The organism is Paracoccus sp. (in: a-proteobacteria) (genome assembly GCF_030538755.1).
Lineage (GTDB): Bacteria > Pseudomonadota > Alphaproteobacteria > Rhodobacterales > Rhodobacteraceae > Paracoccus.
Genome location: NZ_JAUNTJ010000020.1, coordinates 1 through 54,004, shown reverse-complemented (window position 1 = coordinate 54,004; position 54,004 = coordinate 1). Strand labels below are relative to the sequence as shown.

The 54,004-nt window shown below is 65.0% G+C and carries 55 protein-coding genes and 1 tRNA gene; 16 read left to right on the top strand and 40 right to left on the bottom strand.

The window, feature by feature from the left end; translation table 11 throughout:
- Positions 1–466 (top strand): M48 family metalloprotease (locus Q4G14_RS12195; protein ID WP_303362023.1); only part of this gene is annotated, 466 nt, incomplete at its 5' end.
- Between the two features lie 15 nt (positions 467–481).
- Here Q4G14_RS12195 and Q4G14_RS12190 read toward each other — a convergent pair.
- Positions 482–2,746 carry a calcium-binding protein gene (locus Q4G14_RS12190; protein ID WP_303362022.1) on the bottom strand — a complete coding sequence of 755 codons (2,265 nt, stop codon included), beginning with the start codon at positions 2,744–2,746 and terminating at the stop codon, positions 482–484.
- A 176-nt stretch (positions 2,747–2,922) separates the two neighbouring features.
- Here Q4G14_RS12190 and Q4G14_RS12185 point away from each other — a divergent pair, with 176 nt between their 5' ends.
- Complete coding sequence (locus tag Q4G14_RS12185) at positions 2,923–4,104, top strand: hypothetical protein (RefSeq protein WP_303362021.1); 1,182 nt, start codon at positions 2,923–2,925, stop codon at positions 4,102–4,104.
- Complete coding sequence (locus tag Q4G14_RS12180; protein ID WP_303362020.1) at positions 4,101–5,456, top strand: cytochrome P450; 1,356 nt, start codon at positions 4,101–4,103, stop codon at positions 5,454–5,456. The genes Q4G14_RS12185 and Q4G14_RS12180 overlap by 4 nt, the downstream gene beginning before the upstream one ends.
- Before the next feature lie 68 nt (positions 5,457–5,524).
- Here the strand turns inward: Q4G14_RS12180 and Q4G14_RS12175 are convergent, their stop codons facing one another.
- The 13 genes from Q4G14_RS12175 to gmk form a co-directional block, all read right to left on the bottom strand.
- A complete protein-coding gene (locus tag Q4G14_RS12175; protein WP_303362019.1) occupies positions 5,525–6,643 on the bottom strand; it encodes an ABC transporter ATP-binding protein in 1,119 nt (372 codons plus the stop codon).
- Positions 6,640–7,461, bottom strand: a complete 822-nt coding sequence (locus tag Q4G14_RS12170) for an ABC transporter permease (RefSeq protein ID WP_303362018.1) — start codon at positions 7,459–7,461, stop codon at positions 6,640–6,642. Before Q4G14_RS12170 ends, Q4G14_RS12175 begins: the two co-directional genes overlap by 4 nt.
- Positions 7,458–8,324: an ABC transporter permease gene (locus Q4G14_RS12165; protein ID WP_303362017.1), complete on the bottom strand. Its 867-nt coding sequence runs from the start codon at positions 8,322–8,324 to the stop codon at positions 7,458–7,460. Before Q4G14_RS12165 ends, Q4G14_RS12170 begins: the two co-directional genes overlap by 4 nt.
- Before the next feature lie 147 nt (positions 8,325–8,471).
- Entirely contained in the window at positions 8,472–9,236 is a 765-nt protein-coding gene (locus Q4G14_RS12160) for a squalene/phytoene synthase family protein (protein ID WP_303362016.1), read from the bottom strand.
- Positions 9,233–10,636 carry a cysteine--tRNA ligase gene (cysS, locus tag Q4G14_RS12155; protein WP_303362015.1) on the bottom strand — a complete coding sequence of 468 codons (1,404 nt, stop codon included), beginning with the start codon at positions 10,634–10,636 and terminating at the stop codon, positions 9,233–9,235. The genes Q4G14_RS12160 and cysS overlap by 4 nt, the downstream gene beginning before the upstream one ends.
- A 75-nt stretch (positions 10,637–10,711) precedes the next feature.
- Positions 10,712–11,935: a glycosyltransferase gene (locus tag Q4G14_RS12150; RefSeq protein WP_303362014.1), complete on the bottom strand. Its 1,224-nt coding sequence runs from the start codon at positions 11,933–11,935 to the stop codon at positions 10,712–10,714.
- A 92-nt stretch (positions 11,936–12,027) separates the two neighbouring features.
- The gene (locus tag Q4G14_RS12145; protein ID WP_303362013.1) at positions 12,028–12,825 is read right to left on the bottom strand and encodes a VPLPA-CTERM sorting domain-containing protein; all 798 of its coding nucleotides are present in this window, start codon (positions 12,823–12,825) and stop codon (positions 12,028–12,030) included.
- 72 nt (positions 12,826–12,897) lie between these two features.
- Positions 12,898–14,496, bottom strand: coding sequence for an ABC transporter ATP-binding protein (locus tag Q4G14_RS12140; protein ID WP_303362012.1), 1,599 nt, complete (start codon positions 14,494–14,496; stop codon positions 12,898–12,900).
- Complete coding sequence (locus Q4G14_RS12135; protein ID WP_303362011.1) at positions 14,493–15,596, bottom strand: ABC transporter permease; 1,104 nt, start codon at positions 15,594–15,596, stop codon at positions 14,493–14,495. The genes Q4G14_RS12140 and Q4G14_RS12135 overlap by 4 nt, the downstream gene beginning before the upstream one ends.
- Positions 15,596–16,678, bottom strand: a complete 1,083-nt coding sequence (locus Q4G14_RS12130) for a microcin C ABC transporter permease YejB (protein WP_303362010.1) — start codon at positions 16,676–16,678, stop codon at positions 15,596–15,598. Before Q4G14_RS12130 ends, Q4G14_RS12135 begins: the two co-directional genes overlap by 1 nt.
- Before the next feature lie 120 nt (positions 16,679–16,798).
- Positions 16,799–17,887: a cell wall metabolism sensor histidine kinase WalK gene (locus Q4G14_RS12125; protein WP_303362009.1), complete on the bottom strand. Its 1,089-nt coding sequence runs from the start codon at positions 17,885–17,887 to the stop codon at positions 16,799–16,801.
- Between the two features lie 5 nt (positions 17,888–17,892).
- Positions 17,893–18,414: a gamma carbonic anhydrase family protein gene (locus tag Q4G14_RS12120; RefSeq protein WP_303362008.1), complete on the bottom strand. Its 522-nt coding sequence runs from the start codon at positions 18,412–18,414 to the stop codon at positions 17,893–17,895.
- Positions 18,411–19,040: a guanylate kinase gene (gene gmk, locus Q4G14_RS12115; RefSeq protein WP_303362007.1), complete on the bottom strand. Its 630-nt coding sequence runs from the start codon at positions 19,038–19,040 to the stop codon at positions 18,411–18,413. Before gmk ends, Q4G14_RS12120 begins: the two co-directional genes overlap by 4 nt.
- A gap of 226 nt (positions 19,041–19,266) precedes the next feature.
- On the opposite strand from gmk, the gene Q4G14_RS12110 reads away from it, so the two are divergent.
- Positions 19,267–19,923, top strand: a complete 657-nt coding sequence (locus Q4G14_RS12110; protein ID WP_303362006.1) for a PAS domain-containing protein — start codon at positions 19,267–19,269, stop codon at positions 19,921–19,923.
- Positions 19,924–19,949: 26 nt separating this feature from the next.
- On the opposite strand, the gene Q4G14_RS12105 is transcribed toward Q4G14_RS12110, so the two are convergent.
- The 3 genes from Q4G14_RS12105 to tgt form a co-directional block, all read right to left on the bottom strand.
- Positions 19,950–20,924: a GNAT family N-acetyltransferase gene (locus Q4G14_RS12105; protein ID WP_303362005.1), complete on the bottom strand. Its 975-nt coding sequence runs from the start codon at positions 20,922–20,924 to the stop codon at positions 19,950–19,952.
- A gap of 9 nt (positions 20,925–20,933) precedes the next feature.
- Entirely contained in the window at positions 20,934–22,088 is a 1,155-nt protein-coding gene (gene rnd / locus Q4G14_RS12100; RefSeq protein WP_303362028.1) for a ribonuclease D, read from the bottom strand.
- Positions 22,089–22,199: 111 nt separating this feature from the next.
- Positions 22,200–23,327 carry a tRNA guanosine(34) transglycosylase Tgt gene (gene tgt / locus Q4G14_RS12095; protein ID WP_303362004.1) on the bottom strand — a complete coding sequence of 376 codons (1,128 nt, stop codon included), beginning with the start codon at positions 23,325–23,327 and terminating at the stop codon, positions 22,200–22,202.
- Between the two features lie 134 nt (positions 23,328–23,461).
- On the opposite strand from tgt, the gene Q4G14_RS12090 reads away from it, so the two are divergent.
- From Q4G14_RS12090 to Q4G14_RS12075, 4 genes are all read left to right on the top strand, one after another.
- Entirely contained in the window at positions 23,462–23,818 is a 357-nt protein-coding gene (locus Q4G14_RS12090) for an SUF system Fe-S cluster assembly protein (protein ID WP_303362003.1), read from the top strand.
- A 157-nt stretch (positions 23,819–23,975) separates the two neighbouring features.
- Complete coding sequence (locus Q4G14_RS12085) at positions 23,976–24,350, top strand: iron-sulfur cluster assembly accessory protein (protein WP_303362002.1); 375 nt, start codon at positions 23,976–23,978, stop codon at positions 24,348–24,350.
- 51 nt (positions 24,351–24,401) lie between these two features.
- Complete coding sequence (gene tpiA / locus Q4G14_RS12080; RefSeq protein WP_303362001.1) at positions 24,402–25,148, top strand: triose-phosphate isomerase; 747 nt, start codon at positions 24,402–24,404, stop codon at positions 25,146–25,148.
- A 157-nt stretch (positions 25,149–25,305) separates the two neighbouring features.
- A tRNA-Pro gene (locus Q4G14_RS12075) sits at positions 25,306–25,382 on the top strand.
- A gap of 10 nt (positions 25,383–25,392) precedes the next feature.
- Here Q4G14_RS12075 and Q4G14_RS12070 read toward each other — a convergent pair.
- The 3 genes from Q4G14_RS12070 to pdxH all read right to left on the bottom strand — a co-directional run bounded on the left by Q4G14_RS12070 (position 25,393) and on the right by pdxH (position 27,348).
- Positions 25,393–25,887 carry a DUF192 domain-containing protein gene (locus Q4G14_RS12070; protein WP_303362000.1) on the bottom strand — a complete coding sequence of 165 codons (495 nt, stop codon included), beginning with the start codon at positions 25,885–25,887 and terminating at the stop codon, positions 25,393–25,395.
- 1 nt (position 25,888) lies between these two features.
- The gene (locus tag Q4G14_RS12065) at positions 25,889–26,497 is read right to left on the bottom strand and encodes a cold-shock protein (RefSeq protein ID WP_368661362.1); all 609 of its coding nucleotides are present in this window, start codon (positions 26,495–26,497) and stop codon (positions 25,889–25,891) included.
- Between the two features lie 248 nt (positions 26,498–26,745).
- Positions 26,746–27,348, bottom strand: a complete 603-nt coding sequence (gene pdxH, locus Q4G14_RS12060; protein WP_303361999.1) for a pyridoxamine 5'-phosphate oxidase — start codon at positions 27,346–27,348, stop codon at positions 26,746–26,748.
- A gap of 80 nt (positions 27,349–27,428) precedes the next feature.
- Between pdxH and fabI the strand changes: the two genes are divergently transcribed.
- From fabI to Q4G14_RS12040, 4 genes are all read left to right on the top strand, one after another.
- Entirely contained in the window at positions 27,429–28,253 is an 825-nt protein-coding gene (gene fabI, locus Q4G14_RS12055; RefSeq protein WP_303361998.1) for an enoyl-ACP reductase FabI, read from the top strand.
- A gap of 61 nt (positions 28,254–28,314) precedes the next feature.
- A complete protein-coding gene (locus tag Q4G14_RS12050) occupies positions 28,315–28,962 on the top strand; it encodes a LysE family translocator (protein WP_368661363.1) in 648 nt (215 codons plus the stop codon).
- 10 nt (positions 28,963–28,972) lie between these two features.
- Positions 28,973–29,476: a xanthine phosphoribosyltransferase gene (gpt, locus tag Q4G14_RS12045; protein WP_303361997.1), complete on the top strand. Its 504-nt coding sequence runs from the start codon at positions 28,973–28,975 to the stop codon at positions 29,474–29,476.
- Between the two features lie 147 nt (positions 29,477–29,623).
- Entirely contained in the window at positions 29,624–30,337 is a 714-nt protein-coding gene (locus tag Q4G14_RS12040; RefSeq protein ID WP_303361996.1) for a PRC-barrel domain-containing protein, read from the top strand.
- Between the two features lie 90 nt (positions 30,338–30,427).
- Here Q4G14_RS12040 and Q4G14_RS12035 read toward each other — a convergent pair whose 3' ends face one another.
- The 5 genes from Q4G14_RS12035 to Q4G14_RS12015 all read right to left on the bottom strand — a co-directional run bounded on the left by Q4G14_RS12035 (position 30,428) and on the right by Q4G14_RS12015 (position 37,128).
- A complete protein-coding gene (locus Q4G14_RS12035; RefSeq protein WP_303361995.1) occupies positions 30,428–31,519 on the bottom strand; it encodes a Hint domain-containing protein in 1,092 nt (363 codons plus the stop codon).
- Positions 31,520–31,608: 89 nt separating this feature from the next.
- Complete coding sequence (trpE, locus tag Q4G14_RS12030) at positions 31,609–33,111, bottom strand: anthranilate synthase component I (protein ID WP_303362026.1); 1,503 nt, start codon at positions 33,109–33,111, stop codon at positions 31,609–31,611.
- On the bottom strand, positions 33,111–35,027 hold the full coding sequence (locus Q4G14_RS12025; RefSeq protein ID WP_303361994.1) for a peptidylprolyl isomerase: 1,917 nt from the start codon (positions 35,025–35,027) through the stop codon (positions 33,111–33,113). Before Q4G14_RS12025 ends, trpE begins: the two co-directional genes overlap by 1 nt.
- Positions 35,028–35,097: 70 nt before the next feature.
- On the bottom strand, positions 35,098–36,285 hold the full coding sequence (locus Q4G14_RS12020; protein WP_303361993.1) for an aminotransferase: 1,188 nt from the start codon (positions 36,283–36,285) through the stop codon (positions 35,098–35,100).
- The gene (locus Q4G14_RS12015) at positions 36,286–37,128 is read right to left on the bottom strand and encodes a hypothetical protein (RefSeq protein WP_303361992.1); all 843 of its coding nucleotides are present in this window, start codon (positions 37,126–37,128) and stop codon (positions 36,286–36,288) included.
- 124 nt (positions 37,129–37,252) lie between these two features.
- On the opposite strand from Q4G14_RS12015, the gene Q4G14_RS12010 reads away from it, so the two are divergent.
- The 3 genes from Q4G14_RS12010 to Q4G14_RS12000 are packed head-to-tail and all read left to right on the top strand — an operon-like array spanning position 37,253 to position 39,572.
- Positions 37,253–37,858, top strand: coding sequence for an aminodeoxychorismate/anthranilate synthase component II (locus Q4G14_RS12010; protein WP_303361991.1), 606 nt, complete (start codon positions 37,253–37,255; stop codon positions 37,856–37,858).
- Positions 37,855–38,883: an anthranilate phosphoribosyltransferase gene (trpD, locus tag Q4G14_RS12005; protein WP_303361990.1), complete on the top strand. Its 1,029-nt coding sequence runs from the start codon at positions 37,855–37,857 to the stop codon at positions 38,881–38,883. The genes Q4G14_RS12010 and trpD overlap by 4 nt, the downstream gene beginning before the upstream one ends.
- Positions 38,880–39,572 carry a uracil-DNA glycosylase gene (locus tag Q4G14_RS12000; protein WP_303361989.1) on the top strand — a complete coding sequence of 231 codons (693 nt, stop codon included), beginning with the start codon at positions 38,880–38,882 and terminating at the stop codon, positions 39,570–39,572. The genes trpD and Q4G14_RS12000 overlap by 4 nt, the downstream gene beginning before the upstream one ends.
- Positions 39,573–39,601: 29 nt before the next feature.
- Here the strand turns inward: Q4G14_RS12000 and Q4G14_RS11995 are convergent, their stop codons facing one another.
- The 8 genes from Q4G14_RS11995 to Q4G14_RS11960 all read right to left on the bottom strand — a co-directional run bounded on the left by Q4G14_RS11995 (position 39,602) and on the right by Q4G14_RS11960 (position 47,445).
- Positions 39,602–40,384 carry a crotonase/enoyl-CoA hydratase family protein gene (locus Q4G14_RS11995; RefSeq protein ID WP_303361988.1) on the bottom strand — a complete coding sequence of 261 codons (783 nt, stop codon included), beginning with the start codon at positions 40,382–40,384 and terminating at the stop codon, positions 39,602–39,604.
- Positions 40,377–41,237 (bottom strand): hydroxymethylglutaryl-CoA lyase, encoded by an 861-nt coding sequence (locus Q4G14_RS11990; protein ID WP_303361987.1) that lies wholly within the window; start codon positions 41,235–41,237, stop codon positions 40,377–40,379. The genes Q4G14_RS11995 and Q4G14_RS11990 overlap by 8 nt, the downstream gene beginning before the upstream one ends.
- Positions 41,224–41,880, bottom strand: coding sequence for a glutathione S-transferase family protein (locus Q4G14_RS11985; protein WP_303361986.1), 657 nt, complete (start codon positions 41,878–41,880; stop codon positions 41,224–41,226). Before Q4G14_RS11985 ends, Q4G14_RS11990 begins: the two co-directional genes overlap by 14 nt.
- Complete coding sequence (locus Q4G14_RS11980) at positions 41,877–43,814, bottom strand: acetyl/propionyl/methylcrotonyl-CoA carboxylase subunit alpha (RefSeq protein ID WP_303361985.1); 1,938 nt, start codon at positions 43,812–43,814, stop codon at positions 41,877–41,879. Before Q4G14_RS11980 ends, Q4G14_RS11985 begins: the two co-directional genes overlap by 4 nt.
- A 29-nt stretch (positions 43,815–43,843) precedes the next feature.
- Positions 43,844–44,794: a glycosyltransferase family 2 protein gene (locus Q4G14_RS11975; RefSeq protein ID WP_303361984.1), complete on the bottom strand. Its 951-nt coding sequence runs from the start codon at positions 44,792–44,794 to the stop codon at positions 43,844–43,846.
- A 106-nt stretch (positions 44,795–44,900) separates the two neighbouring features.
- On the bottom strand, positions 44,901–45,398 hold the full coding sequence (locus Q4G14_RS11970) for an O-acetyl-ADP-ribose deacetylase (RefSeq protein WP_303361983.1): 498 nt from the start codon (positions 45,396–45,398) through the stop codon (positions 44,901–44,903).
- Positions 45,395–45,793 carry an ASCH domain-containing protein gene (locus Q4G14_RS11965; protein ID WP_303361982.1) on the bottom strand — a complete coding sequence of 133 codons (399 nt, stop codon included), beginning with the start codon at positions 45,791–45,793 and terminating at the stop codon, positions 45,395–45,397. The genes Q4G14_RS11970 and Q4G14_RS11965 overlap by 4 nt, the downstream gene beginning before the upstream one ends.
- Positions 45,794–45,840: 47 nt before the next feature.
- On the bottom strand, positions 45,841–47,445 hold the full coding sequence (locus Q4G14_RS11960; RefSeq protein WP_303361981.1) for a carboxyl transferase domain-containing protein: 1,605 nt from the start codon (positions 47,443–47,445) through the stop codon (positions 45,841–45,843).
- 230 nt (positions 47,446–47,675) lie between these two features.
- Between Q4G14_RS11960 and Q4G14_RS11955 the strand changes: the two genes are divergently transcribed.
- On the top strand, positions 47,676–48,287 hold the full coding sequence (locus Q4G14_RS11955) for an OmpW family protein (protein ID WP_303361980.1): 612 nt from the start codon (positions 47,676–47,678) through the stop codon (positions 48,285–48,287).
- A gap of 102 nt (positions 48,288–48,389) precedes the next feature.
- Here Q4G14_RS11955 and Q4G14_RS11950 read toward each other — a convergent pair whose 3' ends face one another.
- From Q4G14_RS11950 to Q4G14_RS11920, 7 genes are all read right to left on the bottom strand, one after another.
- Positions 48,390–48,902 carry a lysozyme inhibitor LprI family protein gene (locus Q4G14_RS11950; RefSeq protein ID WP_303361979.1) on the bottom strand — a complete coding sequence of 171 codons (513 nt, stop codon included), beginning with the start codon at positions 48,900–48,902 and terminating at the stop codon, positions 48,390–48,392.
- A 60-nt stretch (positions 48,903–48,962) separates the two neighbouring features.
- Positions 48,963–50,123, bottom strand: coding sequence for an isovaleryl-CoA dehydrogenase (locus Q4G14_RS11945; RefSeq protein WP_303361978.1), 1,161 nt, complete (start codon positions 50,121–50,123; stop codon positions 48,963–48,965).
- Between the two features lie 125 nt (positions 50,124–50,248).
- The gene (locus Q4G14_RS11940) at positions 50,249–51,283 is read right to left on the bottom strand and encodes a MaoC family dehydratase (protein WP_303361977.1); all 1,035 of its coding nucleotides are present in this window, start codon (positions 51,281–51,283) and stop codon (positions 50,249–50,251) included.
- On the bottom strand, positions 51,280–51,486 hold the full coding sequence (locus Q4G14_RS11935; protein ID WP_303361976.1) for a DUF1737 domain-containing protein: 207 nt from the start codon (positions 51,484–51,486) through the stop codon (positions 51,280–51,282). Before Q4G14_RS11935 ends, Q4G14_RS11940 begins: the two co-directional genes overlap by 4 nt.
- A 1-nt stretch (position 51,487) precedes the next feature.
- Positions 51,488–52,036, bottom strand: a complete 549-nt coding sequence (locus tag Q4G14_RS11930) for an NnrU family protein (RefSeq protein WP_303362025.1) — start codon at positions 52,034–52,036, stop codon at positions 51,488–51,490.
- Positions 52,037–52,051: 15 nt separating this feature from the next.
- The gene (locus Q4G14_RS11925; protein ID WP_303361975.1) at positions 52,052–52,897 is read right to left on the bottom strand and encodes a CoA ester lyase; all 846 of its coding nucleotides are present in this window, start codon (positions 52,895–52,897) and stop codon (positions 52,052–52,054) included.
- A 203-nt stretch (positions 52,898–53,100) separates the two neighbouring features.
- Positions 53,101–53,847: a sulfite exporter TauE/SafE family protein gene (locus Q4G14_RS11920; RefSeq protein WP_303362024.1), complete on the bottom strand. Its 747-nt coding sequence runs from the start codon at positions 53,845–53,847 to the stop codon at positions 53,101–53,103.
- Between the last annotated feature and the right edge of the window lie 157 nt (positions 53,848–54,004).

Sequence of the window (54,004 nt, the reverse complement as noted above, 5' to 3'; positions counted from 1 at the left end):
AGCACGAAGCCGCCTGATCAACGAAATCCAAAGCGGTAGAAACCGGGCGGTTACCGAGGAACTGGCCTCGGTCATTGCGCATGAACTGGGCCATGTCGCGCATGGCCACACCCGCCGCCGCATGGTCGATTTTGCCGGTCAGAACGTGATCCGGGTTGTTCTGGTCGGCGTTCTGGGGCGGTTCATTCCGTTCATCGGCGCGTGGATCGCCAACCTTGTGTCCGCAGCCATCGCCGCGCGCCTGTCGCAGCAGGACGAATACGAGGCAGACGCCTTTGCCAGTGCGCTTTTGGTCAAGGCGGGCATCGGCACCGTGCCGCAAAAGGCGCTGTTTGCGAAACTGGATGCGCTGACCGGGGCCGGGGGTGGCACCGCCCCGGCTTGGCTGCTGTCGCACCCCCGCACCGACAAGCGTATCGCCGCGATCGAGGCGAATGAAGCGCGCTGGTCGCAACAGACGCCCTGAACGCGGCGGCACGCCTCAGGTGAAGATAAAGTCGTTCTGGTCGATCTGGTTCAGGTCGGCCCCGGCGATGACAACGGTCGTGCTGCCCGCCCATGAGTTGTGAACCACCTGCACCCCGGCAGCGATCTTGGTGATGTTCAGATAATAGAACGCACCGACGCCTTCGAACTCGATCTTGTCCAGCCCGTCCTGCCAGTCGTTGATCCGCGCCCAGCCTTCGTTGCGGCCAAAGACAAAGGTGTCGGCCCCGGCGCCGCCCCACAACTGATCGCGCCCGGTGCCGCCGACCAGACGGTCGGCCCCCGCACCGCCATACAGGCTGTCGTTGCCCGCGCCGCCGTTCAGCGTGTCATTGCCAGCCCCGCCGCGCAGCAGATCGGCACCGTTGCCGCCGTTCAGCCGGTCGTGACCATTGCCGCCCTCCAGCGTGTCATTGCCTGCGCCGCCGTGCAGCGTATCGTTGCCATTGCCGCCAAAGATGCGGTCATTCCCGGCATTGCCCCAGATCTGGTTCGCACCGCCATCGCCGCGGATCGTATCGTTCCCCGAACTGCCGATGACGTTTTCCACCTGCCGGATCGTGTCGCGGCCATAGCCGGTGTCCTGCGCCCCGGTCAGCGCCAGCGAGACATTGGCCCCGGTCGAGCCGCTAAAGCGCACCGCGTCGATCCCCGCGCCGCCGATTATCAGATCATTGCCCGCGCCGCCGTCCAGCGTGTCGTTGCCCATGCCGCCACGCAGCGTGTCATGGCCATTGCCGCCGCTCAGCAGATCGTTGCCATTGCCGCCGTCCAGACTGTCGTGCCCGTTTCCGCCCTCCAGCGTGTCATGGCCGTTGCCCCCCAGCAGAGTGTCATTGCCTGACCCGCCGATCAGCCGGTCATTGCCACCCATGCCGGAAATCAGGTCGTTCCCGGCCCCGCCGTTCAGCACATTGGCACCGCCATTGCCGGTGATCGTGTCATTGCCGCCCGCGGTGGTGACGTTTTCAATCGACAGCAGCCGGTCGCGCCCCGACGACAGCGTATCCTGAAACGAGGTGATCCGCAGATCGACACGGGTATTGGCACTGGCCGTGTATTGCGCCGTATCCTGCCCGGCCCCGCCGCGCAGCACGTCATTGCCCGCGCCGCCGATCAGCGTATCATTTCCGCCATTCCCGAACAGAGTATCATTTCCGGCACCGCCCAGAATGCGGTTGTCATTATCCTGCCCGTGCAATTCCTCGGATGCGCTGGTGCCGATGACATCGCGGCCATTGGTGGTGACTTTCAGTTTGAACTGGCCAATCGGATTGGCATCATAAAGGCCGCTGCTGACACCAACATAAAACGTGCCGCCTGCCTGTGTCGCATATGTAAGCGCGCTGCCTGTATTCCCGGCGACCCTTGTGCCGTTCTGATCATAAACGCTGACATAAGACGCCGCCAGCCGGTCGGTCGCGGATTCGCCGACCACTTCGAACCGATAGGTTTCCCCGTCTTTCAGGGTGATGCGATACCAGTCCTGATCGCCGCGCGCATCAATCCGCCCGGTCAGCGCCTGACCGGCGACCATATTGGCTTTGGTCTGGCCATCACCGCGCACATAATCGCGCATATCGGTGTGAATGCGATAATTTCCTTCGGGGGCATTGTTATAAAAATTGTTGTCGCTGACCTCGACAAAATAGGTGCCGGTGCTGGTCGCGCGATAACCAAGGTGCGATTCTTTCATAGTATCGTTGATCTTGACGCCATTGGCATCATACAGCGTAATCTTTGCCGACCCCAATTGCGTCGCGCCACCATCGCCGGTCACACGGAAATTATAGGAAAGCCCTTCGGTCAGGGTGACGCGATACCAATCCTGATCGCCATTCTGCCCCAAAACGCCCGAGGTGATCCCGGTGCCGCTGATACGCGCCTGTGTGACGTTGCTGTTAACCACGTCGTCATCCATACTGGCGCGGATGATATAATTGCCTTCTGGCTTGTTGTTATAGAAATTGTTATCGTAAACAGATATGAAATAAGTCGCCGTCTGGCTTGCCGTAAAAGAAAACTGCGATGTCGTGTTAAACCCAGTGATCGCAGTGCCGTTGCTGCCCAACAGCCTCATTCCCCCGGAACCCAGCGAATCCGGCCCGCCATCGCCCGTCAGCCAGAACTGATACCGATACCCCTGCACCACATCGACGCGCCACCAATCCGTGTCGCCATTCAACTCTAGCGTGCCGCGGAACTCCCCTGATCCGGTAATCTTTGCGGTGGTCGTGTTGTTGTCGGGAATATCTGCCATTGCACCCTCTCGAAAATGGCGATCGTTAACTCTTGTTACCCTTGGGGAAACTCGATCCACAGGTCAAGACTTATATGCCCCGCCCCGCCACAAAGATGCCGGGGTGCGGCAGCAAGCCCCCTTTCGCGGCGCGGCAGAGGGTGACATTCTGCGCGCAAACGATTAACCGCCTGACCATGAACCAGATTTTCCGCCGCCGGGTGTTGTATATCCCCGGCTATGACCCGATCCCGCCCCGCCGCTATCGCGAGCTTTACCGCCGCGAAGGCGCCGATCAGGCGCGGATTTCCGGCTATGCGCTGACGCGGGCGGACCGTGGCGACGACACCGGCTTTGGCTGGGCCGCCGCCAGCACGATCAATGGCGCGCAGACCCATGCCGAATTCGAAGTGCTGGTCTGGGATGACATCGTGCAGGGGTCGATGGGGCGCTCGATCCCGGCCACCTATCTGCAACTGGCGCAAACAGTCTGGGCCTATGTCGGCTCGGGCGCGTTGTGGCGGCTGATGCGGCTCAGGCGCGGGCCGGTGATCGCGGCGCTGTATCCGATTGCGGTGCTGCTGGCGCAACTGGCGGTGGCAGGCGTGCTGGCCTCGCTTGCCGGATGGGCGGTATCGCATCTGTCCGGCTGGCTGGCCGCGCCGGTCGCCCTGCTGGTTTTCATGGCGGGGCTGTTGATGTGGCGGCGGCTGGATGGCCGCATTTTCGCCTATTACCTGATGCACGACTACGCCCTGACGGCCCGCACTGGCGGGGCCTATCCGCCGGCGCTGGAAACCCGGATCGCCGCCTTTTCCGACCGTATCGCGCAGACTCTGGCGCAGGATTGGGACGAGGTGCTGATCGTCGGCCATTCTTCGGGGGCCTGCATCGCGGCGTCGGCGGTGGCGGACCTGCTGCGCAAAGGCACGGTCGCAGATCGGCTGTCGCTGATGACGCTTGGCCATGTCGTGCCGATGCTGACCGCCCTTCCCCAGGCCAAGCGGCTGCGCGCGGATCTGACCGTTCTGGCCGGGCAAAGCGCCGTGTTCTGGCTGGATGTCACAGCGCCGGGCGACGCCTGCTGCTTTGGCCTGTGCGATCCGGTGGCGGTGAACGGGCTGACCCCGCCGGGCGGCCAGCACGGCCCGCTGATCCTGTCGGCGGCCTTCACGCAAACCCTGTCGCCCCAGCGGCAACAGGCGATGCGCTGGCGCTGGTTCCGGCGGCATTTCCAGTATCTCTGCGCCTTCGACCGGCCCAGGGATTACGACTATTTCACCATCACCGCAGGCCCGCTGACCCTGCGGCAGCGGTTCGGCGCGCGCAGCCATTCGCCGGGGCGCATCACCCGCCCGGCCCTGGCGGTGCGCCGATGATCCCGCCCAAGCCCCCTGCCGCGCCCAAAGGCGGCGGCGTGCTGCGGCTGGCACGGGCGTTCCGGCGCGATCTGCTGTCGGCCCTGCCCGCGCATCTCTACCACGCCCGCATGGCCGAGTTCCGCAGCCCGCTGATCCACAGCTTTTTCTGCAACGATCCGGCGCTGGTGCGGCTGGTGCTGTCGGAACGCCCGGCCGATTTCCCCAAATCCAACCGCCTGCGCGAAGGGCTGGCACCGCTGCTGGGCCGGTCGGTCTTTGTCACCAACGGCGCCGAGTGGCAGTTCCAGCGCCGCATCATCGACCCGGCCTTTGCGGGCGGGCGGCTGCACCTGATCTTTCCCGCCATGCGCGCCGCCGCCGATGCCGCCCTGACCCGGCTGCCCGAGGGCGAACAGGACATCGAGCCAGAATGCAGCCATGCCGCCGCCGACATCATCTTTCGCACGCTGTTTTCGCTGCCCATCGAACATGAGACCGCCAGCCGCGTGTTCCACGCCTTCCGCGCGCATCAGGATGCCCAGCCGGTGGTCAACCCCGCCGCGCTGATCCCATGGCCCCGCTGGCTGCCACGGCTGCATTCGCACCAGACCCGGCGCACGGCGAGGGAAATCCGCGGGCTGATCGCGGATATGGTCAACCGGCGGATGCAGGCGATCCGCAACGGCACCGCCCCCGACGATCTGGCCACCCGGATCATGACCACGCCCGACCCCGAAACCGGCCGCTGCTTTACCGCTGCGGAAATGACCGATCAGGTGGCGATCTTTTTCCTCGCCGGACACGAAACCAGCGCAGCGGCCTTGGCATGGTCGCTGTGGCTGCTGGCGGCAAACCCCGAATGGCAGGCCCGCATCGCGGCCGAGGCAGATGCCGCCGGTCCCTTGACCAGCTTTTCCGACCTGTCCGCCCTGCGCCTGACCCGCAACACCTTCCGCGAGGCGATGCGCCTCTACCCGCCGGTGCCGATGATGGTGCGCCAGGTCACCAAACCCGAAATCCTGCGCGACCGCCCGGCGAAACCGGGGGCGCAGATCGTGCTGTCACCCTGGCACCTGCACCGGCATGACCGCATCTGGCCCGATCCCGACAGCTTTGACCCCGAACGATGGGACCGCCCCGACAACCGCCAACCCGCGCGCAATGCCTATATCCCGTTTTCCGCCGGCCCGCGCGTCTGCCCCGGCGCAGGCTTCGCCATGGCCGAAGGCGTGCTGATGCTGGCCCTCATCGCCCGCAACTTCCACCTCTCGCCCGGCGCGGAACCACCGATCCCGCTGGCCCGCCTGACCACACGCGGCAAGAACGGCATCCGCATCACGCTGAAACGCCGGAACACCGCCGCGAACTGACAGCCCATCTTTGGTCCGAAAATATCCCGGGGGTCCGGGGGCTGGCCCCCGGCTGTCGCGGGACGCAATCAGCGGAACAGAACCAAAGACCCCGGCGACCACGCCAGCCGGGTGCGCGACCCGACATCCTGCACATCGCGGCCAAAGACATTGCGCATGGAAATCCGCACGGGCTTCAGCGGGCCGCCGCGCTCGATCCCGTCCAGCCGCAGATCGTAATAGGTCATGTCGCCGTAATAGACCACTTCATCGATGGTGGCCTCGGTCTCGCGCGGCTGCGGGTTCTGGGCCGAGGGCGACAGCAGAGTCATCGTTTCGGGGCGAAAGCCGATCATCGGCGCGGTATCTTCGGGCGACAGGCGACTGATCTGGCGGGGCGGCAGAACCACCTCGCCCAGACCGGGCACCTGAACGGTGACATTACCCTCGCCGTCCTCGCCACGAATATCGGCGGGCAAAAAGTTCATCACGCCAATGAAATCGGCCACGCGACGGTTGGCGGGGCGGGCATACAGCGCCTCTGGCCCGTCAAGCTGGGCGATCTCGCCCTCGAACATGACGGCGATGCGGTCAGACATGACAAGGGCTTCTTCCTGATCGTGCGTCACCAGAACAAAGGTGATGCCGACCTGCCGTTGCAGCTTTATCAGCTCGACCTGCATCTGTTCGCGCATCTTGCGATCCAGCGCCGACAGCGGCTCATCCAGCAGCAACACCTTGGGTTTCAGGATCAGCGCACGGGCCAGCGCAACCCGCTGCCGCTGCCCGCCCGACAGCGCATGAGCGGCGCGCGCCCCATAGCCCTTCAGCCCGACCATGGCCAAAGCCTCGTCCACCATCGCGGCCTTTTCCGCCGCCGGGCGCGGATCGCGGCGCAGACCAAAGGCGACATTCTGCGCCACGCTCAGATGCGGGAAAATCGCATAGGACTGAAACACCATATTGGTGGGGCGTTTGTTGGCGGGCACGTCCTCCATATGGCGGCCGTCGATCAGAACGGCGCCGGATGAAATATCCTCGAACCCGGCAATGGTGCGCAAAAGCGTGGTCTTGCCGCAACCCGATGGTCCCAGCAGCGAAAAGAACTCGCCCTCGCGAATGGTCAGGTCGATCCCGCGCAAGGCGTGGTAATCGCCATAATATTTATGCACATCCTGACATTCGATCATCGGTTTGCGGTCGCTCATGACAGAAATCCTCCGCTGTCCTTTTGGCCGGTGCGGGCGACGCCCCGGCGGCGGAAATATTCAGCCGTCGCCAACAAAATGATCGACAGCCCCACCAGCACGGTGCCAAGCGCCATAATCATCGGAATGGCGCGCGGGAAACGAAGCTGGCTAAAGATATAGGTGGGCAGGGTCGGTTCATTCCCCGCCAGGAAAAAGGCGATGATGAATTCATCAAGGCTGATGGTAAAGGAAATCAGCAGCGACGAAATCACCCCCGGCATCACCAGCGGCAGGGTAATCAGCCGAAACGCCCCCCAGCGGGTTTCACCCAGATCATAGGCCGCTTCCTCAAGCGAGGTGTCCAGTGTGGAAAAGGCGGTGGACAGGATCGCAACGGCATAGGGCATACAGATCAGCGTATGGCCCAGAATAACCGTCCAGATCGACAGCGGCAGCCCGACCGCCAGCATCACCACCAACAGCGACACCGCCACGATGATTTCCGGCAGCACCATCGGCAGCATGATAAAGCCCATCATCCCGCCCTTGCCCGGAAAGCTGAACCGGGTCGAGGCGCGGGCCGCAAAGATCCCCAGACAGGTCGCCAGCACGGACGAGGCCACCGCGATCAGCAGCGAATTCGTCAGTGCGCGGCGCAGCGTCGGGTTGGCCCACATCTGCGCGAACCACTCGGTCGTGAAACCGTTCAGCGGAAAGGCGACGATGGTGCCGGAATTGAACGCGAAAACCGGCAGCAGGGCGATCGGCGCATACAGAAACACCAGATACAGCAGCGCATAGGCCCGCAGGCCCGATCCCTGAAAGCGCCCTCTCATTGCCGCACCTTCAGGAAACGCCGGTTCAGGAACAGAAACAGCCCGCTGACCAGCCCCACGACCAGCATGGCGCTGATGGCGATGGCCGACCCCAGCGGCTTGTTATCCAGCGGCAGCATCTGCGCCTGCACCATATTGGCAATCATCGGTATCCGCCCGCCGCCGATCAGCGTGGGCGTGACGTAATCGCCCACGGTCGGGATGAACACGATCAGCACCGCCGCGATCACCCCCGGCATCGCCAGCGGCAGCGTGACGCGCCAAAAGGTCATCGCCCGCGACTCGCCCAGATCGCGCCCGGCCTCTAACAAGGATCGGTCGATCTTTTCCAGCGCCACGAAAATCGGCAGGATCGCAAAGGGGGCATAGGCATGGGCCAGAGTCATCACGATGGCCCCGACCGTGCGCAGCATGGTGATGGGCTGGTCGGTGATCTCCAGCCCCATCAGGGCCGAGTTGATAACCCCGTTCTGTTCCATGATGACCTGCCACAGGAACACCCGGATCAGATAGCTGGTCCAGAACGGGATGGTTATCAGGAACAACCACAGCGCCTTGCGTTCGGGGCGCACCACAAAGCTGACGTAATAGGCAATCGGAAAGGCCAGCAGCACGGTGACGACCGTGACCGACACCGACACATACAGCGACCGCCACATCAGCGCCCGCACCACCGGATCGGTCAGCACAAAGCGATAGTTTTCCCAGGTCAGCGTCGGGATGATTTCCAGATAGCCATCGGTCAGAAAGCTGTAGGACAGGATCGTCAACAGCGGCGCGGCCAGCACCAGCACGGCATAGACGAACGGCGGCGCGATCAGGGAATAGCCCTGTGCGGCCTCGGATCTGCGGCTTATTGCCATATGCCCCTCTGAATTTGGCCCGTGCGCTTTGGCGAACTCCTTTCACAAGCCGGGCGCAAGGAAAAGACCTTTCGCGGCTGTGGCCCGGCATTTTGGCAGATTGCCCGCCCGGTGCGCATTGGCCCGTGCGGACAGAGGCAGGCGAGGTCAGGCGCGCCAATATCCGGTCAGCGCCAGCCGGGCCAAAGCGGCGCGGCGGCGGAATTCCGACAGGGTTGGGTGCGGGGCAAAGGGGTCGGCCCCGGCGGCGATATGGCGCAGCACGGCCCGCGCCCCGGCCCCGGTAAACAGCGCAGGTGCCGCGCGGCGCGGCGCGGCCCCACGCGGCGCGCGGGCGGCACGATCCAGCGCGGCCAGCCCCTCGGCCGCCAAAGCCCGCGCCGGGGCCGGATCGGGCAGCGGAAAGCCCATGTTGATCGCCGTCAGTTGCGGCAGTGCGCGCAGCCAAGCCGCCAGACCCGCCCCGCGCGCCTGATCGGCCACCAGCGCCGCATCTGCGCCGCCCAAAGCGCCGGTCGCCGCCGCCATCAGCGCGCCCGCCGTGGCATCGACATAGGCAACCACCTGATCCGCATCGGCAAACGGCTGGCGCGCACAATCGCGGCGGCGCGCCTCGGCCAGCGGGGTCAGGCTGCCCGCGCGCGTCCCCCACGCCTCACACAGGGGCGTCAGCACATCATGCAGCGGCGGTGCGGCGCCCTGCCCCATCTCGGCCAGCCGGTCATCCCACCATTGCAGCCGCATTTCGGCCAGCATCGGTTCGCCAGACTGAAACGGCGCGCGCGCCAGTTCAAGGTTCAGCGCATACAGCGTCAGCAGGGCGGCCCGGTCGTCCGGCGCGGCGGCCATGGCCATGCCGAAACGGTCAGGGTCATGCTGGCGCAAGACCTCGGCGCAGGCGTTCAGGGTCACGCCAGATCCCCGGCCAAGGCCCGCAGCCGCTCTGCGTCAAAGCCCGGAGCCAGCGACCATTCGGCCCCCTGCGGCGTGTCCTTGACCTCGACCCCCGCCGCCGCGAACCCGTCGCGGATCGCATCGGCACGGGCGAAATCGCGGGCCTTGCGGGCATCCGCGCGGGCGGCCAGCAGCCGGTCGATCAGCGCCGCCGCCTCGTCCCCGGCCTGCGCCCAATCGCCCATGCCGGGCAGCAACAGCCCCAGCATCCGCGCCGAAGCCAGCAAGCCCGCCGCGTCGCCCTGCCCGGCCAGATCATGCAGCACCGCCATGGCCCCGGCGAGGTTCAGATCATCGGCCAGTGCCTCGATCACGGCAGGCGCGGGGGTGCCCGGTTCGGCCCCGGCGGTCAGGTCATGCCAGCGGCGCAGCACGGATTCCGCTTCGGTTGCCTTGGCGGCGGTCCAGTCCATCGGCTTGCGGTAATGGGTGGACAGCATGACAAAGCGGATCACCTCGCCGGGGATGCCCTGATCCAGCAGATCGCGGACGGTAAAGAAATTGCCCAAGGATTTGGACATCTTCTTGCCCTCGACCTGCAACATCTCGTTATGCAGCCAGACCTGCGCAAAGCCCGCGCCGGGATGCGCGCAGCAGCTTTGCGCGACCTCGTTTTCGTGATGCGGGAACAGCAGGTCGATGCCGCCGCCGTGAATGTCGAAGGCCGGGCCAAGCAGCTCGGCGGACATGGCGCTGCACTCGATATGCCAGCCGGGGCGGCCCCGGCCCCAGGGGCTGTCCCAGCCGGGCAGATCGTCGTTGGAGGGCTTCCACAGCACGAAATCCATCGGATCGCGCTTATACGGCGCAACCTCGACCCGCGCCCCGGCGATCATGTCATCGACCGAGCGGCCCGACAGCCGGCCATAATCGGGGAACGAGCGCACATCGAACAGCACATGGCCATCCGCCGCATAGGCGTGGCCCCGGTCGATCAGGCCGGAAATCATCGCGACCATCTGCGGAATGAAGGCGGTGGCGCGGGGTTCGTGATCGGGGCGGGCGGCGCCAAGCGCATCCATGTCGGCGTGATACCAGCCGATGGTTTCCTCGGTCCGCTGCGCGATCAGATCTTCCAGACTGCCGGGCGCACCGGCATCGCGACGGCGCTGCGCCTCGGCGTTGATCTTGTCATCGACATCGGTGAAGTTCCGAACGTAAGTCACCGCCTCGTCGCCATAAATATGGCGCAGCAGCCGCACCAGAACGTCGAAGACCAGCACCGGGCGGGCATTGCCCAGATGGGCGCGGTCGTAAACGGTCGGCCCGCACAGATACAGCCGCACATCCGCCGGGTTCAGCGGCACAAAGTCTTGTTTGCGCCGCGTTTTCGAATTGGTCAGCCGGATTTTTGTCATTTCACCCTCGGGGTTATGCGTATTTGGGCAAACAGGAAGCGGGGTCTTGTGTGCCCTGACCGCCGGATTGCTGATTTAGATGATCGGCGCAAAGCTTTCCACCCATGCGATCTGCGCGGGCAGGCAGTGGCTGTGCAGATCATAGCCGCCGACGATGGTTTGCCGGGCGGCGGCGGTCAGGCGCGGCGCGTCGGGATCGCCCGCCAGCCCGCGCACCAGTGTTTCCGACAGCGCAGCCACGTCGAAGAACGGCACCAGCCGCCCGTTTTCGCCGTCAGCGATCAGTTCGCGTACGGGTTCGGTATCGGATGCGACGATCAGCGGGCCAGCGGCCATCGCCTCGGTCAAGGACCATGACAGAACAAAGGGATAGGTCAGATAGCAATGCACCCGCGCCACTTGCAGCAGCGACAGGTATTGCACATAGGGCACCCGACCCAGAAAGTGAACGCGCGACAGGTCCAGTCGGGGGCCGACCTCGGACATCATCTTGATTTTCCAGCTTTCCGCATCCTTTGGCACGCCGCCATAGCTGACGCCTTCGCCGCCGACGATGACGACCTGCGCGTTCGGACGCGCCGCCAGCACCCGCGGCAAGGCGCGCATGAAGATATGAAACCCGCGATAGGGTTCCAGCGAGCGGACCACAAAGGACAGCACCTCATCGCCGGGTTTCAGCGCCTGGCCACCTGGCAGAATCAGGCGTGCATCGGGGTCGGGGCGGATGTGGCGAGTGTCGATACCGTCATGAATTACCGTGATTTTCTGGCGCAGTTCCAGGGGAAAGCTGTCCGCCTGATAGCGGGTCGGCGACAGCGCGGCATCGGCCTGCACGATGCCCTGAATCAGATGCGCGGACCGGGCCACGGTCAGCACCCGTGAATCATCTGTCGCGCTGCTGAATTCGGGGTCAAAGCCGACATCCTGACCGCGGGTGCGATACAGCAGCTCGGCATAGACCAGCAGCTTGGCGTCCGGGTAAATTTCCTTTAGAAACAAGGTCTCGCCCCAGCCGGAATGGCCGATGATGACATCGGGGGTAAAGCCGTGACGGTCGCGCAGGGCGCGGCAACCGCGCGCCGCCATCCAGCCGCGTTCGGCATATTCGGCATAGGTTTTTCCCAGCGGCGACGGGTTGGCGGGCGGCTGCGGGGCCTGATAGCGGACCACCGGCACCGGACTGGGGCGCTGGTTCTTTTCATCGGTCAGCGCGACGACCTGATGGCCCCGCGCGGCCAGTGCCGGGGCGAGGTGGGGGAACTGGCCGGGAAAGTTCTGGTGGACGAACAGAATGCGCATGGCCGGGTGATAGACGTTGCGCAACGCACGCGCAACGCGGCGCAGAGAAAGCGCCCCGGCAGAACCGGGACGCTTGGGTCATTCCCGACGGATCAGGCGGCCTTGCGGCGGCGCAGCAGGGCAAAGGCGCCCAGACCGGCGGCCAGCAGCGGGAAGCCCGCAGGCAGCGGAACCGGCGCGGGGGTGGGCGTCGGATCAACCGGAACAGGCGTTCCCGTGCTGACAGTCAGGCTGGTGGCGCTGAATCGCAATCCGGCTAACCCCATCCATTCGCTGTAACTATGATAGAGATTATGTTGATAATAGCCGAGATCCTCGATCAACCCTGTCCAGGATAACTCCCGTTGAAAGCTGAGCGGGCTTTCAAAAAACGCATCAAATTGCGCCAGGTTGAGAAACATTTGTTCTGTCTGAACAAAGTAATCATCCAGCCCTTCCGAAGCGGCGTGGTAGTATGTTTCGTCCCACACAGCCAGTATGCCGCCTGTTCTGTTCGACTGGGCGTCCAATTGAAGCTCGGCGTACGAATTGCCACCGCCGTTCACTTCAATTGTCTGACCGGCAACGGTTACTGTTGCCGAAACAAAGTCGGGGTCACTACCCATTCCCCTCCAGGTTAGAACTTCCTCTGTTGCCCCGCTTTGCTGATTGATATCCGCCAAATCGCTGTTCATCGTAAAGCGGAGCGTGAAGGAATCGCCAACACCGATCCCGGTAAGAACGGGTTGAACTCCATATTGCGTCGGAGGGCCATAGGTCGCCAAGTCATAATCATACACCTCAGTGACATAACCTGTCACATCAAACTGAATCACCGCAGCGGATGCAACCGATGCAGCACCAAGACCCAAGGTTGCGGCAACAAGGCCGGAAGTCAGGATAGATTTCATGTTTGCCTCGCTAAATCACACAAGACTCCATGGTGGGAGTCAGGCAAACGATCACGCAACTGTTAACATATGTCAATTGCCGACAGGCTGCCCAAAGGCCGCCGCCAGCAGATTTTTCGTATAATCCTGCTGCGGGGCCGCGAATACCGTCTCGGCGCTGCCCTGTTCGACCACTTCGCCCGCGCGCATGACCATGATCTGATGCGACATGGCGCGGACGACGCGCAGATCGTGGCTGATGAATAAAAAGGCCAGCCCGTGTTTGCGTTGCAGCCCGCGCAGCAAATCGACGATCTGCACCTGAACCGTCATGTCCAGCGCGCTGGTTGGTTCGTCCAGCACCACGACCTTGGGGCGCAGGATCATGGCGCGGGCGATGGCGATGCGCTGACGCTGGCCGCCGGAAAACTCGTGCGGGTAACGGTGCATGGCGGCAGGGTCCAGCCCGACTTCGGCCATGATTTCGGCCACCATGTCGCGGCGGTTGCGGCCCGGATCGACGCCGTGGACGGTCAGCCCCTCGGCGATGATCTGTTCCACGGTCATGCGCGGCGACAGGCTGCCATAGGGGTCCTGGAACACGATCTGCATATCGCGGCGCAAGCGGCGCAACTGGCGCGAGGTCCAGCCGGCGATGTTCTGGCCCAGATACAGGATCGGGCCGTCGCTGCCGATCAGCCGCATGACCGCCAGTGCCAGCGTCGTCTTGCCCGAGCCGGATTCGCCCACGATCCCAAGGGTTTCGCCCGCGCGGACGGAGATTGTCGCGCCATTCACCGCCTTGACATGGCCCACGGTGCGGCGCAGCAGACCGCGCTGGATCGGGAACCAGACGCGCAGGTCATCGGTGCTGACCACGGTTTCGGCACCCTCGGGCACCGGGTCGGGGGTGCCGGTGGGCTCGGCCGCCAGCAGCTTTTGCGTATAGGGGTGCTGCGGGTTGGTGAAGATGTCGTCCACCGGGCCATGTTCGACGATCTGACCATCCTTCATCACGCAAACGCAGTCGGCAATGCGGCGGACGATGCCCAGATCATGGCTGATGAACAGCATCGACAGCCCCTCGCTGGCCTTGAGTTCCGCAAGCAGATCAAGGATTTGCGCCTGAATCGTCACGTCCAGCGCGGTGGTGGGTTCGTCGGCGATCAGCAGGTCGGGGCGATTGGCCAGAGCCATGGCGATCATCACCCGCTGACGCTGGCCACCCGACAACTGGTGCGGGTAATCCGCCAGCCGCGTTTCCGGGTCGCGGATGCCGACGCGGGTCAGCAGGTCGATGATGCGCGCCCGCGCCGCCTCGCCGCGCAAGCCCTGATGCAGCGCCAGCGATTCGGCCAACTGCCGTTCCAACGTGTGCAGCGGGTTCAGCGAGGTCATCGGCTCTTGAAAGATGAAGCTGATGTCATTGCCGCGAATCTCGCGCAGGGTCGCCTCGGGCGCGCCGACCATCTGCCGCCCCTCATATGTGACCGAGCCTTCGACGATGGCCGCATCGCCCAGCAATTGCACGGTGGACAGCGCCGTGACCGACTTGCCCGAACCGGATTCGCCCACCAGCGCCACGGTTTCGCCGCGCCCGATCTGAAAGCTGACGCCCTTGACCGCCGGGGTGATGCGCCCTTCCTGACGAAAGCTGATGCGCAGGTCGCGCACGTCCAGAACCACACTCATCGAAAGGTCTTTCGTGGGTCAAAGGCGTCGCGCACGCCCTCGAAGATGAACACCAGCAGCGACAGCATGATCGCGAAGGTGAAAAAGGCGGTAAAGGCCAGCCACGGCGCTTGCAGGTTCTGCTTCGCTTGCAGCGCCATTTCGCCAAGGCTGGCCGAGCCGGCGGGCAGGCCATAGCCAAGGTAGTCCAGCGCGGCCAGCCCGGCGATGGTGCCGGTGACGACAAAGGGCAGCATGGTCAGCGTGGCGACCATGGCGTTGGGCAGGATATGGCGGAACATGATCGTGCGGTCGCTGACCCCCAAGGCGCGGGCGGCGCGGACATATTCAAAGTTGCGGGCGCGCAGAAACTCGGCCCGGACGACGCCGACAAGGGCGGGCCAGCCGAACAGGATGGTGACGAAAACCAACAGCCAGAACGACCGGCCAAGGATCGCAAACAGGATGATAATGACGTAAAGTGATGGGGTTGAGGCCCATATCTCAAGTATCCGCTGAAACACCAGATCGGTGCGCCCGCCGAAATAGCCCTGAATGGCCCCCGCCGCGATGCCGATGCTGCTGGCCACCACGGTCACGATCAGCGCAAACAGAACCGAGGTGCGGAACCCATAGATCACCCGCGCCGTGACATCGCGGGCGGTGTCGTCGGTGCCCAGCCAGTGGTTGGCGTCGGGCGCACTGGGGGCGGTGCCGACGTTGTTGATGGTGCGGAAGTGATAGGGGATCGGCGGCCAGATCATCCAGCCCTGCTCATCGCGCGGCACGTCGGTTAATCCGCTGCGGACAGCGGCCATGAAATCTTCGGGCTCGTCCCAGCATTCTTCGCGCCCGCCGGAAACGATAAGGCATTGCACCGCCGGGTCGGAATAGATCGCCTGCGTGCCGAAATCGCCGCCGAAGGTGGTTTCGGGATAGAACTTGTAGCTGGGAAAGTAATATTCGCCGCGATAGTTCACGATCACCGGCTTGTCATTGGCGATCAGTTCCGCGAACAGCGACAGCACGAACAGCGTCGAAAAGATCACCAGCGACCAGAAGGCGCGGGAATTGCGGCGGAAATTGCGCCAGCGGCGGCGGTTGAGTTCGCTGATGGCCATTATCCGGCCCTCGATTCAAAGTCGATCCGGGGATCGACAAACACATACATCATGTCGGACAGGATGCCGACGACCAGGCTCATCAGGCCAAAGACGTAAAGCGTGCCAAAGATCACCGGGTAATCGCGCTGCACTGCGGCCTCGAACCCCAGACGGCCAAGACCGTCCAGCGAAAAGATGGTTTCAATCAGGATCGAGGCGCCAAAGAACACGCCCAGAAACATCGCCGGAAAGCCCGCGATCACGATCAGCATCGCATTGCGGAACACATGGCCGTAAAGGACGCGGCCTTCGGTCAGGCCCTTGGCGCGGGCGGTCATCACATATTGCTTGTTGATCTCGTCCAGAAAGCTGTTCTTGGTCAGCAGCGTCAGCGTGGCAAAGCTGGAAATCGTCATCGCCGTTACCGGCAGGGTGATGTGCCACAGGTAATCCTTGATCTGCCCGATGGTGGACAGGTCGGCGAAATTGTCGCTGGTCAGGCCGCGCAGCGGGAAGATTTTCCAGTAGGAACCGCCCGCGAACAGCACCATCAGCAGCACGGCGAACAGAAAGGCCGGGATGGCATAGGCCATGATGATGATGCCGCTGGTCCATGTGTCAAAGCGGCTGCCGTCGCGCACCGCCTTGCGGATCCCCAGCGGGATCGAGATCAGATAGGCCAGCAGCGTGGACCACAATCCCAGCGTGATCGACACCGGCATCTTTTCCAGCACCAGATCCACCACGCTGATCGACCGGAACCACGACCGCCCGAAATCGAAGGTCAGGTAATTGCCCATCATCGACAGGAACCGCTGCACCGGCGGCTTGTCAAAGCCGAACTCTTTTTCCAGTTGCGCGATGAATTCCGGCGGCAGGCCGCGCGCGCCGGCGTATTGATCCTGCTGAGAGGCACCGCCCCCCGCCTCGGCCCCGCCACCGGCGATGTTGCGGAACACGTCGCCTTCGCCCTGCATCCGCGCGGCGATCTGTTCGATCGGGCCGCCGGGCACGAATTGGGTCAACGTAAAGTTGACCAGCATGATCCCCAGCAGGGTCGGAATAATCAGCAGCAACCGCCGCAGGATATAGGCGCCCATTGGCTGTTCGTGCCCCTTTTGCCTTGCCTCTTGCTGCCGGTCTGTTGCCAGCCTTGCGTGCGAATGGATGGTCTTGTCCGCGTTTCGCGCCCGGAAATCAAGCCAATTGCCTGCAATAGATCAGGGCGTCGGCTGGATTTGGGGCAAGATCACGGTGAATTGGCTGCCTTTGCCCGGTTCGCTGTCAATCCGCAGCCGCCCGCGATGGCGGCTGATGATGTGTTTGACGATGGCCAGCCCCAGACCCGTGCCACCCTGAGACCGCGACCGGCTGCTGTCCACGCGGTAAAAGCGTTCCGTCAGGCGCGGCAGGTGCAGCGGGTCGATGCCCTCGCCCTTGTCCTCGACCACGACGGCCCATGCCGGGCCGCGCAGGACGGGTTCATACGGCAGATTCGACAGGCGCAGGGTGACGCTGCCACCGCTGCCGCCGTATTTCACCGCATTTTCGACAAGGTTCTGAAAAACCTGCACAAGCTGATCGTGATCGCCCGCCACCCATGCCTGAAGTTCCACCCCCTCGACCGCGACCCTGACCCCGGCGGCGGTCGCGGTCGGGGTCAGCGTGGCCGCGACCGAGCGCACCAGACCGGCAAGGTCGATGGTGTTGACGGGCTTGCGCCGTTCCTCGGATTCGACCCGGCTGAGCGACAGCAGGTCCATGACCAGCCGGTTCATGCGCCCGACCTCGGACCCCATGATCGTCAGGAAACGCTCGCGCGCCTTGGTATCATTGCGGGCCGGGCCGCGCAGGGTTTCGATAAAGCCCATCAGCGCGGTCAGCGGCGTGCGCAATTCGTGGCTGACATTGGCCACGAAATCGCGGCGCATCTGTTCGGCATATTCCTGCCCGGACCGGTCGATCAGCGTCACCGTGACACCGCCCCCCGGCATGTCGATGGCGGCCACCGTGATATCGCAGGCCAGATCGCGCCCCCGCGTGCCGATATTGGCCCGCAGCGTATGCGCATGAGGCGCGCCGTTCATGGCAGCCGTGCGCGGGTCCTGGGCGGCAAGGGCGCGTTCCACCGCATCCACGATCATCGGCTGCCGCAGCACGGTGACGAAGGGGCGATCCAGCAGATCATCGCCGAACATCGCCCGTGCGGCTGCACTGGCCGCCACCACCCGCGCCCGCCGGTCCAGCACCAGAATCGCCACCGGCACCGATTGCAGAACGGCGTCGATTGCGGCCGGGCGCGACGACATCGGCCCTACACCACAGCGCGCAGCCCGGCGCGAAAGCGGGCGGCATTGGCGCGATAACGCTGCGCCGATTTCAGCAGATCGGCCCGCGCCTCGGGCGAGAGCTCGCGCACCACGCGGCCGGGCGCGCCCATGACCAGCGCGCCGGGCGGGATCTCTTTGCCCTCGGCGATCAGCGCCCCTGCCCCGATCAGCGCGCCCGCGCCGATCCGCGCGCCGTTCAGCACCGTGGCCCCCATGCCGATCAGCACGCCGTCGCCGATGGTGCAGCCGTGCAGCATGGCGCGATGGCCGATGGTGCAATCCGCGCCGATGGTCAGCGGAAAGCCGGGGTCGGTGTGAAAGCAGCACAAGTCCTGCACGTTCGAGCCGCGCCCGACCCGGATTTCATCGTTATCGCCCCGCAGCACCGCGCCGAACCAGACCGAAGCCCCCTGCTCCAGCACGACGCGGCCCATGACCTGCGCATCGGGTGCCACCCAGGCATCGGCGGCGATGTCGGGCGCGATGCCGTCCAGTTCCCAGATCATGCCTGCTCCTCCATGAGGTTTTTGACGAAGGGACCAAGGCCAACGGCGCGGCTGCGGCGCAGACGCTCGGCCGTCAGGATGGCGCGAAGCTGCGCCTCGGTCGCGTCCAGATCATCGTTGACCAGAACGTAATCGTATTCGGCCCAATGGCTGATTTCGTCGCGCGATTGCGCCATGCGGCCCGCGATCACCTGATCGCTGTCTTGCGCGCGCGACCGCAGGCGGCGTTCCAGTTCGGGCAGCGATGGCGGCAGGATAAAGATCGACACCACATGCGACCCAAGCGCCGAAGCGCGGATCTGCTGCCCGCCCTGCCAGTCCACGTCGAACAGCGTATCGCGCCCGGCCTGCATCGCATCCTGCACCGGGTCGCGCGGGCTGCCATAGTAATTGCCGAACACCTCGGCATGTTCCAGCATCCGGCCCTGCTGCACCATGTCGCGGAAATCCTGCACGGTGGTGAAATGGTAATGCTGGCCGTCCACCTCGCCCGCGCGGGGGGGGCGGGTCGTGGCCGATACCGAAAAGCGCAGGCTGCTGTCCCAATCCATCAGCCGCCGCGCCAGTGTCGATTTGCCCGCGCCTGACGGTGACGACAGAATGATAAGCAATCCGGTGCGATCCATGGCGCCAATCCCATAACCGAGTTGCCCTGACATGCCCTGCCCCGCAGCGGGGGTCAAGATCAGCGCCCGTCTTAACCATCTGTTAATATGGGAATCGATTTCGATATGAGATATGGTTATGCAAGCAGGGTAACAAAGTAATTCTTGCAGGTGTCTTGTGTCCAACAGCGATGGCTCTGCCGAGCAACCTGGCATTCCCGCCGAACAGGGTGGTCAGGTGCTGCGGATGACTGATTTCAACCCCGAACAACCCGCACGGATATTGTCGGACCTGCGCGCCTATTGGCAGGGGCTGCGCAAGGGCCGGGCGGTTCCGCTGCGCTCTGATGTCGAACCGCGGGGCATTCACCGGGCGCTGGATCATGCGTTCATTCTGGAACGGATCGCACCGGGCGCGGCGCGGTTTCGTCTGGCCGGGCGGCATCTGATCGACCTGATGGGGATGGAGGTGCGGGGGATGCCGGTCTGTTCGCTGCTGAACCCCGCATCGCGCGGGCGGCTGTCGGATGTGCTGGAAACCGTGTTCAAGGCCCCGCAGATCGCTGAATTACGCCTGTCCGGCCCCGCCGATTATGGCCGCCCTGCGATCAGCGGGCGGATGCTGCTGCTGCCGCTGCGTTCCGATCTGGGGGATGTGACGCGCGCTCTGGGCTGCCTGATTTCGGAAGGGGATATCGGGCTGGCCCCGCGCCGCTTTGATCTGGTCAGCGAACAGGTGACGCCGATCATCGACGGGGCCGAAGTGATGGTGCCCTCGCCCTCGGCCCGTGGCTTTTCCGATGATGCGGCCCCTTGGCGCAAACCTGCCATCCCGACCCCGAACCTGCCCGAAACGCCCGAGGAACGGCGCGCCCGGTTTCGGATAATCGCCAGAGAAGATTAACGGCGTGCCAGACAGCCGCGCACGGCCTATGCCGCCTGCCAGTGCATGACAAGGCCGGGCGCCGGTCCGTTGCGCGCCGCTGATGCCATCTCGGTCGTGCCGGTCACGCTGAAGCCGGTCTTTTCCAGAATACAGCGCGAGGCGGGGTTGTCGGCGAACACCTGCGCCTCGATCCGGGTCAGGCCATAGCGCAACTGCACCTCGTCCAGAAAGGCGCGCAGCATTTCGGTGCCAAGGCCCGCCCCCGCGCAGGCCGGGTCGAGGAAATACCAGATCGGCGGCACCTTGCCCGCGCCGATCCCGATCGAGCCGCAGACCCGGTTATCCTGCCGCGCCACCAGCCGAAACGGCGGCACCAGTGTTTCATCGGGGAACAGCGCGGTCAGGTCGTCCTGGCTCATGGCGGGGTGAAAGCGCAGCAGCATCCGGGCGACGGCGAAATCGGTGCCGATGCGGCGCAGGTCGTTCAGATCGGCGGCGCGCACGCCGTCGATGGTCAGGCGCGGCGTCGCCAGCCGCAGCCCATGGCGCGCCCCAAAGGTGGCGCGCGTCAGCAGCAGGCGGCGGCCCGGCAGGCGCATCCCTTCAGCGCGCGAGGGGATTTGTTTCGGGCCGGCGTCGCGAAACCCCAGCTTGGCCAGCAGCGCGACGGATCGGTGATTGCCCTCGAAATGGCTGGCCGAAATCTGCGCCGCCCCGCCTGCGAACACCCGGCTAAGCGCCAGCACCGCAGCGCGCAGCGCCAGCCCGCGCCGCTGCCATGGCTGCGCCATCCAGATGCTGAAATCGCGGCCGGTATGCACCATGCCCGCGAACTGACCATCGACGCGCACGGCCCATTCGGCCGGGCCAGCGGCTGTGATGAAATCCAGCGCGTCATCCACGCCATAGGGCCACGGCACGGACGACAGCCAGCGCGCCACCTGCCAGTCGCGCAGGGCGTCACGGATCGCGGGCGCGTCTGCCGGGCGCAAACGATCAAGCGTGACACGACCTGACATATCGCAGCCCTAGCTGACCGGCACGACGCGCACCGCGCCGCCACGCGCCGACAGCGCGATCCGCCCCTCGGCCAGACGCAGGGCGTCGTGGCCAAACACCTCGGCCCGCCAGCCCGACAGCGCCGGCACATCGCGCGCGCCCGATGCGATGGCGTCCAGATCGCTGGCCGAGGCGATCAGCTTGGGCGCCACGCCTGCCTCATCGGCCTTGGCTTTCAGCAGGACGCGCAGCAGATCGGACAGCGCCGGATTGCCGGGGCGGCCCGGTTCGGGGTCAGGGGCGCGCGGCAGATCGCGCGCCTCCATCCCGGCCTTGACCGCAGCCAGAATCCCGGCGGCAATGTCCCCGCGCCGCGCCTCGCGCAGCAGCAGCCGGGATTTGCCCAGATCAGCTTCGTCCGCAGGCCGGGTCGAGGCCAGCTCGATCATCGCATCATCCTTGAACACGCGCGAGCGCGGCACGTTGCGTTCCTGCGCATAGGTTTCACGAAACCGCGCCAGTTCGCGCAGCACCGCCAGAAAGCGCGGCTGATTGGTGCGCGTGCGAATGCGCTGCCACGCCTCGTCGGGGCGGGTCAGATAGGTTTCGGGGTCTTGCAGAATGGCCATTTCCTCGGCCAGCCATTCGGTGCGGCCAGAGCGCGCCAGTTCCTCCCGCAGAAATTCATAGATCACGCGCAGATGCGTCACATCGGCCAGCGCATAGGTTTTCTGCGCATCCGACAGCGGACGCCGCGACCAGTCGGTAAAGCGCGAGGATTTGTCCAGATTGGCCCGCGCGATCTTGCGCACCAGCGTTTCATAGCCGACCTGTTCGCCAAAGCCGCAGACCATCGCGGCCACCTGCGTATCGAACAGCGGCTGCGGGAACAGCCCGGCATCGTGAAAGAAAATCTCCAGATCCTGCCGGGCGGCGTGGAACACCTTGACCGTGCCGGTATGACGGAACAGGTCATAAAGCGGTTCCAGCGACAGCCCCTCGGCCAGCGGATCGACCAGCACCGCCCGCCCGCCATGGGTTTCGGGCAGCGCCATCTGGATCAGGCACAGCTGGGAATAATAGGTCCGCTCGCGCAGGAATTCGGTATCAACCGTCACATAGGGCGCGGTGCGGGCGGTGTCGCAGAATTGCGCCAGCGCCTCGGTGGTTGTGATCGTGTCAATCTCGGTCGTCATGTCGGCCTTTTCACACAAGCGGTTCACTTTGCCTGATTCTGCCCGCTTTATGCCCGCTGGCGCAGGATTGAAAGGCCACAGATGCCGGTTGCCCCATGGTCAAAGCGGCGAAATATCGCCATTCGCCCGCTGCGCGTGGAATTGCGCGACGAAATCGGCGGTGCGCCCGGCGGCGATGGCATCGCGCAGACCCTGCATCAGTTCCTGAAAGTAATGCAGGTTGTGCCAGGTCAGCAACATGCCGGAAATCATCTCTCCGGCGCGGAAGACGTGGTGCAGATAGGCGCGGGAATAGGACCGGCAGGCCGGGCAGGTGCAGCTTTCGTCCAGCGGGCGCGGGTCGTCGGCGTGGCGGGCGTTCTTGATATTGACCTGCCCGCGCCGCGTCCATGCCTGCCCGGTGCGCCCCGAGCGACTGGGCAGGACGCAATCCATCATGTCAACCCCGCGCAGCACCGCGCCCACGATGTCGTCGGGCTTGCCCACGCCCATCAGATAGCGCGGCTTGTCATCGGGCAGAAAGCCGGTGGCATAGTCGAGAACACCGAACATCGCCTCTTGCCCCTCACCCACGGCAAGGCCGCCGATGGCATAGCCGTCAAAGCCGATGGATTTCAGCGCGGTGGCGGATTCTTCGCGCAGATGCGGGATGACGCCGCCCTGCATGATGCCGAACAGAGCATGGCCAGGGCGGTCGCCAAAGGCATCGCGCGACCGCTGCGCCCACCGCATCGAGATGCGCATCGCCTCGGCCTGGCGTTCCTCGGTCGCGGGCAGCGCGGGGCATTCGTCAAAGGCCATCACGATGTCGCTGCCCAGCAGGCGCTGAATCTCCATGCTGGTTTCGGGAGACAGCATGTGGCGGCTGCCGTCGATATGGCTGGAAAAGGTGACGCCTTCTTCGGTCAGCTTGCGCAGCGCGGCCAGCGACATGACCTGAAAGCCGCCGGAATCGGTCAGGATCGGGCGCTGCCAGTTCATGAAGTCATGCAAGCCGCCAAGCCGCGCAATGCGTTCTGCACCGGGGCGCAGCATCAGGTGATAGGTGTTGCCCAGCACAATATCGGCCCCGGTTTCGCGAACGGATTCCGGCAGCATCGCCTTGACCGTGGCGGCGGTGCCCACCGGCATGAAGGCAGGCGTGCGAATGTCGCCGCGCGGCGTGGTGATGGTGCCGGTGCGGGCCATCCCGTCCCGCGCGCCAAGAGTAAAACCGAACCTGTCCATACCTGCCCTGCCCGACCTGTGCCAAAACGCCGCTGCCTAACGCCCTTTGCCCTTGTTCGCAACGGGCAGTGCCGTCTGGACCCCGGCGCATTGACGCCCTATATAATCTGTCGGAAATCGAAAGGCAGCACCCGATGAGCCAGCCCCTGATGGAAGGCGCCCCCCTGATCCGCCCCTCGACCACGGATCATCCGCTTTATGAACAGGTCGTCGAGGCCTGCAAAACCGTGTATGACCCGGAAATTCCGGTCAATATCTATGATCTGGGTCTGATCTACACGATCGACATCAACGCCGAAAACGAAGTGCGGGTCATCATGACGCTGACCGCACCGGGCTGCCCTGTCGCCGGCGAAATGCCCGGCTGGGTCGCCGACGCGGTAGAGCCGCTGCCGGGCGTGAAACAGGTCGATGTGGAAATGACCTTTGAGCCGCAATGGGGCATGGACATGATGTCTGACGAAGCGCGGCTGGAACTGGGCTTTATGTAAATCGGCACGGCTGCGCCCAAAGGTGCGTATTTGAACAAACAGGAAGCGGTTTCCTGTTTGTCTTAAATACGCATGGGACAGCGCAATCCCGACAGGGGGTTGAGGGTTGGCGCCGCCGTGCCTATCTTTCTTGCCAACACAGGCGAAAGGCTTTGGCATGTTCGGTATTCCCGGCAAATCCCCCGTCACCATCACCCCTGCGGCGCAGGCGCAGATTGCGCGGCTGATGGCGTCCAAATCCGCGTATGGTTTGCGGATCGGCCTGAAAAAGGGCGGCTGTGCGGGCATGGAATATACCATGGAACTGGCCGAGGCAGCCGGTGGCGGCGATGAGGTGGTTCAGCAGGGCGACGCGCGGGTGCTGATCGCACCAATGGCGCAGATGTTTCTGTTCGGCACCGAGATCGACTATGAAACCGGCCTGCTGGATTCCGGCTTTCGGTTCCGCAATCCCAATGTGACCGATACCTGCGGCTGCGGCGAATCCATCCGCTTTGCCACGCCGGGCACGGGCGGGGCACCGTCGGCTTGATCCCCGGCCCGTGTCGTCCTAAGCCTTGGGCGCATAATTGGGGAGATGATGATGGCACCGCGCAAACTTGCTGCTGGAAACTGGAAGATGAATGGCGATCTGGCCGCCCTGGCCGAGGTGGATCGCCTGCTGGACGCGCATCCTGAACCGGGGTGCGAGGTTTTGCTCTGCCCGCCTGCGCTGCTGATCCATCCGATGGTCGGCAAATCGCGCGGCGGTGTGCTGGCTGTTGGCGGGCAGGATTGTCATGCCAAGGCGTCGGGCGCGCATACCGGCGACATTTCCGCCGTGCAGTTGCGTGATGCGGGGGCCGAATATGTGATCGTCGGTCATTCCGAACGCCGCGCCGACCATGCCGAGGATGACGCCGCCGTTTCCGCCAAGGCCGTGGCCGCGCATCAGGCCGGGATCGTCAGCATCATCTGCGTCGGCGAAACCGAGGCGCAGCGTGACAGTGGGCAGACCCTGGCCGTTATCGGTGCGCAGATCGCCGCCTCGGTGCCCGATTGCGCCACGGCTGAAAACACCGTGATTGCCTATGAACCCGTCTGGGCCATCGGCACCGGCCGCACCCCCACCAATGACCAGATCGCCGAGGTTCACGCCCTGATCCGCAACGATCTGGTTGCCCGCTTTGGCGACGGGGCCGGGTTCCGCATTCTGTATGGCGGCAGCGTCAAGCCGTCGAATGCGGTGGAAATCTTTGCGATTCAGAACGTGGATGGCGCGCTGGTTGGCGGGGCCAGCCTGAAGGCGGATGACTTTGGGGCCATCGTCGCCGCGCTGTCGGCGGCCTGATTGAGTCTGTGATGCCGGGGCCGGGCGCTTGGTTTGCGCCCGGCTTTTTCATGCCGACAGTTTGAAGAAATCTGATCGCAATTTTGCGCGGTTTTCAAAGCTCAACCCGATCAACGGGGGTGGCATCGGTCGCGGCAATAGGCTACACGGCGCCGATCGGGGCGTAGCGCAGCCTGGTAGCGCGACGGTTTTGGGTACCGTAGGCCGGAGGTTCGAATCCTCTCGCCCCGACCATTTCAGCAGATCAACGGCAGGGCAGCGCGGCGCGGGTTTGCGGCACCGACGGATGCGCCATCACATCGCCGGGTTTCAGGCCAAGGCGCGCAGCCTCGCCCCCGGCGATTTCCAGCACCAGCAGCCGGTTGGGGTTGGTATCGCCACGCGCCGCGCCGGGGATGGGGGTTTCGTCCAGGGGCTGCGCCTGTGCGTGGATGTGCCGCACCGTGCCGCTGTCGTCCATGAACAACATATCCAGCGGGATCAGTGTGTTGCGCATCCAGAACGACACCGGCTGCGGCTGTTCATACACAAACAGCATCCCCTGCATCTGCGGCAGATTGCGGCGGAACATCAGCCCACGGGCGCGTGTGTCGGGGGTATCGACCACCTCGACCGTGATGGGCAGGTCCGTGCCATTGCTGCGCAGGATCGCCTGATCGGCGGAACAGGACGCGCCATCCGCCAGCGCAGCGACAGGTGCCGCCAGCAAAACCAGAAAGCCAAGCGCCCTGACAGACAAACTATTCAGCCACAGCGGCCAAAAAACCTTCGGCCGACAGGATGTTGCCCTTGTTATCGTCGCTCATCTCTGTGCTGCCTTCGGGGCGGGCGGCGGCGCGATCCCATGCAGTGACTTGCGCGGCCATCAGACCGCGCGGGCCTTCGATCACGCGCAGCGCCACTGCCTCGCCCACGGCGAGATCGGCAAGACCGGAATGGCGCAGCACCTCGACATGCAGGAACACATCGTCGGAATGGCCGAAAATATTCGCGAAACCAAAGCCTTTGCTTTTGTCGAACCACTTCACCCGCGCCGGGCGCAGCGGCAGGGTGCCAAGCTGAGCGATCACGCTGTCGTCAAGGTCGGCAATCGGCGGCGTGCCATCGCCTTCGGGCGGTTCGACCGACAAAACCTCGGTCGCCTGCAACCCGCGCGAGGTGGGTATGACCCGCACCTGAACCCGTGCATTATCTGCAACCGACCCCTGTCCAAAGTTCCGCAGAACGTTTGCATGCAGCAAAATGTCGGGGCCGCCGCCAGAATCCAACACGAATCCATAGCCTTTGGCCGGGTCGAACCATTTGATAAGCCCGTCGACAATTGTTCCGCCGACTTTCGGATCGGTCATTCTTCACACCCCTGACATTACCCGGTTTTTTGGCTTGCCGCCTGCATTTTTGCAACCCACCCGGATAAGTTAACAGTAGGTCGCTTTACCGTTGTAGACAAGGTTTTTGCGCGACATGCGTGTTGACCTAGCGGAAACTTGCTGTAACAGTCAGCAATTAAATGCTATTTTTTCTCGTTTTGAAGGTGATGAAGAAATGGGCAAAATTCCGCCTCAACTTAAGATTGCAGAAAATGCAGTTTCCGCAGTTATGGTGACAATCGGTTCACGATCCAGCCCTGCGAATCAGACCGCAACCAACGGAATCTGTCGTGCAGCCGGAACGCGCCGTCAGCCCAGAACTCGATCTGAACTGGCTGTATGCGAAACCCGCCCCAGAACGGCGGCCGCGCAGGCTGCAACCCGTGAGCGAGGCCCTGACGCGCCACTTCGGCCATCAAACTGGACCGTGATTCCAGAATCTCGGACTGGCGCGAGGCCCAGGCCCCGATCCGGCTTTGCAGGGCGCGGCTGTTGTAATAGGCATCGGCCTGCGGCCCTTCTTCGCGGGTGACGGTGCCGCGCACGCGGATCTGACGGCGCAGCGATTTCCAGTGCATCACAAAGGCCGCAACGCCGGTTTCCGTAATCTGCCGTCCTTTGGCGCTGTTGTAATTCGTATAGAAAACAAAGGCATCATCCTCGATTTCCTTTAACAGCACCATCCGGCTGTCGGGCACTCCATCGGCATCGACAGTGGCCAGGGCAATCGCATTCGGGTCGTTGATTTCGGTCTTTTCCGCCTCGGCCAGCCAGCGGCGCGCGATGGCAAAAGGATCGTCCCCTATAAAAATACCACCACGTTCTGTCATGCGTTAACCCCTTTGCGCTTGATGACCATCAACCTTCGGCCTAATCAACTGACGGAAGTGTGAAACCATGAGGGACAGGCATGTCAAGCAAGCAGAACACCGGGCTGATGGCGGGTAAGCGCGGTCTTATCATGGGTCTGGCCAACGACAAATCCATCGCCTGGGGCATTGCCAGGGCGCTGGCCGATCAGGGGGCCGAACTGGCGTTTTCCTATCAGGGCGAGGCGCTGAAAAAGCGGGTGCAGCCGCTGGCGGCGCAGCTTGGGTCGGACATTCTGGCCGAATGTGACGTTGCGGACGAAGCCTCGGTCGATGCGCTGTTCACCACTTTGGGCGAAAGCTGGGACAAGATCGACTTTCTGGTTCACGCCATCGGCTTTTCCGACAAGACCGAATTGCGCGGGCGCTATGTCGATACGTCGCGCGATAACTTTATGATGACAATGGATATTTCGGTTTACTCCTTCACCGCGGTTGCCCGTCGCGCGGCGGCGATGATGACCGATGGTGGCAGCATGGTCACGCTGACCTATTACGGTGCCGAACGGGTGATGCCGCATTACAACGTGATGGGCGTCGCCAAGGCCGCGCTAGAGGCCAGCGTGCGTTATCTGGCCGAAGACCTTGGTAAAGACGGCATCCGCGTCAACTCGATCAGCGCCGGTCCGATCAAGACGCTGGCCGCCAGCGGCATCGGCGATTTCCGCTATATCATGAAGTGGAACGAGCTGAACTCGCCCCTGCGCCGCAACGTCACGCAGGACGAGGTCGGTAAATCGGCGCTGTATCTGCTGTCGGATCTGGGCAGCGGCGTGACCGGCGAAACCCATCACGTCGATGCCGGCTATCACGTCGTCGGCATGAAGGCGGTCGATGCGCCCGACATCTCGGTCGTGAAGGACTGATTGGCCGAACGCCCTGCGCACCAGAGGCGCAGGCCCTTGCGGCGGCATCGCAACCGGGTAAATTCCGCCGATCACAAAGGAACGCCCACTGTCGATTTCGCTGCAAGAAACGCTGACGCTGCTGTCGGCCCTGTCGCTGGCGATCCTGTCGCCCGGCCCGGCGATCATTGCCACGATACAGGCGGCCTTTGCCCATGGCCGCGAACGCGCCCTGCCCTATGGGCTGGGTCTGGCCACCGGCGCGTCGCTGTGGTGTCTGGCGGCGCTGTTCGGGCTGGCGGTGCTGTTCCGGCTGAACCCGGCGCTGCTGTCGGGGATGATGATCTTTGGCGGCTGCTATCTGCTGTGGTTCGCCTGGCGGCTGTGGCGCGGAGCGACCCAGCCCCTGCCCGCCGCCGCCCAAGGGCCAAAGCACGGCGCGTGGCGCGGTTTTCTGGGCGGCATTGCGCTGAACCTGTCAAACCCGAAGCCGGCGCTGTTCTATGCCACGCTGATCCTGTCGGTGTTTCCCCGCCCTCTTGCCGGGGCGGAACAGGCCGCGATCTATGCCATCTGTCTGGGCACGGAATATTTCTGGTATGCCTTGGTTGCGGTTCTGGCATCGACAGGGGCGATGCGGCTGCGCTATTTTGCGGCGAAATTCTGGATCGACCGGGCCTGCGCCGTGGCGATGGCCCTGCTGGGTGTGCTGCTGATCCTTGAACATTGAAAGGGATAGAATGACTTCGGACCGTCTGCCGCATGAAAAGGGCTTCCACGTCAGTTGGGATCAGCTTCACCGTGACGCGCGCGCCTTGGCGTGGCGGCTGGATGGCACCAACTGGCGTGCCATCGTCGCGATTACGCGCGGCGGGCTGGTGCCCGCGATGATCGTCGCGCGCGAGCTGGACATCCGCACGATCGAGACGATCAGCATCAAATCCTACAAGGGACAGGGTGCCGCTGCCGGTCAGGGTGAATTGCAAGTGCTGAACTCGCCCGACCCCGAACTGATGGGCGACGGCGACCGCATTCTGGTCATCGACGATCTGGTCGATTCCGGGCGCACGCTGGAACTGGTGCGCAAGATGTATCCCAAGGCGCATTTCGGCACCGTCTATGCCAAGCCCAAGGGCAAGCCCATGGTGCAGACCTATGTGACCGAGGTGTCGCAGGACACATGGATCTTTTTCCCCTGGGATATGGCGCTGCAATATGTCCAGCCCTTCCGTGGCGAGGATTGACGCGCCAGATCTGGCCCGCCCCCTGACATGGCGGCTTTTCGCCGGTTTACCCAAGTTTCCGTGAACCGGCGAAACCATTGCCGCCCGTTTGTGTTGTGTCCCCGAATGCGGGCGGCCTGCCCGCCCGACTTTTCGGAGGAGAACACGATGCACAAGATTTTGTTGACCACCGCCCTTGTCATTCCTTTCAGCCTTGGCACCGCCCTGGCGCAGGACACCGCAGCCCCGGCCGAGGATCAGACCGGCGCAACCGCCGATATGACCGTTGATCCGGCGGCCACCGACTCGGCTGTGGAAACCACGGATACCGCAGCGGAACAGGATGCGCTGGCCGCTCAGATGGCCGCCAGCGACAAGGTGGTTCACCAGCAGACCGCCACCGAACTGCGGCTGGACTGGATCACCGGCGCGGCGGTTCATGCCCCCGATGGCGACAAGATCGGCGACATCACCGACCTGATTCTGGACGGCAACAGCGGCCAGATGTCGGCGGCGATCATCGGCGTGGGCGGCTTTCTGGGCATCGGGCAAAAGCAGATTGCCGTGCCGTGGGATCGCCTGACCATCAACTTTGACGCGCGCGAGGTGACATCCGACCTGACGCGGGACGAAGCGAATGCCGCGCCGGAATATGTGTTCCGCACGCAGGAAACCGCCCCCGCCGATCAGCCGCCCGTGGATCAGGCCCCGGCGGTCGAGATGACCCCGGCGACGACTCCGCCTGCTGGCGCGGTTCCGACCGAACCTGCCGTGGTTGATCCCGCCCCGGTCGATGGCGCCGTCGAGATGCCCGCCGACACCAGCGCGCCGCCGATGGAGCCGGCTGAAACAATGGAACCGGCGGGCGAAAGCTCGAACTGATCGCGCAGGCGTGGATGCGCCCCGCGCGCGCCGTGACACTGACGAAAGGCCCGGCCATCCGCCGGGCCTTTTCATATCGCGCGGCGCGGATCAGAGGCGCGCGGTGGACAGCGGTTTGTTGTTGCGTATGTGCCGTTCGACCAGCCTACGCGTTCGCGCCCCCGGCGGGATCATGCGCGCGGCAGGCATGACCATCGTGCCCAGTTCGGGAAACAGCGTCAGAATTTCGATGCGCGCCGCCGAGGACAGGCTGGCCAGCGCAATCGGACCGGGCAGCAGGCTTTCGGTTTCGGCCCCTTCCGACAGCAGGATGTCGTGGCTGTCCAGCATGATGTGGTGATAGGACAGATCGCGCGGCGTTTCGACCCGCTCGATCCCCGGCGCGGTCAGCAGGTGAACGGCGGGGGTCAGCACCTCATCCGTGCCAAACATGGTGCGGGCAATGGCGGATCGCAGCAAAATCCGATGCTGCGGCGACACCAGCAGATCACGGCGCGGCACGCCGGGGGCCAGTGCGCCCTGCCCGATGCGGATCGGCTTTAGCCGCGGGTCACGCTGCATCTGCGCCGCCGTCACATGCCGCGCCCCGATCCAGCGGATCGGGCGGATCGCGCCCGTATTGGTCAGCACCAGATCGCCCTTGCGCAGCCCTTCGACCGGGCGCGGGCCATCGGGCGTTTCGATCAGCGTTCCGCACGCGAAACACACCAGCGCAGCATAGCCCGCCCCGCTGTTGGTCGAATAAGCGGTGATGGTATAGGTGACGCCGGTTTGCAGATCGGCGGTGGTGAAAAACGCCTGCACGTCATTGTCGTGCTGGTTGAAGGTCACGCCCCAGACTTTCAGCCTGACCCCGTCCGATCCCGTCAGGCTGACCTCCCACGCGGTTTCCAACTGGGTGTCATTGCCCCAGACCTGTCCACCTTTCACGGTAACGGTCTGATCCGGATCGGCAAAATTTATGAACTGGATCTGGCTGTCGGTATCTGTATCCCTGTCGGTCAACGAATTGTTGTTATCGCTGACGGTGATCGGCTGCGCCTCGCCCACGGCGGCGAATGAGAACGTGCTGCCAATCTGAAACGTGGGCCGGTCGCTGTTCTTGAAAAAATCATACGCGGGATCGGTCAATGGAAAATCATCGACGTTGAAAAGCCATACATGATAATCGGTCTGCGCCATGTCGGAACTCTATGGGGGCAATGAAGATCTTGTCGCGCAAGAACTGCGCGACTTTAATTTCAAATTTTGTGTGTTTTAACTGCGCCGGCTCAGTTGTTGCCGGTGGCAAAACGCGCCGCCCCTTCGGCCGCGCGTTGCAAGGCGCGGCTTTTGTTGACGGTTTCCTGATATTCGGCCTCGGGGTCGCTGTCATAGACGACGCCGCCCCCCGATTGCAGATACAGCGCGCCATCCTTGATGACGCCGGTGCGCAGGGCGATGCACATGTCCATTTCACCATTGGCGGCGAAATAGCCGACACCGCCGCCATAGACACCACGCTTTTCCGGCTCCAGTTCGTCGATGATCTGCATCGCGCGAACCTTGGGCGCACCGCTGACGGTGCCTGCGGGCAGACCGGCCAGCAAGGCGGACAGCGCGTCCTCGCCCTCGCGCAATTCGCCGACCACGTTCGACACGATGTGCATGACGTGGCTATAGCGTTCGATGATGAACTGTTCGGTCGGGCGCACGGTGCCGATTTTCGCCACCCGGCCCACATCGTTGCGGCCCAGATCCAGCAGCATCAGATGTTCGGCCAGCTCTTTTTGATCGCCCAGCAGATCGGCCTCTAACGCGCGATCCTCGGCCTCGTTCGCGCCGCGCGGGCGGGTGCCGGCGATGGGGCGGATCGTGACTTCGCCATCGCGCAGGCGGACCAGAATTTCCGGGCTGGCGCCGACGATCTGGAACCCGCCCATGTTCAGGAAAAACATGAAAGGCGACGGGTTGGTGCGGCGCAGGCTGCGATACAGCGCAAAGGGCGGTAGCGGGAAATCCATCCGCCAGCGTTGCGACGGCACCACCTGAAAGATGTCGCCCGCGCGGATATATTCCCTGGCGCGTTCGACGGCGGCCAGATAATCGGCCTTGGCAAAGTTGCTGACGGGTTCGCCCACCTGCGCATCGCGGCCAAGGGCGCGCGGCTCGGACGGTTGACGGTCGAGCGAACGCAGCGCCTCGGTCACGCGCTCGGCCGCCTGGGCATAGGCGGCGCGGGCGGGCAGCGCCGGGTCGAACCAGGCGGGGGCGCACAGCGTCACCTCGCCCTTGACGCCATCCAGAACCGCCACGACCGAGGGGCGCAGCAGCATCGCATCGGGCAGGTTCAGCGGGTCGGGATTCACATCGGGCAGATGTTCGACCAGCCGGATCATGTCATAGCCCAGATAGCCGAACAGCCCCGCCGCCACCGGCGGAATGCCGTCGGGCATGTCGATGCGGCTTTCGGCGATCAGTGCGCGCAGGCTGTCCAGCACCGGGCGGTCATCGGGCTGAAACTCGTCAGAGAACCGCGCCTGCCGGTTGATCCGCGCCTGCGTGCCACGGCATTCCCAGATCAGATCGGGCTTCATCCCGACGATCGAGTAACGGCCCCGCACCTCGCCGCCCGTCACCGATTCCAGCATGAAGGACAGCGGCTGCGCCTCGGCCAGTTTCAGCATCAGGCTGACGGGCGTGTCCAGATCGGCGGCCAGCCGCAGGGTGACAAGCTGGTTGCGACCCGCCTCCCAACCGCGTTCAAAACTTGCGAAATCGGGCGAGAGATCCATCATTGAGCCTGCGTATGCACCATGTTGATGACGTTCTGATTGATCGTCACCCCGGCTTGGGTCTGAATGGCGCGGGTAAAGTAATCGAACACATCCTGCTGCAACGACCGCTGCGCCTGCATCCGCACCGCATTCAGCACCTGCCCCGCCTGTTCGACCGACAGATCGGCGGCGTGGATGGCGTCCAGCGTTATCAGAAACACCCGGCCCTGCGCCTCGGCGATTTCGGTATCGCCCGGCTCGGTGATGCTGAAGGCGCGGGCGATCACATCGGGCGGCACGCCGTCGATCCAGCCATCGCGGCCCATATTCGTCTGTGCGGTGCCCTGCGGCGCTTGCGCGGCGGGGGCCGGTGCGGCGGCTTCGTCAGCGCCGGTGTCGGTGCCGTTCGCGGGAACCGGCGTTGTGGCGGCGACAGCGGCCACGCGGTCTTCTTCGGCCTGCTGGAGCAGCAGGCGCAGGGTTTCGGCCTGCCGCCAGTCGGTCAGCACATCATCTGCCACCTCGTCATAGGGGCGCAGCGCCGGGGGCACCACCTCGTCCAGACGCAGGGCGAACACGCCGCCATCATCCAGTTCGAACAGTTGCGGGAAATCCTCGGCGGCGACCACGGCGGCCTGTTCGCGGAAGGCGGGATAGTTGGCGATGGTGCTGTGATCGTCGCCGGTGAAGCCTTCGGTCCAGTCGATCTGCCCGACCTGCATATCGTTTTCCTGCGCCGCATCTTCCAGCGAAGCACCCGAGGCAAGGCTGTCCTCGATTGCGGTTGACCGTTCGGAGATGATCCGGCGGGCGCGGTCTGCGGCGGCTTCGGCGCGCAGATCGGGTTCGGCCTGTTCAAAGCTGATGCTGCGCGGTTCCAGAATCGCGTTCATCGAAAACAGCGCCGGCCCCAGCGACGTATCCACCGGACCGGCGATTCCGGGGCCGTCCAGCGCAAACACCGCCTCGCCCGCTGTGCCAAGCTGATCCTGCGACACCTCGCCCAGATCAATGTCGTCCAGCGTCAGCCCGCGTTCGGCAACCAGTTGCGCAAAGGTGATCTCGCCCGCGTCCAGCCGTGCCTTTGCCTCGTCCGCGGCTTCGGCGGATGGCATGACCAGCCGTTCCACCATGCGCCGTTCAGGCTGTTGGTAATCGCTGATGCGCGTCTGATACAGATCGCGCAGCGCGGTTTCGTCCAGCTCTACCGTATCGGCCAGCATTTCCGGGGTCAGCCAGATATAGCTGATCTTGCGAACCTCGGGCGCGGTAAAGCGCGGAGCGTTGGCCTGATGCCATGCCTCAAGAATGGCCTGATCGGGGTCGTCGATGCTGTGCGGCAGATCCGCCGCCGTCAACTCGCGCCAGGTGAAATCGCGGGTTTCCAGAATCCAGCCTGCGGTGCGCCCGACCAGAGGTTCCGGCGCGACGATCCCGCCCGCGACGGCGCGTTGCAGGATCATCCGCGCCTCGTCCTGACGCAGTTCGCGTTCGAATTCGCCTTCGGTCAGCCGTTCGCGGCGCAACAGGTCGGCATAGGCGGCGCGATCAAAGCTGCCCGAGGGGCCGCGAAAGGCCGGGATGGCGGTAATCGTCTGCGCGATCCGTTCGTCCCCGACCGACAGGCCGATGCGGCGCGCCTCTTCGGCCAGTGCGGCGGCACCGAACAACTGGCCCTGCACCGCCTGCGGCAGACCGACGGCCTGCGCTTGCGCCATGGTGAAATGCTGGCCCATCTGCTGGGAATAGCTGTTCAGTTCGCTGCGCAGGGCGCGGCTGTATTGATCCGCCGTGATCTCGGTTTCGCCGACCGATCCGACAGCACTCGACCCGCCGGAAAAGGTCGTGACGCCAAAGCCGCCCAATCCCAGCACCATCAGCCCCATCAAGACCCAGACGATGGTGGATTTGCCGTGGGTGCGCAGGTTCTTCATCCCAGCCTCTTGTCGTTTTTCGCTCGTCGGGGTTCTTTAGGGCGATGGCGCGGCCATCACAAGCCCGGCGTCAGCCCCGGAATTGTGACAGCCGTTCCGCCAGTGCCGCGATGCCGTCGCTGTCGATATTGGCATAGGCGATGCGGAAATGGCGCGGGCCATCGGGATTGTCGCCCGGCATGAACATCGTTCCGGGCAACGCCAGCACGCGGGATTCGCGCACCAGTTGCGGCGCCAGATCGGCCGAGCTTGCCTTGAACGGATGTTCGATCCAGGCGAAATAGGCACCGCAGCTTTTCAACTTCCACCCCGGCAGCCGGTCAAGGTGGTGCAGGCAGGCCAGACGGCGGCGCAGGATTTCATCACGCTCGCCCGCCAGCCAGTCGCCCAGATGGCGCAGACCATAGGTTGCACCGATCTGCCCCGCCTGCCCGGCGCAGATCGCCACCGTATCCAGCCATTTTTCCACCTGAACCATCCGGTCGGGCGCGGCGATCAGCGCGCCGGTGCGATGCCCGGTCAGGCGATAGCTTTTGGAAAAGGAATAAAGCTGGATCAGCGTTTCGCCCCAGTCGGGATCGGTCAGCAGATCATGCGGCGGCTCGCCCCGCAGGGATGCAAGGCTGTGAAAGTCGCGATAGGTTTCATCCAGAATCAGCGCCAGCCCGTGTTCGCACGCCAGATCGTAAAAGGCGCGGATCAGCCCGGCGGGATATTCCGCGCCGGTCGGGTTGTTGGGCGTGACCAGCACGATGGCGCGGGTGCGGCTGCCGATCAGCGCGCGGGCCAGATCGGGCTGCGGCATCATCTGCCCGTCGCAGGGCAGCGGCACCGCGCGAATGCCGCTGATGTCCAGCCACATCTTGTGGTTGAAATACCACGGCACCGGCAGCAGGATCTCATCGCCCGGCCCGGCCAGCGTGGCAATCGCCGCGCAGAACGCCTGATTGCAGCCCTGGGTGATGGCGACATGATCCGCCGTGACCGGGGCACGGTAGAACGCCGACCAGTCATCGGCCAGAGCCTGCCGCAGATCGTCATTGCCCAGAACCGGCCCATACAGATGCGCGGCGTCATCGCCCAGCATTGCCTGAGCCATGGCGCGGCGCAGATCATCGGGGGGCGGCAAGGCCGGTGCCGCCTGCGAGACGTTCATCAGCGGGCGATCCGGCGGGAACGTGACCCCGGCCAACCAGCGCCGCGCCTCCATCACGGGCGGGCTGAAGGTGGCGGCGATGCTGCGGTTAAGCGGGATCATTCAATTCCCCTGCAAAGGCGCCAGCCGGTCAAGGGCGGGCGGTGTGGACAGATCAAGAGGCGGCGCGCCGCGTGACGGCATGTCCGGCGCGGGTTGCGGCGGCGTGGCGGTTTCAGCGGCAGGCGCGGTTTCAGCGGGTTGCGCGGCCTCGGCCTGCGGCTCGGGCGTGGTTTCAGCCACCGCATCCGGCTGCGCATCGTCAAATGCGCCGGTGACATCCGGCATAAGGTCGGGCTGCACCGCAACATCCGGCGCGCCGGGCGTGGCCGGGCGTTCCAGCGCCGGGGCCACCGGCTGCGGCATCACCGGCGCGGGCGAAACATCAGGCGCGGGCACAATCGGCGCGGCGGGTTCCGGCGCAACCGGCTGATCGCCCGCATCCGACAGGGCGGCCTGCGGGGCTTGATCTGCCTCGGGCGCGGGCGGGGCGACCTCGGGCGCGCGCGCCGGGGGCAGCTCCATCGGCGCAGGTGCGGCAGGCGGGCCATCGGGACCGCGCCCGAATTCAGACCCCGTGGGCAGCGGCAGATCATCCGCCTGCGCATCGCGGGCCGGGGCCGCAGGCGCGGCAGGCATTTCGGGGGGAATCGCGGTTTCAGCCTCGGGCGGCGTGTCATCCGCAGGCGCGGGGGTGGGCGGCGCAAGGGCTGGCGGCGCGCTGTCACCATCCTGCGCGGGCGTCGCGGCAGGTGCGGGGGTGCCTGGCTGTGGTTCCTGTTCCGTCGCAGACGGGCGGGATTCGGGGGCGGGCTGCGCCAAGGGCAGCGCCAGCGACAGCACCATCAGCCCGGCTGCTCCGACCAGCAGCCCCTGAAAAAGCCCCGCTGCAAAACCCTTTGCCATCTGCCCGCCGTCTTTACGTTTCTTTCAGCCTTCCGCCCGGCCGGGGTTGACCCCCTGCCGCCGGATGGCCCATCTATAGCGGGTCATTTTCACGGGGGAAACAACCCCCGGCCAAGGAACCGCCATGAAGCATACGCCTCGCATCCTGCTGATCGACAATTATGACAGCTTTACATGGAATCTGGTGCATTATCTGGGCGAAGCGGGGGCCACGGTCGATGTGCGGCGCAATGATGCCCTGACGGTGGATCAGGCCCTGGCGCTGGAACCCGACGGGATCGTGATCTCGCCCGGTCCCTGCGATCCGGCGCAGGCGGGGATCTGCCTGCCGCTGATCGCGGCGGTGGCGGAAACGCGCATCCCGCTGCTGGGGGTGTGCCTTGGCCACCAGTCCATCGGCGAGGCGTTTGGCGGCCGCATCATCCGCGCCGACCGTATCCTGCATGGCAAGGTTGACGAGATGATCCACGACGGCACCGGGGTTTTCACCGGCCTGCCCTCGCCGCTGCGGGCGACGCGCTATCACTCGCTGACGATTGCGCCCGACAGCCTGCCCAATGTGCTGCGGGTGACGGCGCGGGCCGGGGATGGCACGATCATGGGGGTGATCCACAACGATCTGCCCATCGAAGGCGTGCAGTTCCACCCCGAATCCATCGCTTCGGAACACGGGCACGCGATGATCGAAACCTTCCTTGGCCGCTGTGCCCCGCGAAAGGCCGCCGCATGACCGCCCCGGCAGACATCCGCCCGCTGATCGGCCTTGCCGCCACCCGCCCCCTGACCGGAACCGAGGCCGAGGCCGCCTTTGGCGCGCTGTTCGACGGAGCCGCCACGCCCGCACAGATCGGCGGCCTGCTGATGGCGCTGCGGGTGCGGGGCGAAACGGTCGATGAAATCGCCGCCGCCGCCCGCAGTATGCGCGCCCGCATGAACCGCATCACCGCGCCCGAGGGGGCGATCGACATCGTGGGCACCGGCGGCGATGGCAAGGGAACGCTGAACATTTCCACCGCCACCGCCTTTGTCGTCGCGGGCGCGGGGGTGCCGGTGGCCAAGCATGGCAACCGCAACCTGTCGTCGAAATCGGGCGCGGCGGATGCGCTGACCCAGATGGGCATCAATGTCATGGGCGGCCCGGCGGTGGCACAAGATGCGCTGAGCCGGGCGGGCATCTGCTTTATGATGGCGCCGATGCACCACCCGGCGATGCGCCACGTTGGCGCTCCGCGCGCCGAACTGGGCACGCGCACGATCTTTAACCTGCTGGGGCCGCTGACGAATCCGGCCTCGGTGCGGCGGCAGTTGACCGGCGCATTCAGCCGCGACTGGCTGCGGCCCATGGCCGAGGTGCTGCGCGATCTGGGGTCTGACGCGGCCTGGCTGGTGCATGGCGGCGATGGCACGGACGAGCTGTCCATCGCCGGTGAATCATGGGTTGCGGCGCTGGATGGCGGCAAGGTGACGGAATTCACCCTCCACCCCGAGGATGCGGGCCTGCCGGTTCACCCGTTCGAGGCGATCATCGGCGGCGAGCCGTCGGAAAACGCTGCCGCCTTCCGCGCGTTGCTGGATGGCGCGACCGGGGCTTACCGCGATGCCGTGCTGCTGAACGCGGCGGCGGCGCTGGTGATTGCGGGCGCTGCCGCCGATCTGCGCGAAGGCGCGGCGCGGGCCGCCGAATCCATCGACAGCGGCGCGGCCAAGGCCAGGCTGATCGCACTGGCCGATGTCACCGGCCCGCCCGAGGCATGATTCCGCCCGCCGCATGGGCGCATCTGCCGTTCTTTACCGACGACTGGCCCGCCATCCGCACCCGGTTGGAGCGGGTCAGCGACTGGCTGCCCGGCCCCGCGCGCGTCTTTGCCGCGCTTGATGCGGTGCCACCGGATCGCGCGCGCGTGGTGATTTGGGGGCAAGACCCCTATCCCACCCCCGGCCATGCCAACGGGCTGGCGTTTTCGGTGACGCCGGAAACGCCCCTGCCCCGGTCTTTGTCAAATATTTTCAGAGAATTGCGCGACGATCTTGGCGCGGCGCCTGAAACCGGCGACCTGTCGCATTGGGCCGCTCAGGGGGTGTTGCTGCTGAACACATCCCTGTCGGTGGAACCCGGCGCGGCGGGGGCTCATGCCCGCTGGGGCTGGGATCGGCTGGCCCGTCAGGCCATCGCCGAAGCGCAGCGCCACCGCCCCATCGCCTTTATCCTGTGGGGCGGCCATGCGCAAAAGGCCGCTGCCGGTTTGCCGGGGGCCGATGATCTGGTGATCGAGAGCGCGCATCCCTCGCCCCTGTCGGCGCGGCGCGGCTTTTTCGGGTCGCGGCCGTTTGGGCGGGTGAATGAGTGGCTTGCGGCAAGGGGCGAGGTTGGCGTCGATTGGGCCGGTCGTGCCCCAAGATGCGTATTTCAACAAACAGGAAGCGGCGGGCGCGGCGCTGAATAAGGCCGCGCCGCGTCTGAATTGGGTCGTGGTCAGCGCACCCAGTTTGCTTTGCGTTTGTCGAAGAATGCCGCGATTCCTTCGGGGGCTTCGTCGCCTTGCCATGCCGCGACCAGCCGGGTGATGCTGTCTTCGATCCGCGCCGGGTCGATCTGCGGGCCATAGGCGCGGCATTGCGCCTTGGCGGCGGCGACGGCACCGGGGGCTGCGGCCATATAGGGGGCGATTTCGGCCTCGATCGCGTCGTCCAGCGCATCGGCCGGGACCACGCGGCTGACGAGGTTCAGCCGTTCGGCTTCGTCTGCGCCGAACAGGCGGGCGGAAAAGAACACCCGGCGCGCCTTGTCTTCGCCCATGCGGGCCAGAACATAGGGGCCGATGGTGGCCGGGATCAGGCCCAGCTTGACCTCGGTCAGGCCAAAGCTGGCGCTGTCGGCGGCGATCACCACGTCGCTGACCGCCATCATGCCGACGCCGCCGCCAAAAGCGTTGCCCTGCACGCGGGCGATCAGCGGCTTGGGCAGCGTGTTCAGCGAAAACAGCATCATTGCCAGATTGCGGGCACCCGCCGCGCGGGTTTCGGCATCGGCGACGATCTGGTCGCGCATCCAGCCCAGATCGCCGCCCGCGCAGAAGGATTTGCCCTCGGCCGCCAGCACCACGACGCGCACGGAGGGATCATCGCCAAGCTGTTTGGCCGCCTGCGTCAGTTCGTCGATCATCTGCGCCGACAGGGCGTTGTGTTTTTCGGCGCGGGCCAAGGTCAGTGTGGCTACGCCGCGCGTGTCGGTGTCGATCCTGATGGTTTCAAACATGGCTTCCCTTTCGCAGCGCCTGCGCCATGGCGGCGGCTTTGTCGATGATCTGCATATCCAGCCCGGTGTCATAGCCCTGTGCGGCCAGATGGGCGGCGACCGCTTCGGTGGCGACATTGCCTTGCGCGCCGGGCGCATAGGGGCAACCGCCAAGCCCGCCCACGGCTGCGTCGAACACGCGCAGGCCTCGCGCGAGGCTGGCGTCGATATTGGCCAGTGCCCGGCCCGCCGTGTCGTGGTAATGGCCCGCCAGTTGTTCGGCGGGCAGTTCGTTCAGCACGGCGGCCAGCATGGCGTCGATGGTTTCGGGGCGGCCCTGCCCGATGGTGTCGCCAAGGCTGATTTCATAGCAGCCCATATCGCGCAGCGCGGCGGCGACGCGGGCGACGTTTTCGGGCGGCGTCGGGCCGTCGAAGGGGCAATCCGTCACCACCGAGACATAGCCGCGCACCCGGATTCCGTCGGACTTGGCCGCCTGCGCCACCGGGGCAAACCGTTCCAGGCTTTCGGCGATGGTGGCGTTGAGGTTGGCCCTGGAGAACCCCTCGGATGCGCTGGCGAAGATGGCCACCTCGTCGGCGCGGGCGGCGCGGGCGGCGTCATAGCCCTTGGTGTTCGGGGTCAGCACCGCATAGCTGACGCCGGGGGCGCGGGTGATGCCCGCCATCACCTGCGCCGCGTCGGCCATCTGCGGCACCCATTTCGGGCTGACAAAGCTGGTGACTTCGATGCGCCGGAACCCCGCCTGTGACAGCAGGTCCACCAGCGCGATCTTGTCTGCCGCCGGGATCAGCCGCTTTTCGTTTTGCAGCCCGTCGCGCGGACCCATTTCAAAGATTTCAACGCGGTTCATCAGGCACCTCATAAAAATCCCGTGTCAGCATATCGCCGCCTTCGCGCGTCAGGGCGCGGGCGCAGGCCGGGCGTGTCTGCATTCGCGACCACCATGCGGCGGTGGCCGGGTAGTCATCGGCGGGCAAAAAGTGGAACAGCGACCGCACGTTAAAGCCGAACATGCAGTCGGCGGCGGAAAAGCCGCTGTCCAGCAGGTAGTCGCGCCCGGTCAGGCGCGATTCCAGAGCGCGGGCGCTGAGGGCCAGCCGTCTGGTTTCCAGCTTGATGAACGGCACGGATCGCGCGCTTTCGGGACGGATGAAGTTATACTGGATGTTCAGGTTCTGAACGCAGATCGCCTGCGTTTCGGCAAAGTGCAGCCATTGCAGGAAATCGGCGCGTTCCGCCGCCCCGGACGCGGGGGCCAGTTGGCCCGCACGCTCGGTCAGGTATTGCAGGATGGCACCGGATTCGAACAGCGCGGTGCCGTCGATTTCCAGCGCCGGCACCTTGCCCGCCGGAGAACGCGCCAGATGATCGGGGCTGCGCAGGCTGCCGTCAGCGAAATCATAGGCCGTCAGCGCGTAATCGAGGCCCAGTTCCTCTAGCAGCCAGATCACCCGAAAACTGCGCGAGCCGGGGGCGTGGTGCAGGTGGATCATGCCGCCGCCTCGGCGTCATCTTGCAGCCGGATCAGCGGAGCGCCGGCCTCGACCTGATCGCCGGCCTGCGCCAGCACCTCGGCCACGGTGCCATCGCGGGCGGCGGTCAGGGTGTGTTCCATCTTCATCGCTTCGAGGATGCACAGCCGGTCGCCCGCCGCGACCTGCTGGCCCGCCTGAACGAATACCGATTTCACCAGCCCCGGCATGGGCGAAAGCGTCAGCCCGCCGCCGGTTTCCTCGGCCGCGCGGTCCAGCGGGTCCAGCGGCACCAGGGTCAGGCTGCGCCCGCCAAAGACCGACACCCCCGCCGGATGGCTGATGATGCGACTGCGCCGCAGGCTGTCATCGACCCACCAGCGCCCCGACTGCCAGCGCACCTCATGCGCGCTGCCGTCGTCCAGCGTGACGCGGGCCGAACCGGGGCCTTGCACCTCGATCACGGCCTCGCCGCCGTCCCATGTCACCGTGCGGCGCAGCGGTTGCCACAGGGTCATGCCGCCACGCGCATCGGGTGCGGCAAGGCCCGCCAGCCCGATCACGGCCAGCGCACGGGTGCGCGGATCGGGTTCGCTGGCGGCGACCAGCGCATCAAGGTCGCGCCCGATCAGCCCGGTGTCCACCTCGCCCTTGTTAAAGCCCTGATGCCGCGTCAGTGCGATCAGGAATTCGAGGTTGGTGACAGACCCCGCCACCTCGGTGTCGATCAGCGCCGATTCCATCGCGCGCAGGGCAATGGCGCGGGTGGCGCCATGGGTGATGATCTTGGCGATCATCGGGTCATACCACGGGCTGATGCTGTCGCCCTGCCGCACGCCGGTTTCGATCCGTGCGCCATCGGGAAAGGCCAGATGCGCCAGCGTGCCGGTGGCGGGCAGGAACCCGGCGGGCACATCTTCGGCGTAAAGCCGCGCTTCAAAGGCGTGACCCTTGATCGACAGGTCTTGCTGCTGCGCGGGCAAGGGTTCGCCCGCCGCCACGCGCAACTGCCATTCGACCAGATCGACGCCGGTGATCGCCTCGGTCACGGGATGTTCGACTTGCAGACGAGTGTTCATTTCCATGAACCAGAACCCGTCCTCGCGCAGCCCGCCCGAGCCATCGACGATGAATTCAATCGTGCCCGCCCCTTTATAGCCGATCGCCTCGGCGGCACGAACCGCCGCCGCCCCCATCACGGCGCGGACGTTTTCGGGCATGTCGGGGGCCGGGGCTTCCTCGATGACCTTCTGGTGACGGCGCTGCAAGGAACAGTCGCGTTCGAACAGATGCACGGCACGGGTGCCGTCGCCAAAGACCTGCACTTCGATATGGCGGGGCTGCTGGATGTATTTCTCGATCAGCACATTCGGGTTGCCAAAGGCCTTGGCCGCCTCGGATTGCGCCGAATCCAGCGCGGCGGCGAAATCGGCGGCGCGTTCGACCAGCCGCATCCCCTTGCCGCCGCCGCCTGCCACCGCCTTGATAAGCACCGGATAGCCGATCTTGCCCGCCTCGGATTCCAGATGGGCGGCGTCCTGATTGTCGCCCTGATAGCCGGGAACGACCGGCACCCCGGCCTTGTCCATCAACTCCTTGGCGGCATCCTTCAGCCCCATGGCGCGGATCGCCGCCGCGTCAGGGCCGATGAACGCCAGACCCGCCGCCTGCACCGCATCGACGAAATCGGGGTTTTCCGACAGAAAGCCATAGCCGGGGTGGATCGCCTGCGCGCCGGTATCCAGCGCCGCCTGAATGATGACATCGCCGCGCAGGTAACTGTCGGCAGGCGCGGGGCCGCCGATATGCACCGCCTCATCGGCCAGCGCGACATGACGCGCGCCGCGATCCGCATCGGAATAGACCGCGACCGGCGACACGCCCAGACGGCGGCAGGTGTCGATCACGCGGCAGGCAATCTCGCCCCGGTTGGCGATCAGGATCTTGGCGAACATTTCCCCTCCCTTTCCGGCCGCACGGGCCGTTATTTATATTCGATCAGGCCCTGACGGCGCCGCGTCAGCCGACCCAGATAAAACCGCAGCGCACCCAGGGCTTCGGGGAATTTCCCCAGCGTATTGAATGCGGCCCATTCCCAGCCCCGCCCGCGCCGCGCCAGACGCGCGATCTGCACCGGGTAAACCAGCAACAGCAGCAAGGCCCATGGCGACACGAACAGCGCAGCCAGCACCACCACGGCAGGGATCGCCGCGCCCCAGATCAGCGCCCGCCGGGCCTGCCCCTGCGCAATCACATCGGGCACCGGCCCCGGCAAGGCCGCGCCTTCGGCCGCTGCATGGCCGCCCCGGCGCGCGCGCCGCCACCACTGGCCAAAGCGGGTCATCGCCGCGTCATGCAGCGTCATTTCGGCATCCAGCCGCCAGATCGTCCAGCCCGCCCCGCGCAGGCGACGGCACAGCTCGGGTTCCTCGCCCGCGATCAGCGTGGGATCAAAGCCGCCCACGGCCGCAAACGCCGCCGACCGGGCCATAAAGATACCGCCGACCGCATCGGCTTCACCTACAGGAGTGTCCCACTCGGCGTCACACAGCCGGTTGTAGACGCTGGCCTCGGGGTGGCGCTCGCGCACCCGGCCCGCGGCGATGGCGGCCTTGGGGTTGGCGGCCAGAAAGGCCAGCGCGGTGTCGGTCCAGCCCGGCACCATCTCGCAATCGCCGTCGATGAACTGCACGAACTCTGGCGGGCTGTCGCCAAAGGCCGCAAAGCCCGCGTTCCGCGCCCGCGCCGCCGTAAAGGGCTGCGACATGTCCAGTTCGACCACCACGGCACCCGCCGCCAAAGCCGCCTGAACGCTGCCATCGGTCGATCCGCTGTCAACATAAACGATGGGCGACAGATCGCGGCGCGCGGCGGCAAGGGCACGGACCAGCCGTTCGCCCTCGTTCCGGCCAATGATGACGGCACCGACATTCATGCGGCACCTGCGGGGGTAAGGTTAAGGGGGGAACGGGTCATGGCGCACTCATCCGTTGAAACACAGGCCCCACCTATAACGCCCGCCGGGGAAACGGCCAACCGCATCATCCCTGCCCCCCGGCAAGCGCCCGCTCCAGCACCGCAGCCGAGGCGGCATCAAAGGCGACCAGCGTCACATCCAGCCCGGCACCATGCGCACCCATAGCCGCAACCGCGATGCGCGCCGCCTGATCGGGCGGAAAGCGATAAACCCCGGTCGAGATCGCGGGAAAGGCAATGCTGCGCAGCCCGGCCTGCCGCGCAAGCGCCAGCGAATTGCGATAGGCATCGGCCAGCAGCTCTGCCTCGCCCATCCCGCCACCCCGCCAGACCGGGCCAACGGTATGGATGACATGGCGCGCCGGCAGATCATACCCGCCAGTGATCCGCGCCTGACCGGTGGGGCAACCGCCAAGGCCGCGACACTCCGCCAGCAATCCCGGACCGGCGGCGCGGTGAATGACGCCATCAACACCACCGCCACCCAGCAGGCTTTCATTGGCCGCATTGACGATGGCATCCACGGCCAAGGTCGTGATGTCGCCCTGCCAGACCCGGATCACGCCAGCACCTCGACCAGACGAAACCGCTCGCAGACCAGTGGCATATCCGGCGCAAAGCCGCCATTGCGGGCAAAATACGCCTGATGTCCGGCGCGCCAGGCGGCGAAATCACCCTCGCCCTCGGCCAAGGCGAAATCCTCGGGCACCTCGCAAAAGGGGCGAACCACCACCTCGGTCAGTTCGTAAACCAGCGCCGGACGGCCCGCATGATCGCGCGCAATCATCACATCGCCCGCGCGCGGCACCGGATCGCCCGCCGCCTGATAATCGCGCAAAGCACCACATGTCGCCGTTTTGACACCCGCGCGGATCAGCCCCAACAGATGCGCCGACAGATCGGCACTGTCGCCGAAATCGCAGAACCGCGCCCCCGGCCAGCGAACCGCCAGCGGCATCTTTGGTCCATAAATATCCCCGCCGGAGGCACCCGTCATAGCCATCCTCACATACGGAAAACGCCAAAGCGCGTCGGTTCAATCGGCGCATTCAGACTGGCGCGCAGCGACAGGCCCAAAACGTCGCGGGTCTTGCGCGGATCGACGATGCCATCATCCCACAACCGCGCGCTGGCATACAGCGGATGCGACTGGCGGTCGAACATCTCGATGGTGGGGCGCTTGAATTCGGCCTCTTCCTCGGGCGACCAGGTGCCGCCCTTGCGCTCGATCCCGTCGCGGCGGACGGTGGCCAGAACCCCCGCCGCCTGTTCGCCGCCCATCACCGAAATGCGGCTGTTCGGCCAGGTCCACAGGAAACGCGGGCTGTAGGCGCGCCCCGACATGCCATAGTTTCCGGCCCCGAACGACCCGCCCACCAGCATGGTGATCTTCGGCACATTGGTCGTCGCCACCGCCGTCACCATCTTGGCGCCATGCCGCGCGATGCCCTCGTTTTCATATTTGCGGCCCACCATGAACCCGGTGATGTTCTGCAAAAAGATCAGCGGCGTGCCGCGCTGCGAACACAGTTCGATGAAATGCGCGCCCTTCTGCGCCGCCTCGGAAAACAGCACGCCGTTATTGGCGATGATGCCGACCGGGCAACCCTGAATATGTGCGAACCCCGTGACCAGAGTTTCCCCGAACCGCGCCTTGAATTCGTCAAAGCGCGACCCGTCTACAACCCGCGCGATCACCTCGCGGATGTCATAGGGGGTGCGCAGATCGCCGGGCACCACGCCAAGGATGTCCTCGGGGTCATAGGCCGGGTCTTCGGGCGATTGCCAGACCACGGTATCGGGCAGACGCCGGTTCAGGTTGCCGATGGCGCGCCGCGCCATGGCCAGCGCATGGGCGTCATCCTCGGCCAGATAGTCGGCCACACCCGACAACCGGGTATGAACATCGCCGCCGCCCAGATCCTCGGCCGAAACCACCTCGCCGGTCGCGGCCTTGACCAGCGGCGGACCGGCCAGAAAGATCGTGCCCTGACCCCGCACAATGATCGTCACATCCGACATGGCCGGCACATAGGCCCCGCCCGCCGTGCAAGACCCCATCACCACCGCGATCTGAGCGATACCCTTGGCGCTCATCCGCGCCTGATTGTAAAAGATGCGGCCAAAGTGATCGCGGTCGGGGAACACCTCGTCCTGATTGGGCAGGTTCGCCCCGCCGCTGTCGACCAGATAGACGCAGGGCAGATGACACTGTTCCGCGATTTCCTGCGCGCGCAGGTGTTTCTTGACGGTCATCGGGTAATAGGTGCCGCCCTTGACGGTGGCATCATTGGCGACGACCATCACATCCTGCCCATGCACCCGCCCGATACCCGCAATCACCCCCGCGCCGGGGGCGGCATCGTCATACATCCCATGCGCCGCCGTCGCGCCGATTTCCAGAAACGGCGAGCCGGGGTCCAGCAGGTTCGCCACCCGATCCCGCGGAGCCATCTTGCCACGGCTGATATGCCGCTCCATCGCCGCCGCACCGCCGCCTGCGGCAGCGGCCAGCGCGGCCTCGCGCGCGGTGGTCAGCAGGTCCAGATGCGCCTGACGGTTGGCCTTGAAGGCATCGGATGAAGGGATGGCCGAAGAAATCAGTTTCATGCCGTCATATCCTTGGGGTTGGTGTGCTGCGGGGACCGGGGGCGGCTTGCCGCGCCGGCATTATCAGGTGGGAAACCGGCGGCATGGCCCCTTTCCCGGTCGTCACAGCGTTCAGCGGCGCGGCAGGTTGACGCAGAACCAGTGCTGTAAGGCATTGTTTGATCTGGATCATATCGCGCAGCGCACAGCACATTCACGAAACCGTCACGAACCGGCAGAGGAGCCATGAGATGAAACCGATTTATGTGACGACCGCGCTGGCACTGGCGCTGGCCACACCCGCCTTTGCGCAGTCGCAGGGCGAATGGACCGTCGGCCTGGGCGTTGCCAGCGTTCAGCCCAAATCCAGCCCCGGAACGCTGGCCGGCGATCTGAAAACCGATATCGGCAGCAGCGCCCGCCCCACGATTACGGTGGAATATTTCGTCCGCGACAATCTCGGGGTCGAGGTGCTGGCCGCCACGCCGTTCTCGCATGAGATCAACATCGACGGTCTGGGCAAGGTCGGCAGCGTCAAGCACCTGCCGCCGACCATCAGCCTGAACTATCACTTCGACACCAACACGGCGTGGAAGCCCTTTGTCGGTGTCGGCGTGAACCTGACCAACTTTTTTTCCGCCAACGCCACCGGCGCGCTGGCAGGCAGCGATCTGAGCCTGAAACACAGCTGGGGTCTGGCGGCCAATCTGGGCACCGATTACTGGCTGAACGACCGTTCCGCCATCCGCGCGAATGTCCGCTGGATCGACATTGACAGCGATGTTTACCTGAACGGGGACAAGATCGGCACCGTCAATATCGACCCGTGGGTCGTCGGCGCATCCTATGTGATGAAGTTCTGACACCCGCCACCCACGACCCGGAACGGGGCGCATTTCCGTCGGGATGCGCCCTTTTTCATGGGTTTTTCCGTGGCAATGGCGGGTGGTCGCTGTCATCGCGGCCTATTCCCCGTTCCCGGCCTGGGCGCGCTGAAAATCAGCCTGAGCCATCAGGTCAATGGCCTGCCTGCCGGTCAGCGACATGGCGCAGCTCTGGGTTGCCGGGCCTGCATTGGTGCCGCCCTGCCATTTCGATGCCTCATAGGCGCAGGCCGCATCGCGATAGGCCATCCATGCCCGCTGCATGTCACGCAACAGGGGTTCGGTGGGCGCCGCATCAACCCCCAGCCGGTCCATTTCAGCATCATCGGCCTGCGCGGTATCCAGCATGGATTGATAGGCTGCGTTCAGCATATCGTCCCACTGCGCGGTTTCCTGCGCCAGACATTCGGTCATCCCTGCGGTCGAACTGTCCATACAACGGGCCGATGCGATGCCGATACAGGCCGCGCGGCTATCACCTTCACGCACCCCCAGACAGGCGGTCAGAATTTCCGGGTCATAATGCGGCCGGTCCTGAGCGGCGGCCGGCAGCGCGACCAAGCTGGCCGCAACGATCATGGCATAACGGAGCATGTTGATTTCCTTTATGAATGAAAAGGCGGGGACCGGCTGGCCCCCGCCCGGCATCACATGTCAGGTCAGGTTCATCAATTCGCGCCCGATCAGCATCCGGCGGATTTCGCTGGTGCCCGCGCCGATCTCCATCAGCTTGGCGTCGCGGAACAGGCGGCTGACCACGCTGTCGTTCAGGAACCCGGCCCCGCCAAGCGCCTGCACCGCCTGATGCGCCTGCACCATCCCCTGTTCGCTGGCATACAGCACCGCGCCCGCCGCGTCCTGCCGCGTGACCTTGCCCGCGTCGCAGGCCTTGGCGACCTCATAGACATAGGCGCGGGCGGTGTTCAGCGCGACATACATATCGGCGATCTTGCCCTGCATCAGTTGGAAATTGCCGATGGGCTGGCCGAACTGCTTGCGCTCGCGGACATAGGGCATCACCTCGTCCAGACAGGCTGCCATGATGCCGGTGCCGATTCCCGACAGCACCAGACGTTCGTAATCAAGCCCCGACATCAGCACCCGCACGCCGCGACCTTCTTCGCCAAGGACATTTTCGAACGGGATCTCGCAGTTTTCAAAGATCAGCTCGCCGGTGTTGGACCCGCGCATCCCCAGCTTGTCGAAATGCGGGCTGGTGCTGAACCCGGCCATGCCGCGTTCGACGATAAAGGCGGTGATGCCCTTGGACCCGGCCTCGGGGTCGGTCTTGGCGTAAACCACCAAAGTCTGCGCGTCGGGGGCGTTGGTGATCCAGTATTTGTTGCCGTTCAGCACATAGCGGTCGTTGCGCTTTTCCGCCCGCAGCTTCATGCTGACCACATCCGACCCGGCACCTTCTTCCGACATGGCCAGCGCGCCGACATGTTCGCCGCTGCACAGCTTGGGCAGGTATTTCGCGCGCTGTTCGTCGGTGCCGTTCAGCTTGATCTGGTTCACGCACAGATTCGAATGCGCGCCATAGGACAGGCTGATGCTGGCACTGGCCCGCGCGATTTCCTCGACCGCGATCACATGCGCCAGATAGCCCATGCCGGAACCACCGAATTCCTCGGCCACGGTGATGCCCAAAAGGCCCAACTCGCCCATTTCGGTCCAGAGTTCGTTGGGGAATTCGTTGGTCTGGTCAGCCTGCGCGGCCAGCGGTTTCACCCGGTCCTGCGCCCAGCGATGCACCATATCGCGCAGCGCGTTCACATCCTCGCCCAGATCGAATTCCATCCCTTGAGTGAACATTGCGCATCCCCCTGTTTATTGAACACATGTTCATATAACGGACTTATGCCGCATTTCCCCCCGGCCCGTCAAGAAAAAGCCTGCGCCGCTGCGGCGCAGGCGTCAACGGAAATAGCAGGGGCGGATCAGACCGGGATCAAGGCCCAGTAATCCAGATCCAGCAGCACATCGGGCGCGTATTTGCCATCCGCGCCGCGCAGCGGGAATGCCGCGCTGTCGCCCTTGGTCGCCACCAGCCGCAGCCGGATCGCGCCGACGCCGGGTGCGGCGGTTTCGGCCTTGTCCAGCACTTCGGACCAGGCGCGCACGGTATCGCCCGCAAAGCAGGGGTTGGCATGGGCACCGCCGTTCAGCGCCACGATCATCTGCGCATTCGCCAGCCCGTTGAAGGACAGCGCGCGCGCCATGCTGATGACATGGCCGCCATAGATCAGCCGCCGCCCGTCGTCGCGGTTGGTGGCGTCGAAATGCACCTTGGCGGTGTTCTGCCACAGGCGGGTGGCCAGCATATGCTCGGCCTCCTCGATGGTCACGCCATCCACATGGTCGATCTTTTCGCCGATGGCGTAATCGCCCCAGCGGTGCGGCTCGCCCGCCAGATCAAAATCGTAACGGCTGAAATCCAGCCCCTCGGGGATGACCAGATCGGCCGGGTCCACCACGCCAGGCAGATCGGGCACCACGGTTTCAGGCGCGGGCGCATCGGCATCACGCTTGCGCACCATCACCCAGCGAACATAGTCCAGCACCACATCGCCGGTCTGGTTCAGCCCGCGCGTGCGCACATAGACCACGCCGGACTTGCCGTTGCTGTTCTGCTTCAGCCCGATCACCTCGGATTCCGAGCGCAGCGTATCGCCCGGCCAGACGGGGGCCAGCCAACGCCCCTGCGCATAGCCAAGGTTCGCCACCGCATTCAGGCTGACATCCGGCACCGTCTTGCCGAACACCACATGAAAGGCGATCAGATCGTCGATCGGACTGCCGTCCAGCCCGCAATCGGCGGCGAATTCATCGCTGGAATACAGCGCATGACGCGCCGGATACAGCGCGTGATACAGCGCCCGCTCGCCCTCGGCCACGGTGCGGGGAACGGCGTGGCGGATCACCTGCCCGATGCGGTAATCCTCGAAGAAACGGCCCGGATTGGTCTTGGTCATTGTTCGCCCAGTTTCAGATCGGGGTGGTAATCGGTGGCAACGTCCTTGGTCACGGCCTGCCCCATGCGCATCACGCCCGAAACCGGATCATGCGCCATGGTCGGGCTGCCGTGCAGGCTCCAGCCTTTTGAAAGCGCCTCGGACACGCGGTGGCAAAAGCGCGCGGTGTCATCCTCGGTGATGCAGCGGTACAGTTTGGTCATGTCAGCCTCCGAACGGGTTATAGCCCAGCCAGATATGAACCAGCGCCATCACCGCGTAAACGACCAGCGTGCCGACGATGGCCATCACCTCTTTGCGCATCGGCGCGGGCGGCGGCGGGGTCCGGCCCGGCTGCGCCCGGTTCAGCACGGCCATTTCCACCAGCGCCCAGGCCAGCAGCCCGCCGAACAGCACGAACGAGGGCAGGTCGCCATTCGGCAGCAGATGCGCAAAAGCCCAAAGCGCAAAGCCGGTCAGCATCGGATGGCGGATGACCCGCGCCGCGCGCGTCTTCATCCCCGAGGCGGCGAACAGGTAAACCGCAACCAGCACCAGCAGGTTGTTGATGCCCTTGGTCGCGCCGGTTGCGCCCCACCAATACGGCCCGCCCGCCCCGCGATAGCCGATCACCATCAGCACCACCGACAACAACAGCCCCAAGGCCACATAGGCCCGCCCCTGCCCACCCATGGCGGCACGGGCATCGGGCGCGATGCGGCGAAACAGATGCGCGGCCCACCACAGCGCCACGCCAAGGATCAGGATCAGCAACGACATCCTGCCCCCTCAGCCGTTCATGGCGGCGATGGCCTCGGCCTTGTCCAGCGTGGCCTTGGCGGTTTCGACATGCAGGTTTTCAACGATCCTGCCATCGACAACGGCAACCCCCTGCCCCGCTGCCACCGCCTCGTCAAAGGCGGCGATCTGGCGGCGGGCCAGCGCGATTTCATCCTCGGTCGGGGCAAAGGCGGCATTCGCCACCTCAAGCTGCGCCGGATGGATCAGCGTCTTGCCGTCAAAGCCCATGTCGCGGCCCTGTTCGCATTCGACACGCAGCCCGTCTTCGTCCTTGAAGGCGTTGAACACACCGTCCACGATCACCCGGCCATGCGCCTTGGCGGCCAGCAGGCAAAGCCCCAGCCCCGCCATCATGGCCAGACGATCCGCCCGAAAGCGGCTGCCGATTTCCTTGGCCAGATCGTTGGTGCCCATCACCATCCCCTGCAAGCGGGGATGCGCGGCAATGGCGGCGGCGTTCAGCATCCCGGCCGCCGTCTCCATCATCGCCCACAGCGGCAGATCGCCGGTCAGCGCGGCCACACGGTCCAGATCGGCGGGGCTGTTCACCTTGGGGATCAGCACGGCATCCACACCCGCCATCCCGGCCACGGCACGGGCGTCATCGCCCCCCCATTCGGTCTCCAGCCCGTTGATGCGCACGATCCGCGCGCGGCGCCCGTAATCACCGGCCAAAGCCGCGGCCAGTTGTTCGCGCGCGCCCGGCTTGGCATCGGGCGCCACCGCATCCTCAAGATCAAAGATGATCGCATCGGCAGCCAAAGCCTGCGCCTTTTCCATCGCACGGGCATTGGCGGCCGGAATATACAGAACAGAGCGGTAAGGGCGGGCCATGAAAACCTCAGAGCTGGCAAAAGTTGCGTCAGACTGACCCGACACGCAACAGATGGCAACCCCCTTCGCCGCAGCGCAGCACCGCCCCATCTTTGGTCCCTAAATATCCCACGGGGTGAGGAGGATCAGGAAAAGGTCCAGTGGACCTTTTCCCCGACGAACGCCCGGCCTATGGCCGGGCCAAGGGGGGTGTGAAACCCCCACTACACCAGCGCCACCCAGATCAGACGCAGCGAAATCGCCAGCAAGGCCCAGACCACCGCGCCGAAAAACGCCCGCTCGGGCAGCACGCGGACCAGCCAGACCCCCAGAAAAACCGCCGCCGCCGCAGGCAGCAACAGCCACAGCGACACCGCCATATTGCCCCAGTTCAGCGCACCCAAAGCCCAATAAGGCAACAGCTTGATCGCATTGACATAGGCAAACAGCACCGTCGTCGTTCCGGTAAAGCGCGCCTTGCTCATCCGCAGCGGCAGGGCGTAAACCTGAAACGGCGGCGCGCCCGCATGGCTGACAAAGCTGGTGAACCCCGTCACCACGCCCCAGAACACCCCCGGCCCGACCAGCGCCGGACGCGGCGGCGGCTGACGCCCGCGCCAGCTTTGCCAGATCAGACGCAGCGCGAACACCGCACCGATCAGCCCGATCATCAGCGTCACGGCAGCCTCGGGCACGATCCGGGCCGTCGCCCAGCCCAGCCCGACACCGACCGTCGCCCCCGCACCCATGATCGCCACCACGCGCCGGTCGAAATCGCGGCGATAGGCCCACAGCCCGAACATATCCGACACGACATAGACCGGCGCCAGAATCGCCGTCGCCACCACCGGCGGCACGGCAAAGGCCAGCACCGGCACGCCGAGCATACCGACCACGGGCAGCCCGCCCTTGCCCATCCCGACCAGCGCCGCCGCCAGCACCGCCAGCCCCCAGAACCCGGTTTCATCCATCACGATCCTGCCGCTTTACCGCCACCTGCGCATGTTTAGCGCCAACATGAACCCGATTCAGCACGATTCTTGCACAGGCAGCATTGCCGCACTTGCACGAGGCGCGGCAAGGCACTAACCCATCCGCCAAACGTGGCAATCCAATCGGAGGACAATA

Coding starts and splice junctions, on each gene's coding strand:
- Q4G14_RS12175 (WP_303362019.1), bottom strand. CDS start 6,643: ATGAGCGACCGCAAACCGATGATCGAATGTCAGGATGTGCATAAATAT.
- trpE (WP_303362026.1), bottom strand. CDS start 33,111: ATGGATCTCTCGCCCGATTTCGCAAGTTTTGAACGCGGTTGGGAGGCG.
- Q4G14_RS11990 (WP_303361987.1), bottom strand. CDS start 41,237: ATGAACCGCGTTGAAATCTTTGAAATGGGTCCGCGCGACGGGCTGCAA.
- fabI (WP_303361998.1), top strand. CDS start 27,429: ATGTCAAGCAAGCAGAACACCGGGCTGATGGCGGGTAAGCGCGGTCTT.
- Q4G14_RS12065 (WP_368661362.1), bottom strand. CDS start 26,497: ATGACCGATCCGAAAGTCGGCGGAACAATTGTCGACGGGCTTATCAAA.
- Q4G14_RS11945 (WP_303361978.1), bottom strand. CDS start 50,123: ATGTTCACTCAAGGGATGGAATTCGATCTGGGCGAGGATGTGAACGCG.
- Q4G14_RS11995 (WP_303361988.1), bottom strand. CDS start 40,384: ATGTTTGAAACCATCAGGATCGACACCGACACGCGCGGCGTAGCCACA.
- Q4G14_RS12165 (WP_303362017.1), bottom strand. CDS start 8,324: ATGGCAATAAGCCGCAGATCCGAGGCCGCACAGGGCTATTCCCTGATC.
- Q4G14_RS11920 (WP_303362024.1), bottom strand. CDS start 53,847: ATGGATGAAACCGGGTTCTGGGGGCTGGCGGTGCTGGCGGCGGCGCTG.
- Q4G14_RS12015 (WP_303361992.1), bottom strand. CDS start 37,128: ATGGCAAAGGGTTTTGCAGCGGGGCTTTTTCAGGGGCTGCTGGTCGGA.
- Q4G14_RS11925 (WP_303361975.1), bottom strand. CDS start 52,897: ATGGCCCGCCCTTACCGCTCTGTTCTGTATATTCCGGCCGCCAATGCC.
- Q4G14_RS12025 (WP_303361994.1), bottom strand. CDS start 35,027: ATGAAGAACCTGCGCACCCACGGCAAATCCACCATCGTCTGGGTCTTG.
- gpt (WP_303361997.1), top strand. CDS start 28,973: ATGACTTCGGACCGTCTGCCGCATGAAAAGGGCTTCCACGTCAGTTGG.
- Q4G14_RS12120 (WP_303362008.1), bottom strand. CDS start 18,414: ATGATCTGGGAACTGGACGGCATCGCGCCCGACATCGCCGCCGATGCC.
- Q4G14_RS12125 (WP_303362009.1), bottom strand. CDS start 17,887: ATGTCGTCGCGCCCGGCCGCAATCGACGCCGTTCTGCAATCGGTGCCG.
- pdxH (WP_303361999.1), bottom strand. CDS start 27,348: ATGACAGAACGTGGTGGTATTTTTATAGGGGACGATCCTTTTGCCATC.
- Q4G14_RS12135 (WP_303362011.1), bottom strand. CDS start 15,596: ATGGCCATCAGCGAACTCAACCGCCGCCGCTGGCGCAATTTCCGCCGC.
- Q4G14_RS12085 (WP_303362002.1), top strand. CDS start 23,976: ATGTTCGGTATTCCCGGCAAATCCCCCGTCACCATCACCCCTGCGGCG.
- Q4G14_RS11960 (WP_303361981.1), bottom strand. CDS start 47,445: ATGAAACTGATTTCTTCGGCCATCCCTTCATCCGATGCCTTCAAGGCC.
- Q4G14_RS12140 (WP_303362012.1), bottom strand. CDS start 14,496: ATGAGTGTGGTTCTGGACGTGCGCGACCTGCGCATCAGCTTTCGTCAG.
- Q4G14_RS12105 (WP_303362005.1), bottom strand. CDS start 20,924: ATGTCAGGTCGTGTCACGCTTGATCGTTTGCGCCCGGCAGACGCGCCC.
- Q4G14_RS11935 (WP_303361976.1), bottom strand. CDS start 51,486: ATGACCAAACTGTACCGCTGCATCACCGAGGATGACACCGCGCGCTTT.
- Q4G14_RS11985 (WP_303361986.1), bottom strand. CDS start 41,880: ATGATCCACCTGCACCACGCCCCCGGCTCGCGCAGTTTTCGGGTGATC.
- Q4G14_RS11955 (WP_303361980.1), top strand. CDS start 47,676: ATGAAACCGATTTATGTGACGACCGCGCTGGCACTGGCGCTGGCCACA.
- Q4G14_RS11975 (WP_303361984.1), bottom strand. CDS start 44,794: ATGAATGTCGGTGCCGTCATCATTGGCCGGAACGAGGGCGAACGGCTG.
- Q4G14_RS12000 (WP_303361989.1), top strand. CDS start 38,880: ATGATTCCGCCCGCCGCATGGGCGCATCTGCCGTTCTTTACCGACGAC.
- Q4G14_RS12180 (WP_303362020.1), top strand. CDS start 4,101: ATGATCCCGCCCAAGCCCCCTGCCGCGCCCAAAGGCGGCGGCGTGCTG.
- Q4G14_RS12185 (WP_303362021.1), top strand. CDS start 2,923: ATGAACCAGATTTTCCGCCGCCGGGTGTTGTATATCCCCGGCTATGAC.
- gmk (WP_303362007.1), bottom strand. CDS start 19,040: ATGGATCGCACCGGATTGCTTATCATTCTGTCGTCACCGTCAGGCGCG.
- Q4G14_RS11950 (WP_303361979.1), bottom strand. CDS start 48,902: ATGCTCCGTTATGCCATGATCGTTGCGGCCAGCTTGGTCGCGCTGCCG.
- Q4G14_RS12010 (WP_303361991.1), top strand. CDS start 37,253: ATGAAGCATACGCCTCGCATCCTGCTGATCGACAATTATGACAGCTTT.
- Q4G14_RS12130 (WP_303362010.1), bottom strand. CDS start 16,678: ATGGGCGCCTATATCCTGCGGCGGTTGCTGCTGATTATTCCGACCCTG.
- Q4G14_RS12040 (WP_303361996.1), top strand. CDS start 29,624: ATGCACAAGATTTTGTTGACCACCGCCCTTGTCATTCCTTTCAGCCTT.
- Q4G14_RS12145 (WP_303362013.1), bottom strand. CDS start 12,825: ATGAAATCTATCCTGACTTCCGGCCTTGTTGCCGCAACCTTGGGTCTT.
- Q4G14_RS12020 (WP_303361993.1), bottom strand. CDS start 36,285: ATGATCCCGCTTAACCGCAGCATCGCCGCCACCTTCAGCCCGCCCGTG.
- tpiA (WP_303362001.1), top strand. CDS start 24,402: ATGGCACCGCGCAAACTTGCTGCTGGAAACTGGAAGATGAATGGCGAT.
- Q4G14_RS11940 (WP_303361977.1), bottom strand. CDS start 51,283: ATGACCAAGACCAATCCGGGCCGTTTCTTCGAGGATTACCGCATCGGG.
- Q4G14_RS12090 (WP_303362003.1), top strand. CDS start 23,462: ATGAGCCAGCCCCTGATGGAAGGCGCCCCCCTGATCCGCCCCTCGACC.
- Q4G14_RS11965 (WP_303361982.1), bottom strand. CDS start 45,793: ATGCCGCTGGCGGTTCGCTGGCCGGGGGCGCGGTTCTGCGATTTCGGC.
- cysS (WP_303362015.1), bottom strand. CDS start 10,636: ATGACAAAAATCCGGCTGACCAATTCGAAAACGCGGCGCAAACAAGAC.
- Q4G14_RS12035 (WP_303361995.1), bottom strand. CDS start 31,519: ATGGCGCAGACCGATTATCATGTATGGCTTTTCAACGTCGATGATTTT.
- Q4G14_RS12150 (WP_303362014.1), bottom strand. CDS start 11,935: ATGCGCATTCTGTTCGTCCACCAGAACTTTCCCGGCCAGTTCCCCCAC.
- tgt (WP_303362004.1), bottom strand. CDS start 23,327: ATGGACAGGTTCGGTTTTACTCTTGGCGCGCGGGACGGGATGGCCCGC.
- Q4G14_RS12170 (WP_303362018.1), bottom strand. CDS start 7,461: ATGAGAGGGCGCTTTCAGGGATCGGGCCTGCGGGCCTATGCGCTGCTG.
- Q4G14_RS12110 (WP_303362006.1), top strand. CDS start 19,267: ATGACTGATTTCAACCCCGAACAACCCGCACGGATATTGTCGGACCTG.
- trpD (WP_303361990.1), top strand. CDS start 37,855: ATGACCGCCCCGGCAGACATCCGCCCGCTGATCGGCCTTGCCGCCACC.
- Q4G14_RS12190 (WP_303362022.1), bottom strand. CDS start 2,746: ATGGCAGATATTCCCGACAACAACACGACCACCGCAAAGATTACCGGA.
- Q4G14_RS11980 (WP_303361985.1), bottom strand. CDS start 43,814: ATGTTCGCCAAGATCCTGATCGCCAACCGGGGCGAGATTGCCTGCCGC.